The 57218-nt window shown below is 72.3% G+C and carries 50 protein-coding genes and 1 riboswitch (2 of these 51 running past the window's edge); of the genes, 36 read left to right on the forward strand and 14 right to left on the reverse strand.

The genetic code is table 11. The annotated features are described in order from the left end of the window. From ACFYXA_RS31115 to ACFYXA_RS31140, 6 genes are all read left to right on the forward strand, one after another. A protein-coding gene (locus ACFYXA_RS31115; RefSeq protein ID WP_018102380.1) for a DUF2469 domain-containing protein crosses the window boundary here: on the forward strand, positions 1-137 show its final stretch. 172 nt of this gene lie to the left of the window's left edge; the window shows 137 of its 309 coding nt (coding positions 173-309); its start codon lies beyond the left edge, outside the window; its stop codon occupies positions 135-137. A gap of 77 nt (positions 138-214) precedes the next feature. Further along, positions 215-682: a YraN family protein gene (locus ACFYXA_RS31120; protein WP_389039142.1), complete on the forward strand. Its 468-nt coding sequence runs from the start codon at positions 215-217 to the stop codon at positions 680-682. Between the two features lies 1 nt (position 683). After that, a complete protein-coding gene (locus ACFYXA_RS31125; RefSeq protein ID WP_389039145.1) occupies positions 684-2309 on the forward strand; it encodes a YifB family Mg chelatase-like AAA ATPase in 1626 nt (541 codons plus the stop codon). Positions 2310-2392: 83 nt separating this feature from the next. Further along, complete coding sequence (gene dprA, locus ACFYXA_RS31130; RefSeq protein ID WP_389039312.1) at positions 2393-3589, forward strand: DNA-processing protein DprA; 1197 nt, start codon at positions 2393-2395, stop codon at positions 3587-3589. A 304-nt stretch (positions 3590-3893) separates the two neighbouring features. Continuing rightward, complete coding sequence (gene whiG, locus ACFYXA_RS31135) at positions 3894-4736, forward strand: RNA polymerase sigma factor WhiG (protein WP_130444707.1); 843 nt, start codon at positions 3894-3896, stop codon at positions 4734-4736. Positions 4737-4827: 91 nt separating this feature from the next. After that, a complete protein-coding gene (locus ACFYXA_RS31140) occupies positions 4828-5382 on the forward strand; it encodes a helix-turn-helix domain-containing protein (protein WP_352247201.1) in 555 nt (184 codons plus the stop codon). 111 nt (positions 5383-5493) lie between these two features. Here the strand turns inward: ACFYXA_RS31140 and ACFYXA_RS31145 are convergent, their stop codons facing one another. After that, positions 5494-6099 (reverse strand): peptidoglycan DD-metalloendopeptidase family protein, encoded by a 606-nt coding sequence (locus tag ACFYXA_RS31145; RefSeq protein ID WP_389039149.1) that lies wholly within the window; start codon positions 6097-6099, stop codon positions 5494-5496. Between the two features lie 271 nt (positions 6100-6370). On the opposite strand from ACFYXA_RS31145, the gene rpsB reads away from it, so the two are divergent. The 9 genes from rpsB to ACFYXA_RS31190 all read left to right on the forward strand — a co-directional run bounded on the left by rpsB (position 6371) and on the right by ACFYXA_RS31190 (position 16475). Further along, a complete protein-coding gene (gene rpsB / locus ACFYXA_RS31150) occupies positions 6371-7297 on the forward strand; it encodes a 30S ribosomal protein S2 (RefSeq protein ID WP_352247153.1) in 927 nt (308 codons plus the stop codon). 158 nt (positions 7298-7455) lie between these two features. Then, a complete protein-coding gene (gene tsf / locus ACFYXA_RS31155) occupies positions 7456-8292 on the forward strand; it encodes a translation elongation factor Ts (protein ID WP_352247152.1) in 837 nt (278 codons plus the stop codon). A 188-nt stretch (positions 8293-8480) separates the two neighbouring features. Continuing rightward, complete coding sequence (gene pyrH / locus ACFYXA_RS31160) at positions 8481-9239, forward strand: UMP kinase (protein ID WP_351095939.1); 759 nt, start codon at positions 8481-8483, stop codon at positions 9237-9239. A gap of 172 nt (positions 9240-9411) precedes the next feature. After that, positions 9412-9969 (forward strand): ribosome recycling factor, encoded by a 558-nt coding sequence (frr, locus tag ACFYXA_RS31165; RefSeq protein WP_130444716.1) that lies wholly within the window; start codon positions 9412-9414, stop codon positions 9967-9969. Continuing rightward, positions 9969-11219, forward strand: coding sequence for a phosphatidate cytidylyltransferase (locus ACFYXA_RS31170; protein ID WP_389039156.1), 1251 nt, complete (start codon positions 9969-9971; stop codon positions 11217-11219). The genes frr and ACFYXA_RS31170 overlap by 1 nt, the downstream gene beginning before the upstream one ends. A 171-nt stretch (positions 11220-11390) precedes the next feature. Then, the gene (gene rlmN / locus ACFYXA_RS31175; protein ID WP_352247150.1) at positions 11391-12497 is read left to right on the forward strand and encodes a 23S rRNA (adenine(2503)-C(2))-methyltransferase RlmN; all 1107 of its coding nucleotides are present in this window, start codon (positions 11391-11393) and stop codon (positions 12495-12497) included. Positions 12498-12524: 27 nt separating this feature from the next. Continuing rightward, a riboswitch (TPP riboswitch) is annotated at positions 12525-12630 on the forward strand. A 79-nt stretch (positions 12631-12709) separates the two neighbouring features. Further along, a complete protein-coding gene (locus ACFYXA_RS31180; protein WP_389039161.1) occupies positions 12710-13810 on the forward strand; it encodes a thiamine ABC transporter substrate binding subunit in 1101 nt (366 codons plus the stop codon). A gap of 44 nt (positions 13811-13854) precedes the next feature. Beyond that, positions 13855-15456 (forward strand): ABC transporter permease, encoded by a 1602-nt coding sequence (locus ACFYXA_RS31185; protein ID WP_389039164.1) that lies wholly within the window; start codon positions 13855-13857, stop codon positions 15454-15456. Then, on the forward strand, positions 15456-16475 hold the full coding sequence (locus ACFYXA_RS31190) for an ABC transporter ATP-binding protein (protein ID WP_352247147.1): 1020 nt from the start codon (positions 15456-15458) through the stop codon (positions 16473-16475). Before ACFYXA_RS31185 ends, ACFYXA_RS31190 begins: the two co-directional genes overlap by 1 nt. 73 nt (positions 16476-16548) lie before the next feature. On the opposite strand, the gene ACFYXA_RS31195 is transcribed toward ACFYXA_RS31190, so the two are convergent. From ACFYXA_RS31195 to ACFYXA_RS31220, 6 genes are all read right to left on the reverse strand, one after another. Further along, positions 16549-17322 (reverse strand): LAETG motif-containing sortase-dependent surface protein, encoded by a 774-nt coding sequence (locus ACFYXA_RS31195; protein ID WP_352247146.1) that lies wholly within the window; start codon positions 17320-17322, stop codon positions 16549-16551. A gap of 305 nt (positions 17323-17627) precedes the next feature. Further along, positions 17628-18047, reverse strand: a complete 420-nt coding sequence (locus ACFYXA_RS31200) for a VOC family protein (protein WP_130444730.1) — start codon at positions 18045-18047, stop codon at positions 17628-17630. Positions 18048-18245: 198 nt separating this feature from the next. Further along, on the reverse strand, positions 18246-19730 hold the full coding sequence (locus ACFYXA_RS31205; RefSeq protein ID WP_389039170.1) for a hypothetical protein: 1485 nt from the start codon (positions 19728-19730) through the stop codon (positions 18246-18248). Further along, positions 19712-20452, reverse strand: coding sequence for an ATP-binding cassette domain-containing protein (locus tag ACFYXA_RS31210; protein WP_351095961.1), 741 nt, complete (start codon positions 20450-20452; stop codon positions 19712-19714). Before ACFYXA_RS31210 ends, ACFYXA_RS31205 begins: the two co-directional genes overlap by 19 nt. A gap of 201 nt (positions 20453-20653) precedes the next feature. Next, positions 20654-22018 (reverse strand): aspartate aminotransferase family protein, encoded by a 1365-nt coding sequence (locus ACFYXA_RS31215; protein ID WP_351095963.1) that lies wholly within the window; start codon positions 22016-22018, stop codon positions 20654-20656. Positions 22019-22037: 19 nt separating this feature from the next. Continuing rightward, entirely contained in the window at positions 22038-22553 is a 516-nt protein-coding gene (locus tag ACFYXA_RS31220) for an Lrp/AsnC family transcriptional regulator (RefSeq protein WP_351095965.1), read from the reverse strand. Positions 22554-22719: 166 nt separating this feature from the next. Between ACFYXA_RS31220 and ACFYXA_RS31225 the strand changes: the two genes are divergently transcribed. Beyond that, positions 22720-24159 (forward strand): gamma-aminobutyraldehyde dehydrogenase, encoded by a 1440-nt coding sequence (locus ACFYXA_RS31225; RefSeq protein ID WP_389039175.1) that lies wholly within the window; start codon positions 22720-22722, stop codon positions 24157-24159. Between the two features lie 67 nt (positions 24160-24226). On the opposite strand, the gene ACFYXA_RS31230 is transcribed toward ACFYXA_RS31225, so the two are convergent. Next, entirely contained in the window at positions 24227-24883 is a 657-nt protein-coding gene (locus ACFYXA_RS31230; RefSeq protein ID WP_352247142.1) for a YceI family protein, read from the reverse strand. Between the two features lie 218 nt (positions 24884-25101). On the opposite strand from ACFYXA_RS31230, the gene ACFYXA_RS31235 reads away from it, so the two are divergent. From ACFYXA_RS31235 to ACFYXA_RS31250, 4 genes are read left to right on the forward strand one after another with little or no spacing between them, the layout of a single operon-like run. Further along, positions 25102-25452 (forward strand): LPXTG cell wall anchor domain-containing protein, encoded by a 351-nt coding sequence (locus tag ACFYXA_RS31235; protein WP_389039179.1) that lies wholly within the window; start codon positions 25102-25104, stop codon positions 25450-25452. After that, positions 25449-26132 carry a class F sortase gene (locus ACFYXA_RS31240; protein WP_389039183.1) on the forward strand — a complete coding sequence of 228 codons (684 nt, stop codon included), beginning with the start codon at positions 25449-25451 and terminating at the stop codon, positions 26130-26132. The genes ACFYXA_RS31235 and ACFYXA_RS31240 overlap by 4 nt, the downstream gene beginning before the upstream one ends. Next, positions 26129-26620 carry an RNA polymerase sigma factor gene (locus ACFYXA_RS31245; RefSeq protein ID WP_130444748.1) on the forward strand — a complete coding sequence of 164 codons (492 nt, stop codon included), beginning with the start codon at positions 26129-26131 and terminating at the stop codon, positions 26618-26620. Before ACFYXA_RS31240 ends, ACFYXA_RS31245 begins: the two co-directional genes overlap by 4 nt. Then, positions 26604-27152: a hypothetical protein gene (locus ACFYXA_RS31250; protein ID WP_389039186.1), complete on the forward strand. Its 549-nt coding sequence runs from the start codon at positions 26604-26606 to the stop codon at positions 27150-27152. Before ACFYXA_RS31245 ends, ACFYXA_RS31250 begins: the two co-directional genes overlap by 17 nt. A 112-nt stretch (positions 27153-27264) precedes the next feature. On the opposite strand, the gene ACFYXA_RS31255 is transcribed toward ACFYXA_RS31250, so the two are convergent. Beyond that, a complete protein-coding gene (locus tag ACFYXA_RS31255) occupies positions 27265-27951 on the reverse strand; it encodes a glycerophosphodiester phosphodiesterase (RefSeq protein ID WP_389039189.1) in 687 nt (228 codons plus the stop codon). A gap of 37 nt (positions 27952-27988) precedes the next feature. After that, a complete protein-coding gene (locus tag ACFYXA_RS31260) occupies positions 27989-29131 on the reverse strand; it encodes an adenosine deaminase (protein ID WP_389039315.1) in 1143 nt (380 codons plus the stop codon). A 141-nt stretch (positions 29132-29272) separates the two neighbouring features. Here ACFYXA_RS31260 and ACFYXA_RS31265 point away from each other — a divergent pair, with 141 nt between their 5' ends. After that, complete coding sequence (locus ACFYXA_RS31265) at positions 29273-30439, forward strand: DUF4190 domain-containing protein (RefSeq protein ID WP_389039192.1); 1167 nt, start codon at positions 29273-29275, stop codon at positions 30437-30439. Positions 30440-30496: 57 nt separating this feature from the next. On the opposite strand, the gene ACFYXA_RS31270 is transcribed toward ACFYXA_RS31265, so the two are convergent. Beyond that, positions 30497-31072, reverse strand: a complete 576-nt coding sequence (locus ACFYXA_RS31270; protein WP_352247136.1) for an NADAR family protein — start codon at positions 31070-31072, stop codon at positions 30497-30499. 211 nt (positions 31073-31283) lie between these two features. Here ACFYXA_RS31270 and ACFYXA_RS31275 point away from each other — a divergent pair, with 211 nt between their 5' ends. The 7 genes from ACFYXA_RS31275 to ACFYXA_RS31305 all read left to right on the forward strand — a co-directional run bounded on the left by ACFYXA_RS31275 (position 31284) and on the right by ACFYXA_RS31305 (position 39152). Then, positions 31284-32831, forward strand: a complete 1548-nt coding sequence (locus ACFYXA_RS31275; protein ID WP_389039195.1) for a gamma-aminobutyraldehyde dehydrogenase — start codon at positions 31284-31286, stop codon at positions 32829-32831. Positions 32832-32908: 77 nt separating this feature from the next. After that, positions 32909-34156 carry a spermidine/putrescine ABC transporter substrate-binding protein gene (locus ACFYXA_RS31280; RefSeq protein WP_352247134.1) on the forward strand — a complete coding sequence of 416 codons (1248 nt, stop codon included), beginning with the start codon at positions 32909-32911 and terminating at the stop codon, positions 34154-34156. Between the two features lie 5 nt (positions 34157-34161). After that, positions 34162-35310 carry an ABC transporter ATP-binding protein gene (locus ACFYXA_RS31285; RefSeq protein ID WP_389039199.1) on the forward strand — a complete coding sequence of 383 codons (1149 nt, stop codon included), beginning with the start codon at positions 34162-34164 and terminating at the stop codon, positions 35308-35310. After that, a complete protein-coding gene (locus ACFYXA_RS31290; protein ID WP_352247132.1) occupies positions 35310-36239 on the forward strand; it encodes an ABC transporter permease in 930 nt (309 codons plus the stop codon). Before ACFYXA_RS31285 ends, ACFYXA_RS31290 begins: the two co-directional genes overlap by 1 nt. Further along, positions 36240-37040: an ABC transporter permease gene (locus ACFYXA_RS31295; protein WP_389039203.1), complete on the forward strand. Its 801-nt coding sequence runs from the start codon at positions 36240-36242 to the stop codon at positions 37038-37040. It begins immediately after the preceding gene. A 34-nt stretch (positions 37041-37074) separates the two neighbouring features. Next, complete coding sequence (locus ACFYXA_RS31300; RefSeq protein ID WP_389039206.1) at positions 37075-38532, forward strand: NAD(P)/FAD-dependent oxidoreductase; 1458 nt, start codon at positions 37075-37077, stop codon at positions 38530-38532. 161 nt (positions 38533-38693) lie between these two features. Continuing rightward, complete coding sequence (locus ACFYXA_RS31305) at positions 38694-39152, forward strand: hypothetical protein (RefSeq protein ID WP_389039209.1); 459 nt, start codon at positions 38694-38696, stop codon at positions 39150-39152. Between the two features lie 31 nt (positions 39153-39183). On the opposite strand, the gene ACFYXA_RS31310 is transcribed toward ACFYXA_RS31305, so the two are convergent. Together ACFYXA_RS31310 and ACFYXA_RS31315 are read right to left on the reverse strand one after the other, a co-directional pair. Further along, positions 39184-40821, reverse strand: coding sequence for a PucR family transcriptional regulator ligand-binding domain-containing protein (locus tag ACFYXA_RS31310; protein WP_389039212.1), 1638 nt, complete (start codon positions 40819-40821; stop codon positions 39184-39186). Positions 40822-40940: 119 nt separating this feature from the next. Beyond that, positions 40941-43400 carry an ATP/GTP-binding protein gene (locus tag ACFYXA_RS31315; RefSeq protein WP_389039215.1) on the reverse strand — a complete coding sequence of 820 codons (2460 nt, stop codon included), beginning with the start codon at positions 43398-43400 and terminating at the stop codon, positions 40941-40943. Between the two features lie 290 nt (positions 43401-43690). On the opposite strand from ACFYXA_RS31315, the gene gabT reads away from it, so the two are divergent. The 3 genes from gabT to ACFYXA_RS31330 all read left to right on the forward strand — a co-directional run bounded on the left by gabT (position 43691) and on the right by ACFYXA_RS31330 (position 47781). Next, entirely contained in the window at positions 43691-45025 is a 1335-nt protein-coding gene (gabT, locus tag ACFYXA_RS31320; protein WP_130444776.1) for a 4-aminobutyrate--2-oxoglutarate transaminase, read from the forward strand. Positions 45026-45517: 492 nt separating this feature from the next. Continuing rightward, positions 45518-46339, forward strand: a complete 822-nt coding sequence (locus ACFYXA_RS31325; protein ID WP_352247126.1) for a phosphatase PAP2 family protein — start codon at positions 45518-45520, stop codon at positions 46337-46339. Beyond that, the gene (locus ACFYXA_RS31330; RefSeq protein WP_356679330.1) at positions 46336-47781 is read left to right on the forward strand and encodes an aldehyde dehydrogenase family protein; all 1446 of its coding nucleotides are present in this window, start codon (positions 46336-46338) and stop codon (positions 47779-47781) included. The genes ACFYXA_RS31325 and ACFYXA_RS31330 overlap by 4 nt, the downstream gene beginning before the upstream one ends. A 148-nt stretch (positions 47782-47929) precedes the next feature. On the opposite strand, the gene ACFYXA_RS31335 is transcribed toward ACFYXA_RS31330, so the two are convergent. Next, positions 47930-50800: a glycoside hydrolase family 3 C-terminal domain-containing protein gene (locus tag ACFYXA_RS31335; protein WP_389039219.1), complete on the reverse strand. Its 2871-nt coding sequence runs from the start codon at positions 50798-50800 to the stop codon at positions 47930-47932. Positions 50801-51183: 383 nt separating this feature from the next. Between ACFYXA_RS31335 and ACFYXA_RS31340 the strand changes: the two genes are divergently transcribed. From ACFYXA_RS31340 to ACFYXA_RS31360, 5 genes are all read left to right on the forward strand, one after another. Next, positions 51184-52887 (forward strand): extracellular solute-binding protein, encoded by a 1704-nt coding sequence (locus ACFYXA_RS31340; RefSeq protein ID WP_389039222.1) that lies wholly within the window; start codon positions 51184-51186, stop codon positions 52885-52887. A gap of 27 nt (positions 52888-52914) precedes the next feature. Next, positions 52915-53949 carry an ABC transporter permease gene (locus ACFYXA_RS31345; RefSeq protein WP_389039225.1) on the forward strand — a complete coding sequence of 345 codons (1035 nt, stop codon included), beginning with the start codon at positions 52915-52917 and terminating at the stop codon, positions 53947-53949. Continuing rightward, positions 53946-54905, forward strand: a complete 960-nt coding sequence (locus ACFYXA_RS31350; protein WP_352247121.1) for a carbohydrate ABC transporter permease — start codon at positions 53946-53948, stop codon at positions 54903-54905. Before ACFYXA_RS31345 ends, ACFYXA_RS31350 begins: the two co-directional genes overlap by 4 nt. 156 nt (positions 54906-55061) lie before the next feature. Next, complete coding sequence (locus ACFYXA_RS31355) at positions 55062-57044, forward strand: beta-galactosidase (RefSeq protein WP_389039229.1); 1983 nt, start codon at positions 55062-55064, stop codon at positions 57042-57044. Next, positions 57041-57218 carry the start of a glycoside hydrolase N-terminal domain-containing protein gene (locus tag ACFYXA_RS31360; protein WP_389039232.1) on the forward strand. It continues 2048 nt past the right edge of the window, so 178 of the gene's 2226 nt are visible here — the first part of the coding sequence; it begins with the start codon at positions 57041-57043; its stop codon lies beyond the right edge, outside the window. Before ACFYXA_RS31355 ends, ACFYXA_RS31360 begins: the two co-directional genes overlap by 4 nt.

Raw genomic sequence — 57218 nt, forward strand, 5'->3', positions numbered from 1 at the left:
AGGTGTCGATGGCGGACGCCTGGGTCTGGGACATGTACCGGCCGGCGCGGTTCGTGAAGCAGGTGCGGGTCCTCACGTTCAAGGACGTGAACATCGAGGAGCTCAACAAGAGCGACCTGGAGCTGCCGAGCGGATGAGCCCCGCCCGTGTGGGTGACAGAGTTGTCCACAACCGCTGAGTTGCGCACCAAGATCCTTCCGCGTGCCGTGAATGCGTGAACGTGGGCGCCGGAGGTGGTGCCGACATGAACGCGAACACGAACACGAACGCCGACACGATCAAGAGCACCGGCGCGGGCGGCGGCTCGGGCACGAGCACGGATCTGTCGCGAGGCGCGCTCGGCAGGTACGGCGAGGAGCTGGCCGCCCGACGGCTGGCCGAGGCCGGGATGACGGTCCTGGGGCGCAACTGGCGCTGCGGCAGGGCCGGCGAGATCGACATCGTCGCGCGGGACGGCGACGTCCTGGTCGTCTGCGAGGTCAAGACCCGCAGGGACGGCGGTTTCCAGCACCCGATGGCGGCGGTGACGCCGGACAAAGCCCGCCGCCTGCGCTGCCTGGCCGAGCGATGGATCCACGCACACGGGGGAGCGCCACCGGGCGGCGTGCGCATCGATCTGGTCGGCGTGCTGCTGCCCCGCCGCGGGGCCGCCGTCGTCGAGCATGTGCGGGGGGTGGCCTGAGATGGGCTTCGCGCGTACGTGCTCGGTGGCGCTGGTGGGCGTGGAAGGCGTCGTGGTCGAGGTCCAGGCCGACCTGGAGCCCGGGGTCGCCGCCTTCACGCTGGTGGGGCTGCCGGACAAGAGCCTGAGCGAGAGCCGGGACCGGGTACGGGCGGCGGTGGTGAACTCGGGCGGCGAGTGGCCGCAGAAGAAGCTCACCGTCGGCCTCAGCCCGGCGTCCGTGCCCAAGGCGGGTTCGGGCTTCGATCTCGCCATCGCGAGTGCGGTGCTCGGCGCGTCCGAGCGGATCGACCCGCGGGTGCTGGCCGACATCGTCATGATCGGTGAACTGGGGCTGGACGGGCGGGTGCGCCCCGTGCGGGGCATCCTCCCGGCGGTGCTGGCGGCGGCGGACGCCGGGTACGAGCAGGTCGTCGTCCCGGAGTGCGCGGCCGCCGAGGCCTCCCTGGTGCCGGGTGTCTCGGTGCTGGGCGTGCGCAGCCTGCGGCAGCTGATCGCCGTGCTCGCGGACGAGCCCGTGCCCGAGGAGGAGCCGGACGAGGCGGGCCGCCCCGACCCGCTCCTGGCAGGACTGCGGATGCCCGGGACGGGCGCCGCCACCGGCATGCACACCGTCGACGCCGCCCACCACGACCAGGGGCACGACCTCGCCGACGTCGTCGGGCAGCGCTCGGCGCGCACGGCGGTGGAGGTCGCCGCCGCAGGCGGACACCACCTGTTCCTCGAAGGGCCGCCGGGCGCCGGCAAGACCATGCTGGCCGAGCGGCTGCCGGCCGTGCTGCCCCGGTTGAGCCGGGAGGAGTCGCTGGAGGTCACGGCGGTGCACTCGGTGGCAGGGCTCCTGCCCCCGGGCAAGCCCCTGATCGACGTACCGCCGTACTGCGCACCGCACCACTCGGCCACCATGCAGGCCCTCGTCGGCGGCGGCCCGCACATCGCCCGGCCCGGAGCCGTGTCGATGGCCCATCGAGGGGTGCTCTTTTTGGACGAGACCCCCGAGTTCAGCAGCCACGCCCTCGACGCCCTGCGCCAGCCCCTGGAGGCGGGGCACGTCGTGATCGCGCGCAGCGCGGGCGTGGTGCGGTTCCCCGCGCGTTTCCTGATGGTGCTCGCGGCGAATCCGTGTCCGTGCGGGCGCTTCTCGCTGCGGGACAGCCTGTGCGAGTGCTCGCCCTCGGCGGTCCGGCGCTACCAGGCCCGGCTCTCCGGGCCGCTGCTCGACCGCGTCGACCTGCGTGTCGAGGTGGACCCGGTCAGCAGGGCCGAGCTGGTCCACCGCGGCCCCGGCGGCGAGACGACGGCGACGGTCGCCGACCGGGTCAGGACCGCGAGGGAACGCGCGTCGGCCCGGCTGGCCGGCACCCCGTGGCGGACCAACAGCGAAGTCCCTGGGCGCGAGCTGCGCAGCCGCTGGCACCCGCTGAGCGGGGCGATGGACGAGGCCGAGCGGAACCTGGAGCGCGGGGTGCTCACCGCCCGGGGCCTGGACCGGGTCCTGCGGGTGGCCTGGACCGTCGCCGACCTCGTCGGACACGACCGGCCCGACGCGACGGACGTCGCCCTGGCGCTCCAGTTGCGCACCGGGGTCCCCCGCGGGGTGCCCATGGCGCTCGGGGCGATGGCGTGAACGACGTCGGCGGGCGGGACTTCCACGGACCGGGGCCCGATGAACCCACGGGTGAGCTCGGGACGGATGAACCCGCCTTCGGCGTGGCGGGGTCAGGGCCGGGCGGGCCGGCGTTCGGCGAGGCGGGGTTCGACGAGCCGGACGGGGAGCGGCTCGCGCGGGTGTTCCTCGCCCGGGTCGTCGAGCCGGGCGACGAGGCCGGCGGGCGCTGGGTGCGCGAGTACGGCGCACCCGAGGTGGCCCGGCGGCTGCGCGGCCGCGGGGACCCGCTGCCCGGGGCGAGCCCCCGGCGGTGGGCCGGGCTGCGGGCGCGCGCGGACGAGGCGGCGCCCCGGCGGGATCTGGCCGTGGCACGGCGGGCCGGGGTGCGGTTCCTGTGCCCGGGGGACGTGGAGTGGCCCGGCCCGCTGGACGACCTCGGGGACGCCCGGCCGCTCGGCCTGTGGGTGCGGGGCGGTCCCAGCCTGCGCATATGGGCGCTGAGGTCCGTCGCCGTCGTCGGCGCCCGCGCCTGCACCGAGTACGGCGCGCACATGGCGGCCACACTCGCCGCGGACCTCGCCGAACGCGGCTGGGTGGTGGTCTCCGGCGGCGCTTACGGCGTCGACGGCGCCGCCCACAGGGGCGCCCTCGGCGCGGACGGAGCCACGGTCGCCGTCCTGGCCTGCGGAGTCGACCGGCCCTATCCGCGCGGCCACACGCAGCTGCTCGACCGGATCGCCCGGCAGGGCCTGGTGGTGGGGGAGCTGCCGCCGGGCGACCATCCGACGCCGAGCCGGTTCATCCTGCGCAACCGGGTGATCGCCGCGCTCACCCGGGGCACGGTGGTCGTCGAGGCGGCCCACCGCAGCGGCTCCCTGGTCACCGCGCGGGCGGCGCGGAGGCTGGGCCGGCACACGATGGGCGTGCCCGGGCCGGCCACCAGCGCCCAGTCGGCCGGGGTGCACGCCCTCCTGCGGGAGGACGCCGTGCTCGTCACCGACGCCGCCGAGGTCGTCGAGCTGGTCGGGGACATGGGGGAGCTGGCGCCGGACAGGCGCGAACCGGCGCTCCCGCGCGACCTGCTGGCGCCGGGCGCTCGCGGTGTCCTCGCCGCGCTCCCCGCCCGGCGAACCGCGACCGTGGGCGAGATCGCCCGCGAGGCGCGCACCACGCCGGACGACGCGATCGCCCGGCTGTACGAACTCAGAGCACTCGGATACGTCGAACGACACGGCGACGACTGGAAGTTGACACGCCAGGCGGTGGTGTCCGCCCGACGGGGTGGACACCCGTGTTGACCGGGCGGGTTCGGCCGTCCGGGCGAACGTCGACAGCCTTGAGAACGCGCGCAGTTGACGCGTCCCCGGTGTCGCCCGGGGCGAGTGGCGTGCCCCTGGGCGGCGGCCGCTGAGGCCGGTCCCCGCCCCGGTCCGGGCCGGACCTTCGCACACCGCGACGCTCCAGTCACGCTACGCTCACGAGGATTCCGTCACAGACCGGCCACCAGTCATCACATCGCAGCACTCGGCAGCACATCCGACCAGTAGGCGTCACACCGCATCACACACGTATCTCCACGGCAGAAACGGCACAAGGCGACGTATGCCCCAGCACACCTCCGGGTCCGACCGGGCGGCGATCCCCCCAGCCGCCCGCGACGGTGGCAGCGTGAGACCGCCCGCCCCCTCGACGCTCGACGAGCTGTGGCGCTCGTACAAGGCGACGGGGGACGAGCGACTGCGGGAGCAGCTGATCCTGCACTACTCACCGCTGGTGAAGTACGTGGCCGGGCGGGTGAGCGTCGGACTGCCGCCCAACGTGGAGCAGGCGGACTTCGTCTCCTCGGGCGTGTTCGGGCTGATCGACGCGATCGAGAAGTTCGACCTCGACCGCGAGATCAAGTTCGAGACGTACGCGATCACCCGGATCCGGGGCGCGATGATCGACGAGCTGCGGGCGCTGGACTGGATCCCCAGGTCCGTGCGGCAGAAGGCGCGCAACGTCGAGCGGGCGTACGCGACGCTGGAGGCGCGGCTGCGGCGTACCCCCTCGGAGGGTGAGGTCGCCGCCGAACTGGGCATCGCGGTGGACGAGCTGCACGCGGTGTTCAGCCAGTTGTCGCTGGCCAACGTGGTCGCGCTGGAGGAGCTGCTGCACGTAGGAGGCGAGGGCGGCGACGGTCTCAGCGTCATGGACACGCTGGAGGACACCGCCGCGGACAACCCCGTGGAGGTGGCCGAGGACCGGGAGCTGCGCAGATTCCTGGCGCGGGCCATCAACACCCTGCCCGACCGCGAGAAGACGGTCGTGACGCTGTACTACTACGAGGGCCTGACCCTGGCCGAGATCGGGAACGTGCTGGGCGTCACCGAGAGCAGGGTCAGCCAGATCCACACCAAGTCGGTGCTCCAGTTGCGCGCGAAGCTGGCGAGCTTCGGCCGTTGACCCGGCGTGGCCGCCGTGCGCGTCGAGTCACTCCCGCCGAGAGGGCGGCGTCCGTAAAGTGGTGGACGTGCCAAGGATTCGAGCGGCCTCCGTGGCCGAGCACCGGACGATGCAGCGAGCCGCCCTGCTGGACGCGGCCCGGTCATTGCTGTCCGAGGGCGGGACGGAGGCGCTGACCTTCCCCGCCCTCGCCGAGCGGACGGGACTCGCGCGGTCGTCCGTGTACGAGTACTTCCGGTCACGGGCGGCCGTGGTCGAGGAGCTGTGCGAGGTCGACTTCCCCGTGTGGGCCGCGGAGGTCGAGGCGGCGATGGCCGCGGCGGACGGGCCTTCGGCCAAGGTCGAGGCGTATGTGCGGCGGCAGCTGGCGCTGGTGGGGGACCGGCGGCACCGGGCCGTGGTGGCGATCTCGGCGAGCGAGCTGGACGCGGGGGCGCGGGAGAAGATCCGCGCGGCGCACGGTTCGCTCGTCGCGATGATCGTGGAGGCGTTGGCCGAGATGGGCCACGCGGAGCCCCGGCTCGCGGCGATGCTGGTGCAGGGGGTGGTGGACGCGGCCGTTCGCAGGATCGAGCTGGGCGCGGAGGAGCCGGGCGGGGTCACCGAGGCCGCGGTGGGGATGGTGCTGCGGGGGGTTCTGGGCTGAGCCGCCGCGCCGGGCTGCTCGGGCGGGGCCACGTGGAACGGGCTCGGGCGGGGCCGCGTCGAGCGGCGCTCGGCTGAGCGGGCCTCCCCTGAGCGGCCAGGCGCGGCGCCCCTACGGCAGCGCCACGCCCAGGACCGGCAGCAGGCGGGACGGCCCCCGGCGCAGCAGCCACGGAGGGAGCAGGGACAGAGGGTCCAGATAGGCCTCGTTCCTTCTCAGGCCCCAGTGGACGCACGTGGCCGCGCAGTGTGAGCCGCTCGGCTGGACCGTGCCCACCTGCTCGCCGGCGGCGACCTCGTCGCCCTTGCGCACGGTCGCCGCCACCGGCTCGTACGTCGTGCGCAGGTCCGTGCCGGCCAGTTCCACCGACACGACGCCCCTGCCCGCGACCCGCCCGGCGAAGGAGACCCGGCCGGCCGCCACCGCCCGGACCGGAGCGCCCGCAGCGGCCGCCAGGTCCACACCGCGGTGGCCGCGTCCGTACACCGTCGCCGGCGGCTCCCAGCCGCGCAGCACCGGCGGGCGGTTCCCCACCGGCCAGGCGCGGCCGATCGCCGGCACCGGCCCGGACGGCGGCGTGAAAGGACCGGGGGACGGGGGACCAGGGGACGGTGGACCGGGGGAGGCCCCGGACGGCGAGGGATCCGCCCACGCCACAGGCATCGTCATGATGATCAGCAGGAGCAGCAGCAGGCCCCCGCACCGCTTCGCGTTCATGCCGCACAGCGTGGCCGGAAACCGCCGGCCGCGCCCGGGGCTGTGGACCGGCGCCCGGTTGTGGACAGCGGCGTCACCCGGTGGTCCGCCGGTCCCGTACACTTCTTCTGGCGATCCGGGTCACCGGGTCGACTTCGCACGCCCCAACATCAGACCCTCACCGGTCGGTGTCAGCGCCCCTCGGTCCTTCGTGGCTCGGCGCGTCGCGGGCGTCAGGCGCGGGAGCCGTCCGGCATCCGCGGCACAACCGAGAACCTCAAGGAGAACGGCCATGGCCGTCGTCACGATGCGGGAGCTGCTGGAGAGCGGCGTCCACTTCGGTCACCAGACCCGTCGCTGGAACCCGAAGATGAAGCGCTTCATCTTCACCGAGCGCAACGGCATCTACATCATCGACCTGCTCCAGTCGCTGTCGTACATCGACCGCGCCTACGAGTTCGTCAAGGAGACCGTCGCCCACGGCGGCACGGTCATGTTCGTCGGCACGAAGAAGCAGGCGCAGGAGGCCATCGCCGAGCAGGCCACCCGCGTCGGCATGCCCTACGTCAACCAGCGCTGGCTGGGCGGCATGCTCACCAACTTCTCGACCGTCTACAAGCGCCTGCAGCGCCTCAAGGAGCTCGAGCTCATCGACTTCGAGGACGTCGCCGCCTCGGGTCTGACGAAGAAGGAGCTCCTGGTCCTCTCGCGTGAGAAGGCCAAGCTGGAGAAGACCCTCGGCGGTATCCGCGAGATGTCCAAGGTGCCCAGCGCCGTCTGGATCGTGGACACCAAGAAGGAGCACATCGCGGTCGGCGAGGCCCGGAAGCTCAACATCCCGGTCGTCGCCATCCTCGACACCAACTGCGACCCCGACGAGGTCGACTACAAGATCCCGGGCAACGACGACGCGATCCGCTCCGTCACCCTGCTCACCCGCGTGATCGCCGACGCCGTCGCCGAGGGCCTCATCGCCCGCTCCGGCGTCGCCACCGGCGACAAGGGCGACAAGGCCGCCGGCGAGCCGCTGGCCGCCTGGGAGCGCGACCTGCTCGAGGGCGAGAAGAAGGCGGACTCCGAGGACGCAGCTCCGGCCGCCGAGGCCGCCCCCGCCGCCGAGGCTGCCGCGGAGACCCCCGAGGCCCCCGCCGCGGAGACCCCCGAGGCCCCCGCCGCGGAGGCCGCCGAGGCCCCGGCCGCGGACGCCGAGCAGGCCTGACCGTCACAGCGTCACGGTTGACGGCGGGGGCGCTGACATGAAGTCCGCCCCCGCCGTTCACCCGTAGGTCGGCACAGAGCCGGAGAGTTCCCGTGGAGGGGGCTCCCGGCCCGTTCCGATCGTCGATCTTCCAGACTTCGAGAAAGACTTACAGACTCATGGCGAACTACACCGCCGCCGACGTCAAGAAGCTCCGCGAGCTCACCGGCGCCGGCATGATGGACTGCAAGAAGGCGCTGGACGAGGCCGAGGGCAACGTCGAGAAGGCCGTCGAGGCGCTCCGCATCAAGGGCCAGAAGGGCGTCGCCAAGCGCGAGGGCCGCTCCGCCGAGAACGGCGCCGTGGTCTCGATCATCGCCGACGACAACTCCTCCGGCGTCCTCGTCGAGCTGAAGTGCGAGACGGACTTCGTCGCCAAGGGCGAGAAGTTCCAGGCTGTCGCCAACGCGATCGCCGAGCACGTCGCCAAGACGTCCCCGGCCGACCTCGACGCCCTGCTCGGCTCCGAGATCGAGCCCGGCAAGACCGTCCAGGCGTTCGTGGACGAGGCCAACGCCAACCTCGGCGAGAAGATCGTCCTGGACCGCTTCGCGCAGTTCGCCGACGGCTTCGTCATCGCGTACATGCACCGCACGATGCCCGACCTGCCCCCGCAGATCGGTGTCCTCGTCGAGCTGGACAAGCCGAACGCCGAGGTCGCCAAGGGCATCGCCCAGCACATCGCCGCCTTCGCGCCGAAGTACCTCTCCAAGGAGGACGTGCCGGCCGACGTCGTCGAGTCCGAGCGCCGCATCGCCGAGGAGACCACCCGCGCCGAGGGCAAGCCCGAGGCCGCGATCGCCAAGATCGTCGAGGGTCGCCTCAACGGCTTCTTCAAGGACGCCACCGTCCTCGGCCAGCCGTACGCGCTCGACAACAAGAAGTCCGTCCAGAAGGTCCTGGACGAGGCCGGTGTCACCCTGAAGCGCTTCTCGCGCATCAAGGTCGGCATCTGAGTCCGTACCGCGATCGACGCGCGACCCCTATAGGGTCGATGTGAGTCGTCCGCGTACGCCGTCACGCACGCGTGACGGACGACAGCAGATCTGACGAGGAGGCCATTGCCGCGCACGGGTTGCGAACGACACCCCACCGGCAATGGCCTTCTTCGTATGTGCACCACGTGAAAGAGGCGGGATCTCCCATGACCACCAAGGCCCAGAAGAGCGACGACGGCAAAGTACGCGGCCGGTTCCTGCTGAAGCTGTCCGGAGAGGCGTTCTCCGGCGGCGGCGGCCTGGGCGTCGACCCCGACGTGGTGCACAAGATCGCCCGCGAGATCGCCGCCGTCGTCCGGGACGGCGCCGAGATCGCGGTCGTCATCGGCGGCGGCAACTTCTTCCGCGGCGCCGAGCTCCAGCAGCGCGGCATGGACCGCGCCCGCTCCGACTACATGGGCATGCTCGGCACCGTCATGAACTGCCTCGCCCTCCAGGACTTCCTGGAGAAGGAAGGCATCGACAGCCGGGTCCAGACCGCCATCACCATGGGCCAGGTCGCCGAGCCGTACATCCCGCTGCGCGCCGTGCGGCACCTGGAGAAGGGCCGCGTGGTCATCTTCGGCGCGGGCATGGGCATGCCGTACTTCTCCACCGACACCACCGCCGCCCAGCGCGCCCTGGAGATCGACGCCGAGGCGCTGCTCATGGGCAAGAACGGCGTGGACGGCGTCTACGACTCCGATCCGAAGACCAACCCGGAGGCGGTCAGGTTCGACGCCCTCGGCTACGGCGAGGTCATCACCCGCGACCTGAAGGTCGCCGACGCCACGGCGGTCACGCTGTGCCGCGACAACAAGCTGCCGATCCTCGTCTTCGAGCTTCTGGCCGAGGGCAATATCGCCCGGGCCGTCAAGGGTGAGAAGATCGGCACGCTTGTGGGTGAGGAAGGCGACCGGGTCTGACCGGTCGAACCGCAGTTCGTATGACAAAGCCCGGCCGGGGGACGGACCCTGGTCGGGGGATGGACAATGTCCTGCCGGTCGGGAACCGTGCAGGAAGAAGACGCGACGCAGCCGGCCGCCGCCTCCGCAAGGAACCGCAGCCGGGCCTACTCAAGACACGCAGGAGCAAGTGGTGATCGAAGAGACCCTCCTCGAGGCCGAGGAGAAGATGGAGAAGGCCGTCGTGGTCGCCAAGGAGGACTTCGCCGCGATCCGCACCGGCCGTGCGCACCCGGCGATGTTCAACAAGATCGTGGCCGACTACTACGGCGCGCCGACGCCGATCAACCAGCTGGCTTCGTTCTCCGTGCCGGAGCCGCGCATGGCGGTCGTGACCCCGTTCGACAAGAGCGCGCTGCGCAACATCGAGCAGGCCATCCGCGACTCCGACCTGGGCGTCAACCCGAGCAACGACGGCAACATCATCCGGGTGGTGTTCCCCGAGCTCACCGAGGAGCGCCGCCGCGACTACATCAAGGTCGCCAAGGGCAAGGGCGAGGACGCCAAGGTGTCCATCCGCTCCGTCCGCCGCAAGGCCAAGGACGCGATCGACAAGCTCGTCAAGGACGGCGAGGTCGGCGAGGACGAGGGCCGCCGTGCGGAGAAGGAGCTCGACGACACCACCGCGAAGTACGTCGCCCAGGTGGACGAGCTCCTCAAGCACAAGGAAGCGGAGCTGCTCGAGGTCTGATGAACGACTCTTCCTGGGGCGCTCCGCCGCACGCCGGTTCACAGGCGGGGTACTGGGGGCCCAACGACCAGGGACCTGTCCAGGGGGCCGCCCCGGCGGGTCCCGGCTACGATGCGCCTGAGGCGCAGCAGACTCGCCCCATGCCCATCGTCCCCGACGTACCCGCTCCCGGCGGACACCAGGATGACGACCGGGGGGCCGCTCGTCCGGGCGGCCCCGCGTTCCGGGACGGGACGCCTCACCGCGAGACGCCGCAGGCGTTCCGCGAGGAGTCGTCCCAGAACGAATCGTTCCCCCACGAGTCGTTCCGCGACGGGAACCGCCGCGGCGGCCCGTACCGCGACGACACACCGTCGGTGCAGCCCCCTGCGGCGGCGCCGCAGAATCCGGAGTCCATGCCCGACGCCCCGCAGCCGGCGCCCGCACCGCAGAAGAAGAGCGCGGGCCGTGACCTGGGCGCGGCCATAGGGGTCGGCGTCGGACTGGGCGCGGTCATCGTCGCGTCGCTGTTCGTCGTCAAGGCCGTGTTCGTCGGTGTCATAGCGATCGCCGTCGTCGTCGGGCTGTGGGAGCTGACCAGCAGGCTGCAGGAGCGCAAGGGGATCAAGGCTCCGCTGGTGCCGCTCGCGCTCGGCGGGGCGGCGATGGTCGTCTCCGGGTACGTCCGGGGGGCCGAGGGCGCGTGGGTGGCCATGGCCCTCACCGCGCTGGCGGTCCTCGTCTGGCGGATGACGGAACCACCGGAGGGCTACCTCAAGGACGTCACGGCCGGTCTCTTCGCGGCGTTCTACGTCCCGTTCCTCGCCACCTTCGTCTCGCTGATGCTGACGGCCGAGGACGGGGCGCAGCGGGTCCTGATGTTCCTGATGCTGACGGTGGTCAGCGACACCGGTGCGTACGCCGTCGGCTGGCGCTTCGGCAAGCACAAGCTCGCCCCGCGCATCAGCCCCGGAAAGACCCGCGAGGGCCTGCTCGGGGCGGTGACGTTCGCGATGGTCGCGGGCGCGCTGTGCATGCAGTTCATGATCGACGGCGGCACCTGGTGGCAGGGCCTGCTGCTGGGCCTCGCGGTCGCGGTCAGCGCCACGCTCGGCGACCTCGGCGAGTCCATGATCAAGCGGGACCTCGGCATCAAGGACATGGGCACGCTCCTGCCCGGCCACGGCGGCATCATGGACCGCCTGGACTCCCTCCTGCCGACGGCCCCGGTGGTCTGGCTCCTCCTGGTGATCTTCGTAGGCGCCACCTGACCACCCCGCCCCGGCCGACACACGGGCCCTCGTCCTCCCGGACGGGGGCCCGTCGCGATATCCCTGGGGCGTCCGAGGCCGGCCAACGCTGACACTCGGCACCCGGGGGTGACCACCCCCACCCCGTTCCGGCCCGGGCCCCCGGCGATGATCTGCGACACTGGTACAGCCATGCCTAAGCCCGGAGAACTCACATTCGTCGCCCCCCGTGGAGCCAAGAAGCCGCCGCGGCATCTTGCTGATCTCTCGCCCGCCGAGCGGAAGGAGGCGGTGGCGGAGATCGGTGAGAAGCCGTTTCGGGCGAAGCAGCTGTCGCAGCACTACTTCGCGCGGTACGCGCACGAGCCGGCGGAGTGGACCGACATCCCCGCCGGGGCGCGGGAGAAGCTGCGGGAGGCGTTGCTTCCCGAGCTGATGACCGTCGTGCGGCATCTGTCGACGGACCAGGGCACGACCCGCAAGACGCTGTGGCGGCTGTTCGACGGGACGCTCGTGGAGTCGGTGCTGATGCGCTACCCCGACCGGGTGACCATGTGCATCAGCTCGCAGGCCGGCTGCGGGATGAACTGCCCGTTCTGCGCGACCGGGCAGGCCGGTCTCGACCGGAACCTGTCCACCGCCGAGATCGTGCACCAGATCGTGGACGGGATGCGCGCGCTGCGCGACGGGGAGGTCCCCGGCGGGCCGGCCCGCCTGTCCAACATCGTCTTCATGGGCATGGGCGAGCCCCTCGCCAACTACAAGCGGGTCGTCGGCGCCATCCGCGCGCTCACCGACCCCACCCCCGACGGGCTCGGGCTGTCGCAGCGCGGGATCACCGTGTCCACCGTCGGGCTGGTGCCGGCCATCCACCGGTTCACCGACGAGGGCTTCAAGTGCCGTCTCGCCATCTCGCTGCACGCCCCCGACGACGAGCTGCGCGACACCCTCGTCCCCGTGAACACGCGGTGGAAGGTGCGCGAGGTGCTCGACGCCGGGTTCGAGTACGCCGAGCGGTCCGGGCGGCGCCTGTCCATCGAGTACGCGCTGATCCGCGACATCAACGACCAGGCCTGGCGCGGCGACCGGCTCGGCCGGATGCTCAAGGGCCGGCCCGTGCACGTCAACCTCATCCCGCTCAACCCGACGCCCGGGTCCAAGTGGACCGCGTCCCGGCCCGAGGACGAGAAGGCGTTCGTCGAGGCGATCGCGGCGCACGGCGTGCCCGTCACCATCCGGGACACCCGGGGCCAGGAGATCGACGGAGCCTGTGGCCAGCTCGCGGCCACCGAGCGGTAGTCTGTTCCCGGACAAGTTCATATCTTCGTATTCCGACAGGGGAGCGCCACAGCGCTGAGAGTGCGGCACCGGCCGCAGACCCTCTGAACCTCGCCCAGGTCATTCTGGGTAGGAAGTTCGGTCATCACTCGAGCTGTTGCGCCCTGCCCGGGCCCGTTGGCGGACCCCGGGCAGGGCCGCGTCTTCTCCTGGCCAACCCCAGGAGGAATCCAGTGCACACCAGGACGTTCGTGGCCGCGGCCGTGGGCCTCGGTCTCGTCACGCTGTCGGCGTGCGGTTCGTCGTCGTCCGGCGACAGCGGATCGGGCGGCGACGCCGGGTCCGGCGGCGGGTCGAAGACCGTCACCCTCGTCAGCCACAGCTCGTGGTCCGTCTCCAAGAAGGTGCTCGCCGACTTCGAGAAGCGGTCCGGGTACAAGGTGCGCGTCCTGGAGGACGGCGACGCCGGGCAGGCCGTCAACAAGGCGATCCTCACCAAGGACAACCCGCAGGGCGACGTCTTCTTCGGCGTCGACAACACCCTGCTCTCCCGCGCCCTCGACAACGACCTGTTCCAGCCGTACGAGGCCAAGGGCCTCGACCAGGTCGGCGCCGAGTACCGGCTCGACGCGGACAAGCACCGGGTCACCCCCGTCGACCACGGCGACATCTGCGTCAACTACGACAAGAAGTACTTCGCCGACCACGACCTGGCCCCGCCCGCCTCCTTCGACGACCTGGTCAAGCCCGCCTACAAGAACCTACTGGTCACCGAGAACGTCTCCACCTCCTCGCCCGGCCTCGGCTTCCTGCTGGGCACCGCCGCGCGCTACGGCGACGGCGGCTGGGAGGGCTACTGGAAGAAGCTCCGGGCCAACGGCGTGAAGGTCGTCGACGGCTGGGAGCAGGCCTACAACCAGGAGTTCTCCGGTTCGGCCGGCGGCCGGAAGGCCGGCGCCGACCGGCCGCTCGTCGTCTCCTACGCCTCCTCGCCGCCCGCCGAGGTGATCTACGCCGATCCCAAGCCCGCCACCGCCCCGACCGGCGTCGCGGCCGGCACCTGCTTCCGGCAGGTCGAGTTCGCGGGGCTGCTGAGCAACGCGAAGAACAGCGCGGGCGGCAAGGCGCTGATCGACTTCCTGCTGTCGAAGGAGTTCCAGCAGGACATGCCGCTCAACATGTTCGTCTACCCGGTGGTCAAGGGCGCCGCCGTGCCCGCCGAGTTCACGAAGTACGGGCCCGCCGCCAAGGACCCCGAGACCATGGACCCGGCGAAGATCGCCGAGAACCGCGACCAGTGGGTCAAGTCGTGGACCTCTCTCGTACTGAAGTAGCCCCGGCCAGGAGGCGTTCGGGGAACGCGGCGCGGCTCGGGCTCATGGCCCTGCCCGTCGCGTTCTTCGGGGTCTTCTTCGCCTGGCCCGTCGCCGCGATCGTCGCGCGCGGGCTCGACGTCGACGGCGCATGGCGCTTCGGCCGTCTCCTCGACGTGCTCGGGCAGTCCGACATCCGGCACGTCCTGTGGTTCACCGCCTGGCAGGCGCTCGCCTCCACCGCGCTCACCCTGCTGGTGGCGCTGCCGGGGGCGTATGTCTTCGCCCGCTTCTCCTTCCCGGGCAAGGAGGTGCTGCGGGCCGTCGTCACCGTTCCCTTCGTGCTGCCGACGGTCGTCGTCGGCACGGCGTTCCTGGCGCTCGTCGGGCGGGGCGGGCTGCTCGACGAGCTGTGGGGCGTACGGCTGGACACCACGGTGTGGGCCATCCTGCTCGCCCACGTCTTCTTCAACTACGCGGTCGTCGTACGGACCGTGGGCGGGCTGTGGGCGCAGCTCGACCCCCGTCAGGAGGAGGCCGCGCGGCTGCTCGGCGCCTCCCGGCTGCGGGCCTGGCGCACGGTCACCCTGCCCGCCCTCGGGCCCGCGGTGGCCGCCGCCGCGCTGATGGTCTTCCTGTTCACCTTCACCTCCTTCGGCGTGGTCCAGATCCTCGGCGGGCCCACGTTCTCCACGCTGGAGGTGGAGATCTACCGGCAGACCTCGGAGATCTTCGACCTGTCCACGGCCGCCGTCCTGACCCTCGTGCAGTTCCTGGCCGTCGGCGCGATCCTCGCCGTGCACGCCTGGACGGTGCGGCGGCGGGAGAGCGCGCTGCGGCTGGTGGACGCGAAGCTGACCGCGCGGCGGCCCCGCGGGGCGGGGCAGTGGGCGCTGCTCGGCGGGGTGCTGACGAGCGTCGCCGTGCTGCTGGTGCTGCCGCTCGCCGTGCTGGTGCAGCGCTCGCTGGACGCGCCGGACTTCGCCTACTACCGGGCGCTGACCCGTGACGACGGCAACGTCTTCCTGGTCCCGCCGATCGAGGCGGTCGGCAACTCGCTGGAGTACGCCGTCGCCGCGACCGCGATCGCGGTGCTGATCGGCGGCCTGGCCGCGGCGGCGCTCACCCGGCGGGACGCCGGACGCCTCGTCCGCGGCTTCGACGCGCTGCTGATGCTGCCGCTGGGCGTCTCGGCGGTGACCGTCGGCTTCGGTTTCCTCATCGCGCTCGACGAGCCCCCGCTCGACCTGCGCGGCACGTGGATGCTGGTGCCGCTCGCGCAGGCGCTGGTCGGCGTGCCGTTCGTCGTGCGGACCATGCTGCCGGTGCTGCGGGCGGTGGACGTACGGCTGCGGGAGGCGGCCGCCGTGCTGGGGGCGTCGCCGTGGCGGGTGTGGCGGGAGGTCGATCTGCCGCTGGTGCGGCGGGCGTTGCTGGTCGCCGCCGGGTTCGCCTTCGCGGTGTCGCTCGGGGAGTTCGGGGCGACGGTGTTCATCGCCCGGCCCGACAACCCGACGCTGCCGGTCGCCGTGGCCCGGCTGCTGGGCCGCGCCGGAGAGCTCAACTACGGCCAGGCGATGGCTCTTTCGACGATTCTGATGCTGGTGTGCGCGGTGGCCCTGCTGGTGCTGGAGCGGCTGCGCACCGACCGGACCGGGGAGTTCTGATGCTGCTGCGGCTCGAAGGCGCGACCGTGCGGTTCGGGGGGCGGGCCGTGCTGGACGGCGTCGATCTCGCCGTCGCCGAGCACGAGGTGGTGTGCGTGCTCGGGCCGAGCGGCAGCGGCAAGTCCACGCTGCTGCGGGCGGTGGCGGGGCTCCAGCTGCTCGACGCGGGGCGGGTGCTGCTCGACGGGCGCGACCAGGCCAAGGTGCCCGCGCACAAGCGGGAGTTGGGCCTGATGTTCCAGGACCATCAGCTGTTCCCGCAGCGGGACGTGGGCGGCAACGTGGCTTTCGGGTTGCGGATGCACGGCCATGCCCGGCATGAACAGGGCGAGCGGGTGCGGGAGTTGCTGGACCTCGTCGGCCTCCCGGGCGCCGCCCGCCGGGCCGTCGCCTCGCTGTCCGGCGGTGAGCAGCAGCGGGTGGCGCTGGCCCGTGCGCTCGCTCCCCGCCCCCGGTTGCTGATGCTCGACGAGCCGCTGGGCCAGCTCGACCGTTCGCTGAGGGAACGGCTGGTCGTCGAACTGCGGGAGCTGTTCGGCCGGTTGGGCACCACCGTGCTCGCGGTCACCCACGACCAGGGTGAGGCGTTCGCGCTGGCCGACCGGGTGGTGGTGATGCGGGACGGGCGGATCGCCCAGTCCGGCACGCCTCTTGAGGTGTGGCAGCGGCCGGCGGACGCCTTCGTGGCGCGCTTCCTGGGCTTCGACAACGTGGTCGAGGCGAACGTCGCCGGCGATGTCGCGGACACCCCGTGGGGCAAGACCCCGGTGCCGCCCGGTTCCCCGCAGGGCCCCCGCACGCTCCTGGTCCGCCCGGCCGGGGTGCTCCTGGCCGACGCGGACGACGGCCTGCCCTGCACGGTCACCGCCCGCACCTTCAAGGGCAGCCATGTCACCCTCCACCTCCAGCCGGCCGACGCCCCCCGTCTGGAGGCCGCGTGCCCCCTGCGCCTGGCCCCGGAGGTCGGAGCCGCGGTGGGCGTGAGCTTCGACCCGGCGGAGACCGTCGTCCTCGGCTGAGCGGCGGCGAACCGCAGCCGGCCGGCATGCCTGTGGCCCGTCCCCACCGGGGGACGGGCCACGGATCTTCGGGTCAGTGGTTGTCGGCGCCTCGGCGACGCATGCCGTAGAAGACGGCTCCTCCGCCGAGGGCGAGGAGGGCGGCGGCGACGCCGACGATCGCGCCGGTGGGGGCGCCGGAGCCGGTCTCGGCGAGGTTGGATTCGCCGAGGCCGGGGGACGGCGCGTTGCTGGACGCGGGACCCGATCCGGTGTCGGCCGGCGCGCTGCTGTCGTCCGCCGAGGGCGACGGGGCCGGCGCGCCGGACGTGGCGGCGCCGGACGCCGTGCCGGACGGGGTCGACGACGGCGTCGCGGCCGGGGCGGTGGGCGTGGTGGGCGTGCTGGACGCGGACGGCTTCCCGGGCTTTTCGGGCTTGTCGGGCTTGTTGGGGTTGTCGCTCTTGCAGCCCTTGGCGGGGGTGGTGAGGTTCGGCTCGATGTCGGCGTTCAGATCGGCGTCGACGGCCGTGATGTGGACCCGGTAGACGGCGCCCGGCTCCCACTCCTCCGCGAAGGTGACGGTGGCGCCCTTGGCCGAGCCGATCACCGTCTGCGCCACGCCGACCTGACGGAGGTCGGCGTTGTTGTTCTGGAGGAAGACCGTGACGACGGCCGGGGTCGCCGTCTTGTCCTTGTCGGTGACGGTGATGACGCCCTTCGCGCCGTCACAGGCGGCGGACGCGGAGAAGTCCGCTATGTCGCCGGCCAGCGCGGAACCCGAGGCCCCGAGGACGAAGGCGGCCGACGCGGCGGTCACACCGAGCATGCGCACCGAACGAGCGGCGGTACGGCGGGATGGGGACACGTTTGTCCTTACGTGATGCACAACTGCGGGGGGTGGACGGGCAGGTGACGCCCCCGATGCTGTCGCTGCAGCGACCCCTGGGGACTCACTGGTCTATAAGCGTTCCATAAGATCTGTCAACGCGGGAAGGGTTCCCGCCCACGGGCTTTGCCCGCCCATTAACCGCCGCCAGGTTTCAGCGCCTTCGGCGCCGTCTCGAACCCGCAGGCCGAACTCGTCGTGGGAATCGATCTCATGGCCGCGTGTGCCGTCCAACGGCCGGGCGGGTGCGAGGAGTCGCACCCGCCCGTGCCGCCCGCTCGTGCTCAGTCCTGGATGGAGGCCGGGTCCATCCAGACGATCTCCCAGGTGTGGCCGTCCAGGTCGTCGAAGGAACGCCCGTACATGAAACCGTGGTCCTGGGTGGGGCCGCTGGGGGTGCCGCCCAACGACAGGGCGCGGTCGACGAGTTCGTCGACCTTCTCGCGGCTCTCGGCGCTCAGCGCGACGAGGACCTCGCTGGTCGCGGTGGCGTCCGCGATCTCCTTCTTGGTGAAGGTGGCGTAGAACGGCTTGGTGAGCAGCATCGCCATGATGTTGTCGCTGATCACGACGGAGGCCGCCTTGTCGTCGCTGAACTGGGCGTTGATGGAGTAGCCCAGGTCCGTGAAGAACTTCTTCGAGGCGTCGAGGTCGTTCACGGGCAGGTTGACGAAGATCATCTGCTGGTATGCGCGGGCGGTCATCGGGGTTCTCCCATCGGTCGTTCCTGGCTTGGTCCAGCGGCTCGGCCCGCAGGCCGGACCGTGCGGTGCGGTCCTGCGGTGAGCGTGTGCGGCTCGGTGCGTTCGGTGGGTAGACCGGGGATCCGCGCGGAACTCATCGGTGGATCGGGAATGCGGCCCCGTGTTTTTTCAGAGCCCGTGTTCTCTCGGAGTGTGTTCTCAGATGGTCAGGGGGAGGGCCGCGAGCGCGGACACCGTCAGGGTGAGCGGGACGAACAGCGCGGCGAGGGCGCCGGCGCGGAAGGCGGCGGCGGTGCGCAGCGCGGTGCTCGGGGCGCCGAGGCGGAGCAGGGCGGCCGTGGTGTCGGCGCGGGCCTGACGGGCCTCCACGGCGGCCGTCAGAAGCGTGGCGAGGGCGCAGCCGGCGACCAGGACTGCGCCGAGGGTGGCCAGCGGGCCGCCGAAGGCCAGGTCCGCCGGGGTGGGGGAGGCGGCGGCGGTGGAGGCGTGGAGCGCGGACATCGAGTACGCGCCGGAGGCCACGGCGCACAGGACGCCCAGGGGGCGGCCGATACGGGACGCCTCCTGCATCAGGCCTCGGCCGGCCAGCAGCCGCAGGGCGCCGGGGCGGGCGGCCTGGAGCAGGCGGCCGCAGAGATGGGTGAGGCCGGGGCCGGCCAGGGCGAGGCCCACGACGGTGAGAGCCCAGCCGGCGAGGACCGCGGCGGGGCTGGTGGGGCCGCCGGGCAGGGGCAGGGGGGCGGCGGTGGTGGTGCGGGCGGCGTAGGACTCGACGGCCAGGCCGGTGGCCAGGAGGGCCGCGCCCCAGGGGAGGCTCGTCGGGTCGGGGGCGGCGGGCGGGGGGAGGTCGTCCGGGGCGTCCGCGTCGGCGTCCGCTGCCCGGGGTGCGGCGTCGGCGGGGGCCGCGGGGAGGCCGTGCGCGCCGGCGCCCGCACGCCGTCGGTCCAGCACGAGCGGGGGGATGCCGGTGGGCGGGAGGCCGTCGGCCGGCGCGTGCCGGGTGTCACCCGTGCCCTCCTCTTCCGCCCCGGCACCGGTGACCGCGGGCTCGCCGGCCTCCGCGAGATGCCGGGTGGCGCCGGCGTCCAGGAGGGCCGCCAGGGCGCCGCCGGTCGCGCGGTCCGTGCCGGCGTCGGTGCCGTCCTCGGCCCCGGCGGGATGCGTGCCGGCCGGGTCGCGCGGGCGCAGGGACAGGGCCGTCACCGTGGAGGCCGTGACGGGGAGGAGGGCGAGCAGGGTGAGGGTCGCCGGGAGGGGGATCGGGGTGCCCGCCGCGAGGGAGGGGGCCGCGGCGCCGTCGAAGGGGAGGCCGGTGAGGTCGCCGCGGAGGTGGAGGAAGACCAGCAGGGCGAGGAGGGAGCCGACGGCGGTGGCGAGGGCGGTCGTGGTGGCCGAGATCGCCATCAGACGGGCGGGGCCCAGGCCGATCGCGGCCAGCCCCGGGCGGGGCCGGGTGCCCGGGTCGGTGCGGGCCACCGCCAGGGCGAGCTGGACCGTGGCGGCGAACGGGAGCGCGCACCAGGCGAGCCGGAGCGCGGAGACCCCCGGGGTGTCCGGGTGGGACAGCGCGTGGCCGAGGGCGCACAGGAGGAGGAAGCCGGTGCCCGCCGAGGCCGCCGTCACCGTCAGACGGCGGAGCTGGACGGCGGGGTGGGCGCTGCGGGTCAGGCGGAGAGCGAGCACGCGGCCCGGCCTTCCGTCTCGGCGGCGGGCGGGAGGTGGAGCGTCTTGACCCGCCGTCCGTCCAGCAGCGACACGGTGCGGTCGGCGAGGGCGGCGGTCTCCGCCTCGTGGGTGGCCAGCACGACGGTGATGCCGTGCGAACGGGCCGCCGTGGTGAGCGTGCGCAGCACATGCGCGCGGTCGGCGCGGTGCAGGGGCGCGGTGGGCTCGTCGGCGAAGAGGACCGACGGGGCGGGGGCGAGGGCGCGGGTGATGCACACGCGCTGGCGTTCCGCCTGGGTCAGCTCGTGCGGGCGGCAGCGCGCCCGCTCGCCGACGTCGAGGCGGTCCAGCCACTCCAGGGCGGCGGCCTTGGCGCGCCGGCGGCTGGTGCCGCGCAGCATCAGCGGGAGGGCGGCGTTCTCCCAGACGTTGAGCTCCGGGACGAGCGCCGGGACCGGGTCGATCCAGCCGAAGCGGTCGCGGCGCAGCCGCTCGCGGGCCGCGGGCCCCATGGTGTGCACGGGCACGCTGTTGAACCAGACCTCGCCGCGCTGGACGGGCGCGAGGCCCGACAGGCAGTGCAGCAGGGCCGTCTTGCCGCTGCCGCGCGGGCCGGTGACGGCGAGGATCTCGCCCTCGTGCACGCCCAGTGAGACACCGCCGAGCGCCGGTGAGCCGTCGGGGTGCGTGAAGTGCAGTGAGCGTGCCCAGAGCACGTCGTTGTCCGGCGGGGCCTCCATGGGCGTACACCTCGGTTCAGGTCCGTGATTGCGTGCCGCGTTCCGTACCGTTCCCCCGTCCGGGTGAACGAAGGGAGGGCCGATCGGTCACGAGCACGCTAAGGACGTCATGGCGGGCATCCGCACAGCACACGGCCCCGGGCCGCCGTTCTCACTCGAACGGCGGGCACCGGGGCCGGTGTTGATCACCTCAGCGGAAGATCACAGCTTCGTCCACGCCTCCGTGAGGGTCGCGCGCAGGATCTGCTCGATCTCGTCGAACGTCCGCTGGTCGGAGATCAGCGGCGGGGCGAGCTGGACGACCGGGTCGCCGCGGTCGTCGGCACGGCAGTACAGGCCGTTGTCGAAGAGGGCCTTGGACAGGAAGCCGTACAGGACGCGCTCGGTCTCCTCGGCGTCGAAGGACTCCTTGGTCGCCTTGTCCTTGACGAGTTCGATGCCGTAGAAGAAGCCGTTGCCGCGGACGTCGCCGACGATCGGCAGGTCGTGCAGCTTCTGCAGGGTCGACAGGAACGCGCCCTCGTTGGCCAGGACGTGACCGGTGAGGTCCTCGCGTTCGAACAGGTCGAGGTTGGCGAGGCCCACGGCCGCCGAGACGGGGTGGCCGCCGAAGGTGTAGCCGTGCAGGAAGGTGTTGTCGCCCTTGTAGAACGGCTCGGCCAGGCGGTCGGAGATGATGCACGCGCCTATGGGGGAGTAGCCGGAGGTCATGCCCTTGGCGCAGGTGATCATGTCCGGGACGTAGTCGAACTTGTCGCAGGCGAACATGGTGCCGAGCCGGCCGAAGGCGCAGATGACCTCGTCCGAGACGAGCAGGACGTCGTACTGGTCGCAGATCTCGCGCACCCGCTGGAAGTAGCCGGGCGGGGGCGGGAAGCAGCCGCCGGCGTTCTGGACGGGCTCCAGGAAGACCGCGGCGACCGTGTCCGGGCCCTCGAAGAGGATCTGCTGCTCGATCTGGTCGGCGGCCCAGCGGCCGAACGCCTCGGGGTCGTCGCCGAAGATCGGCGCGCGGTAGATGTTGGTGTTCGGCACCTTGTGCGCGCCGGGCACCAGCGGCTCGAAGGGGGCCTTCAGGCTCGGCAGGCCGGTGATGGACAGGGCGCCCTGCGGGGTGCCGTGGTAGGCGACGGCGCGGGAGATGACCTTGTGCTTGGTGGGCTTGCCGACCAGCTTGAAGTACTGCTTGGCGAGCTTCCAGGCGGTCTCGACGGCCTCGCCGCCGCCGGTGGTGAAGAAGACCTTGTTCAGGTCGCCCGGGGCGTGGTGGGCGAGGCGTTCCGCCAGCTCCACGGCCTTGGGGTGGGCGTAGGACCAGACCGGGAAGAACGCCAGCTCCTGCGCCTGCTTGAACGCGGTCTCCGCCAGTTCCGTGCGGCCGTGACCGGCCTGGACCACGAACAGGCCCGCGAGACCGTCGAGGTAGCGCTTGCCCTTGTCGTCGTAGATGTAGGTGCCCTCGCCCCGGACGATGGTGGGGACGGGGGAGTTCTCGTACGACGACATGCGGGTGAAGTGCATCCACAGGTGGTCGTAGGCGCTGCGACTGAGGTCCTTGGTGCTCACGGTTATCGGGTCCTCACGGTTATCGGGTTCCCCACATGTAGGTCTGCTTCTTGAGCTTCAGATAGACGAAGCTCTCGGTGGAGCGCACGCCGGGCAGCGCCCGCATCCGTTTGTTGATGACGTCCAGCAGGTGGTCGTCGTCCTCGCAGACGATCTCGGCGAGGATGTCGAACGAGCCCGCGGTCATCACCACGTACTCGACCTCCGCCATGTCGCTCAGCGCCTCCGCGATCTCCTCCACGTCGCCCTCGACGTTGATGCCGACCATCGCCTGCCGGCGGAAGCCCACGGTGAGCGGGTCGGTGACGGCGACGATCTGCATCACGCCCTGGTCGAGCAGCTTCTGGACGCGCTGGCGCACGGCCGCCTCCGACAGGCCGACGGCCTTGCCGATCGCGGCGTACGGCCGGCGGCCGTCCTCCTGGAGCTGTTCGATGATGGCGAGGCTGACGGCATCCAGGTGAGGGGTGCCGTTCTTGGACTCGCGGGAGTCCCGTTGCTCTGCGCTTCGACTGGCCACGGGCTCACTGTGCACGACCTCTCGTCGGTTTCGCAAGGTCGAGGCGATGAAATTCGTTGTTTACAAAGGTGAGACCTGCGGATTTCGCAGCTATGGCCGGAGCGGGGGTGTTGAAAACGTCAAGGCACGGACTAGGGTGGGTGTCTCAGCCATTGGACACACGCGAACTGGAGGGCCGGCAGTGAGCACCGAGCTGCGTCGTCTGCGCAATTACATCGACGGTGAGTTCCGGGATGCCGCCGACGGACGGACCACCGAGGTGGTCAACCCCGCGACCGGGGAGGCGTACGCGACCGCGCCGCTGTCCGGGCAGGCGGACGTGGACGCCGCGATGCGGGCCGCCGAGGCGGCGTTCCCCGGCTGGCGGGACACCACCCCGGCCGAGCGCCAGAAGGCCCTGCTGAAGATCGCGGACGCCTTCGAGGAGCGCGCCGAGGATCTGATCGCCGCCGAGGTGGAGAACACGGGCAAGCCCGTCGGGCTGACCCGCACCGAGGAGATCCCGCCGATGGTGGACCAGATCCGCTTCTTCGCGGGTGCGGCCCGGATGCTGGAGGGCCGCAGCGCCGGCGAGTACATGGAGGGCCTGACCTCCATCGTCCGCCGGGAGCCGGTCGGCGTCTGCGCGCAGGTCGCCCCGTGGAACTACCCGATGATGATGGCGGTGTGGAAGTTCGCCCCGGCGATCGCGGCGGGCAACACCGTCGTGCTGAAGCCGTCGGACACCACCCCGGCGTCCACGGTCCTGATCGCCGAGATCATCGGCGGCATCCTCCCCAAGGGCGTCTTCAACGTCATCACCGGCGACCGCGACACCGGCCGGCTCATGGTCGAGCACCCGGTTCCGGCGATGGCCTCCATCACCGGTTCCGTGCGTGCGGGCATGTCCGTCGCCGAGTCGGCCTCCAAGGACCTCAAGCGGGTCCACCTGGAGCTGGGCGGCAAGGCCCCGGTCGTGGTCTTCGACGACACCGACATCCCCAAGGCCGTCGAGGACATCTCGGTCGCGGGCTTCTTCAACGCCGGGCAGGACTGCACGGCGGCCACCCGCGTCCTCGTCCAGGAGGCCATCCACGACGAGTTCGTGGCCGCGCTCGCCAAGGCCGCCGCCGAGACGAAGACGGGGCAGCCGGACGACGAGGACGTCCTCTTCGGCCCGCTGAACAACCCCAACCAGCTCAAGCAGGTCTCCGGCTTCATCGAGCGCCTCCCCGCCCACGCCAAGGTCGAGGCGGGCGGCCACCAGGTCGGCGACAAGGGCTACTTCTACGCGCCGACGGTCGTCTCGGGCCTGAGGCAGGACGACGAGATCGTCCAGAACGAGGTCTTCGGCCCGGTCATCACCGTCCAGTCCTTCAACGACGAGGACCAGGCGGTGGAGTGGGCCAACGGCGTCGAGTACGCGCTCGCGTCCTCGGTGTGGACCAGGGACCACGGCCGCGCGATGCGGATGAGCAAGAAGCTCGACTTCGGCTGTGTGTGGATCAACACCCACATCCCGCTCGTCGCCGAGATGCCCCACGGCGGCTTCAAGAAGTCCGGGTACGGCAAGGACCTTTCGGCGTACGGCTTCGACGACTACACGCGGATCAAGCACGTCATGACCTCGCTGGACGTGTAAGTCCCCCTCGGCGCCGGGGTGTTCGCGGACCGGCCTCCGCCGGGCCGGTCCGCGAGGGACGGCGTCCTCAGCCGGCGGAGCCGTTGCGGATCGCGGCGATGTCGAACTGGAGGCGCACCTTCTCGCTCACCATGGCGCCTCCCTCCGCGAGTCTCGCGTTGTACGTCAGGCCCCAGTCGGAGCGGTTGATGGTGGTCGTTCCGTCGAAGCCGACCCGCTCGTACCCGAACGGGTCGGTGACCCGGCCGATGTAGGTCAGCTCCAGGTCCACGGGGCGGGTGACGCTCTTGATGGTGAGGTCGCCGCTCATCCGGTACACCTCGTTGTCGGTGAGCCGGACCGTCTTGCTGATGAAGCGCATATGGGGATAGGTCGCGGCGTCCAGGAAGTCACGGCCGACGAGATGGGCGTCGCGCTGCTCCACCCCCGTGTCGACCGAGGCCGTGGAGAGCACGATCTCCGCCCGGGAGCGGGACGGATCGCGTCCGTCGAAGAAGAGCCGGCTCCGGTACTCCGTGAAGGCCCCGCGCACGGTCGTCACCATGGCGTGGCGCACGGAGAAACCTAGACGGCTGTGAGCCGGGTCGATCATCCACTCCCCGGTCAGTGCCGCCAGCGCGGGATCCCTGGGGGAGGAGGCGAACATCGCGCCGTCGTCGGGGAGTTGGGACTCTGTGGGGGGAGCCGGGCGGCGCAGGGACGCAGCACGGGTGAACAAGTTCATGCTTCACGTACTACGGGACCCCGGAGACCCCCGCAAGCCTCCTTCAACATCCGCGCACACGGTCGTCACCGATCCCCCCAGCATCGACCCGGATCCCACACTTTGCCATCCCTTTACAACCCGCTCGGGCGCTGCCTCGTCTCTCCGCTCGATCCGTCACACAGCCCGTGGAGTTCGCCCGGGTGCCGTGTGCGCGGACCGACGAAGGAGAGCGATTCATGCGTTTCACCTACCGCACCGGTCTCGGCGCCCTCGCCGTCGCGGGCGCCGCACTGCTGGCGACCGCCGTGCCCGCGTCCGCCGACGGGCCGGGACCGACGACTGCTCCCACGGCGCCCGCGGTCGACGCCAGCGCCAGGCCCACGCCCGTGGCCGAGCCCGCCACCGACTCCTCCAGCCGGGGCCAGGTCGGCGTCGTCCCGAGGGGAGCGGCCGACACCGGTGCGGTCCCCACCTCCGAGGACTCCACCGGCGAGGCCGGTGTGATCGGCGCGGGCGTCGCCGCCGTGTTCCTCGCGGGCGGCGCCGGCGTGTACTTCGTGCGTCGCCAGCGGACCACCGGGGCATGAGCCCGTACTCCAGGCGCGCCTTCCTCGCCGCGGCCGGGGCGGTGCTCCTCACCGGCTGCGGCGGGGCCGGCACGGCCGAACGGCCGCCTGCGGACCGGCCGTCCGACGCCTCGTCGGCAACGGGCGCGCGGAACGCCGGCCGCGCCGGCGCCGCCGCGACGGCCCGGCCGCTCGCGCGGTCGACGCCGGTCGGGCTGCGGATCCCGGCCATCGGGGTCGACACCCCGCTCATGGCGCTGGGGCTGACCCCCGACGGCAGCGTCGAGGTGCCCCCGATCGAGGCCGACGACCGGGCGGGCTGGTACCGCCACTCGCCGACGCCGGGGCAGACCGGCCCGTCGGTGATCCTCGGCCATGTCACCGTCGGCGCGTTCGGGGACGGCGTCTTCCGCCGCCTCGACCGGCTGCGCGACGGCGACCGGATCGAGGCGCGCCTGGAGAACGGCACCACGGCCGAGTTCGCCGTCACCGCCGTCCGTACGGTCGCCAAGGCCGACTTCCCGACGCAGCAGGTCTACGGCGACGTGGACCGGCCCGAGTTGCGCCTCATCACCTGCGGCGGGCCGCGCGACGGCCAGGAGTACCGCGACAACGTGATCGTCTTCGCGGCGCTGGTCCCGGCGCGAGGCTCCGCGACCGGCTCGACGGCGGCCTCGTCAGGAGAACCAGGAGAACGGTGAAACGGTCCCGCGAGAAGGAGGCGGCCGAACTGTTCGCCGCCCTCTACCCCCGCCTCGCCGGCTGGTGCCGCCGTCTCGTCGACGACGACGGGACGGCGCACGAGATGGCCTCCGAGGCGTTCACCCGGCTCTGGGCCCGCTGGACGGCGGTGGCGGAGCCGCAGGGCTTCCTCTACGTCACCGCCGCCAACCTGGTCCGCGACCACTGGCGCAAGGTCGAACGGGAACGCCGGGCAGTGCGCCGGGTCACCGCCGAGGCCGCGGTCAGCGCTTCGGTGGAACCGGCGGACCCCTCGGTGCGGATGCTCGTGCAGTCCCTGCCGGACCGGCTGCGCGTGCCGATCCTGCTGCACTACTACGCTGACATGCCCATCAGCGAGGTGTCCGCGCTGACCGGGCGCAAGGAGGGAACCGTCAAGGCCGATCTCCACGCGGCCCGAGAACTGCTCCGCGCCCACCTGAGGAGAAGCCTTGATCACACCCGCTGACGACTTCGACGACGGCCCGCACGGCGCCCCCGACGACCCCCTCGCCGTCATCCTTCGGCCCGCCGCCGCTCATCTCGCCCCGCCGCCCGGCCGGTACGAGGACATCCGCCGGGGCGCGGCCCGCCGCCGGCTGCTGCGCGCGGCGGCCGGGGTCGGCGTGACCTGCGCCGTCGCCGCCGCCGTCGTGCTGCCCCTGCGCCTGTCGGCGTCCGAGGCGCCCGCATCGCCCGCGGTGCCGCTCGCCCCGCCCCCGATGAGCAGCCCCTTCAGCGACTCGCCCACACCGCCCGCGAGTCCCGCCCCTACCCGGGAGACCCCGCCAGTGGCCACCCCGTCGACCGGGGCGGGACCTACCGAGGGGGCCCCGACCCCCGGCCCCGGTCGCCGCACCGCCACCGGGGCGCCGGCCCCCGACTCGACCCGCCCGTCTCCGTCCGCGGAGGATTCCCGGCCGCCGATCGCCCCCTCGGCCCGGCCGAGCGCGGCCACGGACGCCCGGGAGACGAGGGAGGGGAGCGACAGCCGCGGCTGAGCGGCGAGAGGCGGTGCGGATGAACGGGGGCGACTTCTGCAAGCGGCCGGCGGCCCTCACGCCGAACGCCTGGAGCGCGGTGGCCGCCTGAGCACGGCCGCGCCGGGGCCCGTCAGCCGTTCTTGCGCAGGGCGCACAGCACGTCGACGCGGTTCGTCGTGATGGAGTCGACGCCCAGGTCCAGCAGCCGGCGCATCGAGCGTCGGGTGTCCGGGGTCCACACCGACAGCAGTCGCCCGTCCCGGCGCACACGGTCGGCGAGGTCGCGGTCGACCAGTGAGAAGCGGTAGTTGAGCCAGCGCGGCCGTATCGCCGCCAGCACCGCGGGGCGGACGGGGGCGCGGCTGGTGCAGGTCAGGGCGATCTCGGCCGACGGGTCGGCGGCGCGCACCGCGAGCATCGCGGCGGCGTCGGCGCAGTAGTAGACGCGGTCGGCCGCGCCGGCCTCGCGGACGGCGTCCACGATCCGGCGGGCCGCCCGCGTGTCCCTCGTCCCCGGCAGGTCCAGCATCACCCGCGCGCCCTCGGTCGCGGCCAGCGCCTCCGTCAGGGTCGGCACCCCGCCCGCCGTCAGACCGCGCACCTCGGCGGCCGACAGCGACCGCAGCGGCCGCTCGTGCCCCCACAGCCGCTTCAGCGTCTCGTCGTGCAGGAGAACGGGCACGCCGTCCCTGGTGAGCCGTACGTCGATCTCCACGGCGTCCGCGCCCAGGTCGAGCGCGGAACGCAGTGAGTCGAGGGTGTTCTCACGGAAGCGGTACGGGTCGCCGCGATGGGCCACGGCGGTCACGGTCTGCATGGCCTTCCTTGTGGTGGGGCGCCGGCGCGGGCCGCCCTCAGGGGGCGGACCACCCCGCGGTGTAGGCGTCGATCTCGGCGGCGAGGCGGGCCTTGCCGGGGCCGTCCAGGAACGACGCCTCGACGGCGTTCTTCGCCAGATCGGCCAGGCCCCGCTCGTCCAGGTCGAGGAGGCGGGCGGCGACCGCGTACTCGGCGTTCAGGTCGGTGCCGAACATGGGCGGGTCGTCGGAGTTGACCGTGACCAGGACGCCCGCCTCGGCGAACCGCCTGATCGGGTGCTCGTCGAGGGTGCGCACCGCGCGGGTGGCGATGTTGGAGGTGGGGCAGACCTCCAGGGCGATCCGGTGCTCGGCGAGGTGGGCGAGGAGCTTCTCGTCCCGCGCGGAGCTGGTGCCGTGCCCGATGCGCTCGGCGCGCAGGTGGGTGAGGGCGTCCCAGACCGTCTCCGGGCCGGTCGTCTCGCCCGCGTGCGGCACCGAGCGCAGCCCGGCGGCGATCGCCCGGTCGAAGTACGGCTTGAACTGCGGGCGCGGCACGCCGATCTCCGGGCCGCCGAGCCCGAAGGAGACCAGTCCCTCGGGGCGCACCCGGTCGTCCGTGGCGAGCCGGGTGGTCTCCTCGGCCGCCTCGAGACCGGCCTCGCCGGGGATGTCGAAGCACCAGCGCAGCACGGTCCCGAAGTCGGCCTCGGCGGCCTTGCGGGCGTCCTCGATCGCGTCCATGAAGGCGACTTCGTCGATGCCGCGGCGGGTGGAGGAGAAGGGGGTGATGGTCAGCTCGGCGTACCGCACCTGCTGGCGGGCCAGGTCCCGGGCGACCTCGTAGGTGAGCAGCCGGACGTCCTCCGGGGTGCGGATCAGGTCGACGACGGAGAGGTACACCTCGATGAAGTGCGCGAAGTCCGTGAAGGTGAAGTAGTCGACCAGCGCCTCGGGGTCGGTGGGCACCTTGGAGTCGGGGTGGCGCGCGGCCAGCTCGGAGACGATCCGCGGGGAGGCGGAGCCGACGTGGTGGACGTGCAGTTCGGCCTTGGGCAGACCCGCGATGAAGGCGTGGACGCCTGCGCTGGGCTCGGCGGGAGTGAGGGGTCCGGCGGGGACGTCGCGGTTGTCGGTCAAGGGATCCTCCCCAGGAGCGGCGCTCCGAGCGGCCCGGGGGCTCGACGGGAGCGCGGTGATCGGCTGATCGGTGGGTCGGGGTCATCGTAGGCGCACGTGCGGCGGGCGGATGCGGCGGGCAGGGACGTGCCTCGGTCCGCCGCCCACCGCCGATCCAGGGCCTTAGCATTGCGGAACGTACGACAAAGGGGGGTCCCGCGTATGTCCGACGACGCACCGACGCCGGCAGTGCAGGGGGAGGCCGCAGTTTCGCGGCCTGACGCCGCCGACGACGCCGTCCAGAATCCATGGGCCGCGCCCGGCTCCGTGCCGGAGGGGGCGGAGGGGCCGCAGTACGCGATCGGCGAGGAGCCGTCCGACGCGCACACCGGGCCGCAGGACGCGGTGCCCGCGCCCAAGGTGCCGCTGACCAAGCCGGACGCGGAAGCCCCGCCGGTGGTGAACGCGAAGCCCGTGACCGAGGGCAGCACGTCCGCTTCCTCTTCGGCTGCCTCCGGGCCCTGGCCCGAACCCGCCGCGGGTTCCGGCGACGGCACGGACACCACCGTCGTCTTCCCCGAGGAGCCGGTCTCCTTCCCCGAGGCGCCCGCCCCGCAGGACGCCGCGCCCTCACCGGAGACCGTTCGGCAGGCGGAGGAACGACAGGCGGAGGAACGACAAGCGGAGGAACAGCAGGGGGAGCAACCACCGGCGGAGGAACCGCAGCCCTTCGCTCCCCGGGACCAGGTCCCACCTGCCGTCCACCACCAGCCGACGGTCACCTCGCTGCCCGGCGCCGGGGCGAATCCCGCGCCGGGGGGCCCGCAGCCCTGGGCCGGCCCCTTCGGCCCGCCCGCGCAAGGGCCCGTGCCGACGCACGCGCCGACGTCCACACCGCCCGCGGGCGCGCCCTTCGCCGCGTTTCCGCCGCCCGACCCCGCCACCCTGGCCGGCGGGCCGCCGCCGGGGTTCGACCCCTACGCGCCTCCGCCCGGCGGCCCGGTTCCGCCGCCGCCGATCGCGCCGGGCGGACCCGGGCCCGTGCCGTACGGCTATCCCGGCGGCTACGGCCACCAGGGCGCCCCGGGGTACGGCGGCGGCCTCCCGGCCTACTACGGCTGGAACGGGATGCGGCCGCCGAGCAACGGGATGGGCATCGCCGCGATGGTCCTGGGCATCGTGTCCGCCGTGGGATTCTGCATGTGGCCGGCGACGCTCCTCATCGGCCCCCTCGCCTTCGTCTTCGGCCTGATCGGACGCTCGAAGGCCAAGCGGGGCGAGGCGAACAACCCCGGTCAGGCCCTCGCCGGCATCATCTGCGGCATCGCCGGATTCGTCCTGGCGGCCGCGATGCTGGTCCTGTTCATCGTCACGCGCGACTACCGCTGAGAAAGCCGCCGCAGGGGAGCCGAAGCGCCGCACGGCGATTCCGCTGGTGCCGGGGCACTAGCTCCCCTGTGGCGCGTCCCCGGAGCGCAGCCGCTCCCGAGCCTCCATCAGCGCGAACCCCAGCAGGTTGGGGCCCTTCCACCGCCGTGGGTCCCAGGCCCCGTCGTCCCGGGCGGAGAGGCCGATGCCCCAGACCCGGTCCACGGGGCTGGCCTCGACCAGCACCCGGTCACCCGTGTTCAGCAGGAACCGCCGCAGCTCGGGATGGGCGGCGAACTTGTGCACGCTGCCCTCGACCACGATCCGCAGCCGCTCCCGCTCCCAGGTCGCCTCGTCGAAGCCTCTGACCAGCCGCCCCGCCTTCTTCGCCTCGGCGGGGTGCCCGGCGGCCAGCGCCTGCCGCTCGGCATCCGCGTCGCCGAACAGCCGCGCCTTGCCGGCCATCATCCAGTGCTCGGCCGTCGCGTAGGCGACCCCGTCCACCTCGAACGGCGACGGCCACCACTGACTCAGACAGCTCGCGCCCACCCGGCCGTCGGGCTGCGGCCGATGCCCCCAGAAGTGCAGGTACCTGACCCTCGCCCCCGTGCCGAGCGCCCTGACCAGGGCGTCCCGAGAATCGATCCTCTCCATGCACGCCACCTTGCCACGCACCACTGACACTCCGTCCGCCCTTTTCCACCCCCACTCGACACCTGGTCGACAGATTCCGTCGCGTAACCAAAAGGCAACAACGGAATCACTTGTTGGACGGCCTTCGCTCTGCCAGGATCGGCAGTCAAATCGAGCTGGAGCTACGCCACCGGCCCCCGCGTAAAGTGGGGCGAAGGCGGAGGAGAGCGACATGCAGAAACCGGGCACCGCCACCCCGGACCGATCCGACCGGTTCCCCGCACGGGACCGCTTCGCGCAGGGCGCCCAGCACATCGCGGGCCGTCTGAGGCACGGCACGTCCGGCCGCACGCACACCGTGGTCGACCCGGCGACAGGCGACGAGGTCCTCACCTATGAACTCGCCGGCGCGGCCGACGTGGACGCGGCCGTCGCGGCCGCCCGCGCCGCGTTCCCCGGCTGGGCCGGCGCCACGCCCGGCGAGCGCTCGGACGCCCTGCACCGCCTCGCCGCCGTCCTCGCGGACCGGGCCGAGGAGTTCGCCCGCGCCGAGTCCCTCCAGTGCGGCAAGCCGCTGAAGCTCACCCGGGAGTTCGACGTCCCGGGCACGATCGACAACACGGCCTTCTTCGCGGGCGCCGCCCGGCACCTCCAGGGGCAGTCGGCCGGGGAGTACTCCGGGGACCACACCTCCTACGTGCGGCGCGAGCCGATCGGCGTCGTCGGCTCCATCGCGCCCTGGAACTACCCGCTCCAGATGGCCGCGTGGAAGATCCTCCCGGCGATCGCCGCGGGCAACACCGTCGTGCTCAAGCCCGCCGAGCTCACCCCGCTCACCTCGCTCCTCTTCGCCGAGGCCGTGACGCTCGCCGGCATCCCCGACGGCGTGGTCAACATCGTGACCGGCGCCGGCAGGGAAGCCGGCGAACACCTCGTCGGCCACCCCGACGTCGCCATGACGTCGTTCACCGGCTCCACCGCCGTCGGCAAGCGCGTCGCCGAGATCGCCACCGCCACCGTCAAACGCCTCCACCTGGAGCTCGGCGGCAAGGCGCCCTTCGTCGTCTTCGACGACGCCGACCTGGAGGCCGCCGTCCACGGCGCCGTCGCGGGCGCCCTCATCAACACCGGCCAGGACTGCACGGCCGCCACGCGCGCGTACGTGCAGCGGCCCCTCTACGAGGCGTTCGTCGAGCGGACCGCCGCCCTCATGGAGACCGTGCGGCTCGGTGACCCGTTCACCCCAGGAACCGACCTCGGCCCGCTGATCTCGCACCCCCAGCGCGACCGCGTCGCCGCCTTCGTCGACCGCGCCCGCGCATACGCGCGCGTGGTGACCGGCGGCGAGTCGCCCGAGGGGGACCTCAAGGCCGGCGCGTACTACCGGCCCACCCTGATAGCGGACGCCGCCCAGGACAGCGAGGTCGTGCAGTCCGAGATCTTCGGGCCGGTCCTGGTCGTCCTGCCGTTCGACACCGACGACGAGGGCATCCGGCTCGCCAACGACACCCCGTACGGGCTCGCCGCCTCCGCGTGGAGCCGGGACGTCTACCGGGCGAACCGGGCGACACGCGAGATCCAGGCCGGCTGCGTCTGGATCAACGACCACATCCCGATCATCAGTGAGATGCCGCACGGCGGACACAAGGCGTCCGGCTTCGGCAAGGACATGTCCGCCTACTCGTTCGAGGAGTACACCCAGCTCAAGCACGTCATGTTCGACAACACCGCGGTGGCCCGCAAGGACTGGCACCGCACCGTCTTCGGGGACCGGCCGTAGCCCGCTCCGGGCTGCCGCCGGGTGGCGTCACACCGGCCGCCGACCAGGCCGACCACTTCCGAAAGGTCACCACGCGCATGGAGCAGTACGAGCCAGACCGCCTGACCCCGCCCCGAGCGGCCGCCGTGCGGCGCAGTCTCAGCAACGGCAGGGCGGCCCTCACCCGCCGGTCGCTGCTGCGCGCCTCCGCCGGCGGCGCCCTGACGCTGGGCGGACTGGGGGCGCTGAGCGCCTGCGGTATCCCCGCGGCCGGCCAGGCCGCGGGCGGCACGTCCGCCGAGGACCACTCGGCCCAGGAGAAGACCGTCAACTTCTCCAACTGGACGGAGTACATGGACGTCGACGCGTCGGGGAAGCACCACCCCACGCTGGAGGAGTTCACCCGGCGGACCGGCATCTCCGTCAAGTACACCGAGGACATCAACGACAACAACGAGTTCTTCGGCAAGATCAAGCCGCAGCTCGCCGCCGGCCAGGACACCGGCCGCGACCTCATCGTCCTCACCGACTGGCTCGCCGCCCGGCTCATCCGCCTGGGCTGGGTGCAGAAGCTGGACGCCTCCCTGCTGCCGCACGCCTACGCCAACCTGTCGAGCCAGTTCCGCAGCCCCGACTGGGACCCCGGACGGGCCTACTCCTACCCCTGGCAGGGGATCTCGACCGTCATCGCCTACAACAAGAAGGCCCTCGACGGCATCGAGGTGACGTCGGTCTCCGACATGCTCGACAACCCCCGGCTCAAGGGCCGCGTCGGCTTCCTCACCGAGATGCGCGACACCATGGGCATGACCCTGCTGGACATGGGCAAGGACCCGGCGAAGTTCAGCGACGACGACTACGCCGCCGCCATCGCCCGCCTCCAGAAGGCCGTCGACAAGGGGCAGATCCGCCGCTTCACCGGCAACGACTACACCTCGGACATCACCAGCGGGGACTTCGCGGCGTGTATCGCCTGGGCCGGCGACGTCGTCCAGCTCAAGGCGGACAGCCCCGACATCGACTTCGTCATCCCCGACAGCGGCTACATGACGTCCAGCGACAACATGCTGATCCCCAACAAGGCGCGTCACAAGGCGAACGCCGAACGGCTCATCGACTACTACTACGAGCCGCAGCCGGCCGCCCAACTCGCCGCGTACATCAACTACGTGTGCCCCGTCGACGGCGTGCAGCCTGAACTCGCCAAGATCGACCCGGCGGCGGCGAAGAACCCGCTGATCATCCCCGACAAGGCCATGCAGGCCAAGTCCCACTCCTTCCGCTCCCTGAGCGCGACGGAGGAGACGGCCTACGAAGCACAGTTCGCGAAGCTCACTGGGGCGTGACGACGATGAAGACGACTGACAGCGGCGGCGACGTCCGCCTCTCCGGCATCAGCAAGACCTACGGCTCCTTCACCGCCGTCCACCCGCTCGACCTGACCGTCCCGCAGGGCTCGTTCTTCGCCCTGCTCGGCGCCTCCGGCTGCGGCAAGACCACCACCCTGCGCATGATCGCCGGCCTGGAGGAGCCGTCCTCCGGGACCGTGCACCTCGGCGACCAGGACGTCACGTCGCTGCCGCCGTACAAGCGGCCGGTGAACACGGTCTTCCAGTCCTACGCCCTCTTCCCGCACCTCGACATCTTCGAGAACGTCGCCTTCGGACTGCGCCGGCGCGGCATCCGAAGCGTGAAGAAGCAGGTCGAGGAGATGCTGGACCTCGTCCAGCTCGGCGAGCAGGCCCGCAAGAAGCCGCACCAGCTCTCCGGCGGCCAGCAGCAGCGCGTCGCCGTCGCCCGTGCCCTGATCAACCACCCCAGGGTGCTCCTCCTCGACGAGCCCCTCGGCGCCCTCGACCTCAAGCTGCGCCGCCAGATGCAGCTGGAGCTCAAGCGCATCCAGACCGAGGTCGGCATCACCTTCGTGCACGTCACGCACGACCAGGAGGAGGCCATGACCATGGCCGACACGGTCGCCGTGATGAACGCGGGCCGCGTCGAGCAGCTCGGCTCGCCCGCCGACCTCTACGAGAACCCGAAGACCACGTTCGTCGCCAACTTCCTCGGCACGTCCAACCTGATCGAGGCCGAGGTCGACTCCCACGGCGGCGGCGACATCGTCCTCAAGGCGGGCGGCGGCAAACTGCTGCTGCCCGAGGCCCGCTGCACCGCGCCCGCCGAGGCGGGCGGCAGGGTGCTGGTCGGCGTACGCCCGGAGAAGATCTCCCTCACCCACGCCGACGACGCCGGCGAGATCCCCGTCGGCCGCAACCGCGTCACCGGCACCATCGCCGCCACCAGCTTCATCGGCGTCTCCACCCAGTACGTCGTCGACAGCGCCGTCTGCCCCGAGCTCGAGGTCTACGTCCAGAACGTCGACCGCGACGCCCGGCTGGCCCCCGGCGCCGAGGTCGTCCTGCACTGGAACCCCGCCCACACCTTCGGTCTGGACGCCGCCCAGGCCATCGACGCCGGCCTCGACGAGGAGGCGGCCGTCTGATGACAACGCTCACCGAGGCGCCCCCGCCTCTCTCCCCGCCCACGCCGAAGGAGCGGCCACCGCGCAGACGCGGCCGCTGGACGCCGTACCTCCTGCTGCTGCCCGGACTGCTCTGGCTGGTCGTCTTCTTCGCCCTGCCGATGATCTACCAGGCCTCCACGTCCGTGCAGACGGGCTCCCTGGAGGAGGGCTACCAGGTCACCTGGCACTTCGGGACCTACTGGGACGCGCTGAGCGCGTACTGGCCGCAGTTCCTGCGCTCGATCCTCTACGCGGGCTCCGCGACCGTCCTGTGCCTGATCCTCGGCTATCCGCTCGCCTATCTGATCGCCTTCCGCGCGGGACGCTGGCGGAACCTGATCATGATCCTGGTGATCGCCCCGTTCTTCACCAGCTTCCTGATCCGCACCCTCGCCTGGAAGACGATCCTCGCCGACAGCTCACCGGTGGTCGGCGCACTGGACGCGCTGCACGTCCTCGACGTCACCGCCTGGCTCGGCTGGACCTCCGGCGACCGGGTGCTGGCCACCCCGATGGCCGTGGTGTGCGGTCTGACGTACAACTTCCTGCCGTTCATGATCCTGCCGCTCTACACCTCGCTGGAGCGCATCGACGGACGGCTGCACGAGGCGGCCGGCGACCTGTACGCCAAGCCGGTCACCACCTTCCGCAAGGTCACCTTCCCGCTGTCGATGCCCGGCGTGGTCTCCGGCACGCTGCTCACCTTCATCCCGGCGTCCGGCGACTACGTCAACGCCGAACTCCTCGGCTCCACCGACACCCGCATGATCGGAAACGTCATCCAGACGCAGTTCCTGCGGGTGCTCGACTATCCGACGGCGGCCGCGCTCTCCTTCATCCTCATGGCCGCGATCCTTTTCATGATCACTTTCTATATCCGCAGGTCCGGGACGGAGGATCTGGTCTAAATGCCCTTCGTCAACTGGCTGAGAAGAAATCTCGTCGTCATCGCGGGACTTCTGACGCTCTCCTACCTTCTGCTGCCCAACGTGATCGTCACGGTGTTCTCCTTCAACAAACCGAAGGGCCGCTTCAACTACGAGTGGCAGCAGTTCTCCACGGACGCCTGGAAAGACCCGTGCGGCGTCGCCGGGATGTGCGGCTCGCTCGCGGTCAGCCTCCAGATCGCCGTCTGGGCGACCCTCGGCGCCACGGTCCTCGGCGCGATGATCGCCTTCGCCCTCGTCCGCTACCGCTTCCGCGCGCGCGGCGCCGTCAACTCGCTGATCTTCCTGCCCATGGCGATGCCCGAGGTCGTCATGGCGGCCTCGCTGCTCACCCTGTTCCTCAACATGGGCGCGCAGCTCGGGTTCTGGACGATCCTCATCGCGCACATCATGTTCTGCCTCAGTTTCGTCGTGACGGCCGTCAAGGCGCGTGTCATGTCGATGGACCCGAGGCTGGAGCAGGCCGCCCAGGACCTGTACGCCGGCCCCGTGCAGACCTTCGTCCGGGTCACGCTGCCGATCGCCGCCCCGGGAATCGCCGGGGGCGCGCTGCTCGCCTTCGCGCTCTCCTTCGACGATTTCATCATCACCAATTTCAACGCGGGCTCGACCGTCACCTTCCCGATGTTCGTCTGGGGTTCGGCACAGCGCGGAACGCCCGTCCAGATCAACGTCATCGGCACGGCCATGTTCCTCGTCGCCGTGCTGCTCGTCCTGGCCTCCATGGTCGTCGGAAACCGCCGCAACCGGCAGAAGGCATAGCCCTTTCGCGAATCCTCCGTAGGGAGTTGAAATCATGGCCCCGAGCGCCATGAGCAGTGGCAGTGAATTCAGTGAAGAATTCGGCGGAGGGAAGGACTGGTCCGCTTCCCTCTCCGAAGCCCGGCCGGTCCCGTACTGGCTGGAGGACCCCGGAAAGCCCCGGCCCGAGGCCGCCCTCACCGGCCCCGCCACCTGCGATCTGCTGGTCGTCGGCGGCGGCTACAGCGGACTGTGGACCGCGCTGATCGCCAAGGAGCGCGACCCCGGGCGGGATGTGGTGCTGCTGGAGGCCCGCGAGGTGGGCTGGGCCGCCTCGGGCCGCAACGGGGGCTTCTGCGCGGCCTCCCTCACCCACGGTCTGGCCAACGGTCTGGCCCGCTGGCCGCGGGAGATCCGCGTCCTCCAGGAACTGGGGATGCGCAACCTCGACGAGATCGAGGCGGCGGTCGCCCGGTACGGCATCGACTGCGACTTCGAGCGCACCGGCGAGATCGACGTCGCCACCGAGCCCTACCAGGCCCGGGAGCTGCGCGACTGGTACACCGAGATCGACCGCCGGGGCCTCGCCGAGGACGTCGAGTTCCTGGACGCCGACGCGGTGCGCGAGCAGGTCGCCTCGCCCACCTTCCAGGCCGGGCTGTACGACCGGCGGGGCGTGGCCATGCTGCACCCGGCGAAACTCGCCTGGGGCCTGAAACGGGCCTGCCTGCGGCTCGGCGTCCGCGTCCATGAGCACACGCCCGCCCTGACGCTGAAGCCGTACGGCGCGGGAATGGCCGTGAGCACCCCGTACGGGAGGATCCGCGCCCGGCAGGTCGCGCTGGGGACGAACATCTTCCCGAGCCTGGTGCGGCGGGTGCGGTCGTACACCGTGCCGGTCTACGACTACGCGCTGATGACCGAGCCGCTGACGGCGGAGCAGCTGGCGTCCGTCGGCTGGAAGAACCGGCAGGGCCTCGGGGACTCCGCCAACCAGTTCCACTACTTCCGGCTGTCCGCCGACAACCGGATCCTGTGGGGCGGCTACGACGCGATCTACCCCTACGGCGGGCGGGTCCGCGCCGAGTACGACGACCGGCCCGAGACCTACGCCAAGCTGGCCGGGCACTTCTTCACCTGCTTCCCGCAGCTGGAGGGCGTCCGCTTCACGCACGCGTGGGGCGGCGCCATCGACACCTGCTCGCGCTTCTCGGCGTTCTTCGGCGCCGCGCACCAGGGGAAGGTCGCGTACGCCGCCGGGTACACCGGGCTGGGCGTCGGGGCGACCCGGTTCGGCGCGGAGGTGATGCTCGACCTGCTGGCGGGGGAGCGCACCGAGCGCACCTCACTGGAGATGGTCCGCAAGAAGCCGCTGCCCTTCCCGCCCGAGCCGTTCGCCTGGACCGGCATCGCCCTCACCAAGTGGTCGCTGGCCCGCGCGGACGCCCGGGAGGGGCGGCGCAACCTGTGGCTGCGGACGATGGACCGGCTCGGCCTCGGCTTCGACAGCTGACGCGGGCACCGCACGCCGGGGTTCACCCGAACGAGTGAGCTGAACCCGCGTAATGCCCGCCGGGGACCCCCCTCTCCTCCTTCTGACGCGCCCGCGTGGCCCTCGCACTTCGACGAGGGACACCAGGACACCGGGAACACGAGGAAGAGGGGGGTCCGCCCATGGCAGGTCCGAAGACGGCGGTTCAGTGGCTCGCATCGGTGGCGCCGGATCCGCGGGCCTGCCGCCGGGAATGGGAGCGCAGCCCCCTCGGGGTCGCCCTGCTGCCGGCCGGCAAGGCCTGGGACGTCCTGATCCTGCCGGGCGGCCTCGGCTATCCCACGCTCGACGTCCTCATCCGCATCCTCGACCGGCCCGGCCCCGTGCTGGTCGACTTCGGCGACGACCGCATGGGCTTCTTCGTGCCGCCCGGCACGGCAGCCCGCTGGATCGGCACCGGCGTCCGCTCGGCCGGCGCCGGCACCTGGATCGTCGTCCCCCACCCCGACCGGTCCACGGCCGGCGTGCGCTGGCTGATCCCGCCGGACGGCACGGGCACCCTCACCGACGCGGCCCTCCTGGAACTCGCCATGCACGAGGCGGCGGCGGGCCGAGCCGGCCGGGGCGGCGGACTCGGCTGACGAGGGCCGCCCGCGCGCGAAGGCCGTACGGCTACTCCGTGGACGTCGCCTTCAGGGCCAGCCAGAGCTCCATCCGGGCGTCCGGATCGTCCAGGGAGCGGCCGAGGATCTCCTCCACCCGGCGCATGCGGTAGCGCAGGGTGTGGCGGTGGACGCCCAGGTCGGCCGCGGCCGCGTCCCACTGGCCGTGCCGGGAGAGCCAGGCGCGCAGCGAGGCGACCAGGTCGCCGCGGCCGTTGGCGTCGTGTTCGCGCAGGGCGCGCAGCAGGCCGTCCGCGAAGGCCTTCACCGCGTCGTCCGCGAGCAGCGGCAGCACCGAGCCCGCCGCCAGCTGCTCGTGCTCGACGAGGACGCGGCCCCGGCGGCGGGCCACCGACAGCGCCTGCTCAGCCTGCTTGTAGGCGGCCGCCGCCGCGATCGGACCGGCCGGCGCGGACAGGCCGACGACCATCGCGTCCTCGTCGCCGTCCCCGCCGCCGGTCCGCTTGCCCTCCCGCGCCGCCGCGTACCGCGTGCAGGCCGCGACCGCCGCCCCGCCGTCCGCCGCCAGCGCCACCAGCCGGCCGCCCTCGGGCACCACCAGCACCGCTTCCCCCGAGCGGGCCGCCGCCGACTCCGCCACGTCGACCAGACCCGCGAGGCCGGCGAGCGGATCCCCCGCCGGCTTGGTGGACGCCGGCTCGGCCACGAGGACCCTGAACGGCGCGTCCAGCAGCTCGCCGTACAGGTCACCGGCGACGGCCCGCGCGTGGTCCGGTTCGCCCGCCAGCAGCATGCGCAGCACCGCCGCGCCGAGCCGCTGCTCCGCCGCCTGCAGCGAGCGGGAGCGCTCCATGGTGAGCGTGAGCAGGGCGATCGCCGAGTGCACCGCGTACCGCTCCGCCGTGCCGAGCGCCGCCGCCGTCCCCACCGCCAGCGTCGCGCGCGGGCGACGGCCCGCGCCGAGGGAGTGCAGCTCGACGCGGTCGGCGTTCTCGGCGGATTCGGCGGGCTTGGCGTCCCCCGCGCCCTGGGCGGGCGCGGAGCCACTGGGCCCGCCCACCACCGCCGAGGCCGGCGTCGGGCGCTCACGCAGCCGCTCCACCTCCGCGGTGAGCCGCGCCGCCCGCCCTCCCGCCCACTCGGGCGCCGCCGCGACGACCGAGCCCGACGCGTCGTACAGCGCGGCCCAGCCGTCGACCTGTGAGGCGAGCGCGGACAGCAGACCCTCCGGACCGGCCGCCAGGGCCTGTTTCGTCAGCTCCCGCTGAGCGGCGAACCCGGCCGTCACCGCACGGTACTGGTCGGCCGCTATCGCCGCCGACACCGCCTTGCTGATCGCGAGGAACGGTGTGCGGCGCGGCACCTCCAGCAGCGGCAGGCCCTCCTTCTCCGCGGCCTCCACCAGCGCCTTCGGGATCTCGTCGTAGGCGACCCCGACGGCGAAGCCCAGCCCCACCACGCCCGCCCCGGCCAGCCGCCGCACATAGCGCCGCATGGCCTGCGGGTCCTCCGCGTCCAGCTTCAGCGCGGTGATCAGCAGCAGTTCCCCGCCCTCCATGTACGGCACGGGGTCGGCGAGCTCGCTGACGTGCGCCCAGCGCACCGGCACGTCGAGACGGTCCCCGCCCGCCCGCACGGTCAGCTTCAGCGCCGAGTGGTGGACGAGCGAGGCAAGCGTGGGAGCCATGGGGCCTTCAGGTCTCGGGCCTCAGGTCGGCGGGGGCGACCGGGCAGGTGATCCATTGGCCGCTTCGTATGAAGAGCCTGTGCCGATTCTGCCTCACTGTAGGGGTTCCGGTGTCGCGTTCAGCCCCTCAGGTCCAGCAGCAGCGGCGGCGTGTGCTCACCCTTGACGCTGGTCAGCGACAGCACTGCGTGCCCCGGCGGCACCTCGTGCGCCAGCTGCGACGCCGACCACCGCTCCCGCTCCACCTGGCGCACGGTCACCGCGTCCGTGGTCACCGCCCGGCCGGTCACCAGCTTGCGCAGGGCGTGCAGCGCGCGGGTCATCGGCTGGTCGGCGAAGACCGTGTGCTGGGCGACCTCCTTCGTCTCCACCCACTCGGTGCCCCAGCTCTGCGCGAACCGGCCGCCGTCCCAGGTGGTGATCCCGGAGAACGCCATCCGGCAGCCGACGGCCGCGTACAGCGGGCCGTGCAGCGCCTCCGGGACGTCGGCGACGCTGCGCAGGGCGAGCAGCACGCCCGCGTTCTGCGAGCGCAGCCGCTGGATGCGGCGCACCGAGTCCGCGGTGACCGTCCCCGTCGCGTCGTCCAGCACCAGACACGCGAAGTGCGCGCGCCGCCCCTCCCGGACGACCGAGTGGAACTGGGCCAGCACGAGCCGGGTGATCAGCCGCCCGGCCTCCTCGTGCCCCCGCTCGGGCAGGTCGATCCGGACCCGCAGCGGGTGGTGGGCGAGTGCGCGCAGCGAGAACGCCCGCTGTTCACCGCCGCCCGCGTGGTGGTCCTCACGCCCGGTGGCCCGCTCACCGCCCCCGAAGAACCCCGCGAACGCCGGACGGTTCAGCAGCGCCAGCCGGTCGGCCAGGGCCCGGCCAGGATCGCCCGCAGTGCCCGACTGGCGTACCCGCGCCTCCAGTTCGCGGCGCATGACCTCGTCCCCTGCGACGGCCTCCCGCAGCGCGGACAGCGCCGCCGGCTCGCCCTCCAGCAGCTCGCGCAGCACCGGCAGCGTCGGGAAGCGGCCGTACGCCGACCGGTAGGGGCCGAGCAGCTGGGCGAGCGCCGTGGCCGCGGCCTGGCCGCCGACGGCGTCGAGGTCGCCCACGAGCGCCTCGGCGAGCACCCCGGCGGCCTCGTCCGGGTCCTCCGACTCGGCGTACGGGTCCAGGTCGTGCACGGACGACCGGTCGCCGATCCGGACGATCACGTCGAACGCGGAGTCCGAGCCGAGCGGGCTCCCCGGGGAGGACACCGCCACGAAGGCGCACCCCCCGGTCAGCGCCTGCAGCGCCAGCGCCTCCGTCACGGGCTCGACGAGCGTGCGCGTCTTGCCGGAACCGGACGGCCCCACGGCCAGCAGCGAGGTGCCCAGCACGTCCGGGCAGAGCGCCGCGCCCGCCTCGTGGTAGGGCAGCGGCGCGCGCTCACCGGCCACCCAGCGCCCGATGCGCACCTGACCGGCCAGCACGTCGTGCCGGGCGGCCCGCCGGGGCAGGTCGCGGGAGCCGGAGGGGTGGGTCCAGGCGGCGCCGCCCTCGCGCAGCACGGTGTCCCGGAAGTCGCCTGAGCCCGACTCCCACGCGCGGGTGAGGCGCGCGCAGTCCACGTCGTTCATCCGCCCGGCGGCCACCTCGGCGGTCAGCACCTCCGCCGCCTCGTACTGCCCGGCCTCCCGCAGCCGCGGCCACTGCGCGCGCGGCAGCTCCACGGGCACCGGCGCTGCGGGGTCGGCGGCCGCGCGCCGGGCGGCGAGCCGTTCCCTCAGACAGGGCAGCCAGCCGCCGACCACCGCGAACGGCCACGCCACCAGCAGGGTGATCACCGCGTACAGCGAGTCGGTGAACAGGGGGGAGGCGAACAGCTCGTAGCCGCCGGAGACCAGGACGACCAGGGAGAACAGCGGGGCGACCACCGGCAGGGGAGCCCAGCCGACGCCGGGGAAGGCGTCCGGGAACACGAAGCTCAGCGCGACCAGCGCGCCCAGCAGGGCGAGCAGCGCCCGCGAGGGCTGCGGCCGGCGGCCGACGAAGTGACGCACGGCCTCGGCCCAGCCGCCCAGCCGGCCCATCGCGTAGAGGAGGACGGCGAAGAAGACGCCGTCGTAGACCACCCGGGCCTCCGCGCCCTCCGTGGTCTTCGGCGAGGCGATGGTGCCGCCCCACCACCAGTCGTCCGGGGTGAACAGGCGCAGCGGGGCGAACTGGTAGGGGAGGCCGCCGCGCCGCCACAGCGACCACAGCACCAGCGCGACCACCAGCGGGATCAGCATCCCGACGACCGTCACCGGAGCCAGCCGCTGCGCCGCCTGCCCCTCCTTCGGCGGCCGGTACCCGAGACGCCAGATGCCGGGCCGTGCCTCGGGCCGCGCCTCGTTCAGCCAGGCGGCCACGGCGGAGGAGGGGGGCTGCGCCGGCTTCGCGGTCTGCTCGGACGCGCCCGGAGCCCGCGTCGGGCGGGGCGGTGTCCGTGGGGGCGCCGGGGGTACCTGGGACGGGGCCGGCGGTGTCGGCGGCGGCCCCGCAGGGCGTGGTACAGGGCTCGCGTGTGTGTCGTGCGTGTCCCGCGTCCCGTCGCTGTTCATCGCCCTTGCCCCCTGACCAGCCGCTCCGTCCACCGTCAGCGAGTCAATCTAACGCCCCGTCCGAAGGAGTCCACCGCTCACACGGCCGGGCCCGGTCCGGGTGCCGCCGGGTCCGCTATGTCCACTACGGACAACCGGTCCCGCCGACAACGCCCACATGGAGCATGCCCACGCTTTCCGAACCGCCCTAACCTGCGAGAAACGAAGTCCGAGCGTCCTCACCACACCCGGAACAACCGGAACCGCCGCACACCCGGAATCCCGGGTCGCAAGATCATCAGGGAGCCCCCATGACCGCACTTCCGCAGGAGCGCCGCGTCGTCACCGCCATCCCCGGCCCGAAGTCGCAGGAGCTGCAGGCCCGCCGCACCGCCGTGGTCGCGCAGGGCGTGGGTTCCGTGCTGCCGGTGTTCACCGCGCGCGCCGGCGGCGGCATCATCGAGGACGTCGACGGCAACCGCCTCATCGACTTCGGCTCCGGCATCGCCGTGACCTCCGTCGGCGCCTCCGCCGAGGCCGTCGTGCGCCGCGCGAGCGCCCAGCTCGCCGACTTCACCCACACCTGTTTCATGGTCACCCCCTACGAGGGCTACGTGGAGGTCGCCGAGGCCCTCGCCGAGCTCACCCCGGGTGACCACGCCAAGAAGTCCGCGCTGTTCAACTCCGGCGCCGAGGCCGTCGAGAACGCCGTCAAGATCGCCCGTTCTTACACCAAGCGCCAGGCGGTCGTCGTCTTCGACCACGGCTACCACGGCCGCACCAACCTCACCATGGCGCTGACGGCGAAGAACATGCCGTACAAGCACGGCTTCGGCCCGTTCGCGCCCGAGGTCTACCGCGTCCCGGTCGCCTACGGCTACCGCTGGCCGACCGGCCCGGAGAACGCCGGCCCCGAGGCCGCCGCGCAGGCCATCGACCAGATCACCAAGCAGGTCGGCGCGGACAACGTGGCCGCGATCATCATCGAGCCGGTGCTCGGCGAGGGCGGCTTCATCGAGCCGGCCCGGGGCTTCCTGCCCGCGATCCGCCAGTTCGCCGCCGACAACGGCATCGTGTTCGTCGCCGACGAGATCCAGTCCGGCTTCTGCCGCACCGGCCAGTGGTTCGCCTGCGAGGACGAGGGCATCGTCCCCGACCTGATCACCACCGCCAAGGGCATCGCGGGCGGTCTGCCGCTCGCCGCCGTCACCGGCCGCGCCGAGATCATGGACGCCGCGCACGCGGGCGGCCTCGGCGGCACCTACGGCGGCAACCCGGTCGCCTGCGCCGGCGCGCTCGGCTCCATCGAGACGATGAAGGAGCTCGACCTCAACGCGCGGGCGAAGAGCATCGAGGCGACCATGAAGGCCCGCCTCACCGCCATGCAGGACAAGTTCGACGTCATCGGCGACGTCCGCGGCCGGGGCGCGATGATCGCGATCGAGCTGGTCAAGGACCGCGCCACCAAGGAGCCGAACCCGGAGGCGACCGCCGCGCTCGCCAAGGCCTGCCACCAGGAGGGGCTGCTCGTCCTGACCTGCGGCACCTACGGCAACGTGCTGCGCTTCCTGCCCCCGCTGGTCATCGGCGACGACCTGCTCAACGAGGGACTCGACATCATCGAGCAGGCCTTCGCCCGCGTCTGACGACTGCGGCGCGGAGGGCAGAGTGTGAAGAACGTGTGCGAGGTGGATGGCGGGACGGAAATCCGTCTGTCGCCGCGGGATCGACTGCCGTAGGTTCTAGGCAGATGAGAGATACACCCCGCCCGCAGGTGACTGCGGGCGCCCAGGCCGGGGCCTCCCCAGCTTCGACCTGGTCGTGCCTCGCGCACACAACCGGGGCCCAGCGCTTCGGATCTCCTCACCGATCGGACGGTCGCCCGCCCCAAACCCCCCGGGGCGGCCGGCGTTCCGGTCCGGACGGCCACCCCGGAACCACCCCCCCTGTTCCGGGGTGGCCGACCTCCTTCTGACGCGCCGACCACGCGACGCGGACCCCGGGACCTCACGGCCCGGGGTCTTCTTCTTTCCCGGCTGGTCCCGCGAGCGGTTCCGTACGAGCGCACACCTGCCCCACTTGCCCGACTTGCCGCACGTCCGCCCCGTGCGACGGGCCGCACCTGACAAGCTGGGCGCATGCCGACCCGCCCCCACCAGCGAGCCGAGGACGCGTCCGCGCCGCAGGCGACCCCCGACCGGGCTCCGGGAGCCCCCAGGCCGGGCCTCGAGTTCACGTTCCTGCTGGGCCTGCCCGCCCTCCTCTTCGTCCTCATCACCTGGCAGGTCGCCGTGGACGGCCCGCTGCTGCGGTTCGACGGACGCCTCAGCCACGCCCTCGTCCGCCCCGACCGCGCCTCCGACCTGCTGTCCTCCCTGGGGAACGTGGAGGTCGCCGTGCCGGCCCTGCTGCTGGCCGCCCTGTACGCCGTCCGCCGGGGCAACGCGGCCGGCCGGCGCCGCTGGTGGCTGCCGCCGGTCACCGCGTTCGTCCTGCTGACGCTGGTGGCGCTGATCGTCGTACCGCTGAAGGAGTGGACGGCCCGGCCCGGCACGCCCGTCGTGCCGCCCGCCACCGGCTACTACCCGTCCGGGCACACGGCGACCGCCGGCGTCGCCTACGGGGCCGCCGTGCTCCTGCTGCTGCCCTGGCTGGTCAGCGCGGCCGCCCGGCGCGCGGCGGCCGCCCTCGCCGTCGCCCTGGTGCTGGCCGTCTCGTTCGGGCTGGTCAGACACGGCTACCACTGGCCGCTGGACGTCGTCGCCAGCTGGTGCCTGTGCGTGGTGCTGCTGGGGGCGCTGCGGCTCTTCCTGAGGCACGCCATGAGCGACCCCGCCAAACCGGCGCACCCGCGCCCCGCACCCGTACGACTCGGACAAGCGCTCACGCGCCCCCACAGCCCTACGGTGGACCCGGAAACCCAGCACACCCCCGAACGGAAGGGCCGGACCGACACATGACTTCCACCCACGCCTTCTGGCTCGCCGGCCGCCAGGTCACCGGCGAGGACAGCTTCGACGTCAGCTCCCCGTGGGACGGCCGTCTCGTCGGCAAGGTCAGCGTGCCGACGGACGCCCAGGTCGAGGAGGCCGTGGCCGCCGCGTACGCCGTGCGGGACGAGTTCGCCGCCACCCCCGCCCACGTCCGCGCCGCCGCCCTGGACCACGTCAGCAAGCGCCTCGCCGAGCGCACCGAGGAGATCGCCCGACTCATCTCCGCGGAGAACGGCAAGCCGATCAAGTGGGCCCGCGGCGAGGTCGGCCGGGCCGTCTCCGTGTTCCGGTTCGCCGCCGAGGAGGCCCGCCGGTTCAACGGCGGCGAGGCGCAGCGCCTGGACACCGACGCCGGCGGCCAGGGACGCCTGGCGCTGACCCGGCGCTTCCCCAAGGGCGTCGTCCTCGGCATCGCGCCGTTCAACTTCCCGCTGAACCTGTGCGCGCACAAGGTCGCCCCGGCCATCGCCGCCGGCGCGCCGATCATCCTCAAGCCGGCCCCGGCCACCCCGCTCTCCGGTCTGATCCTCGGCGACCTGCTCGCCGAGACCGACCTGCCCGCCGGCTCCTGGTCGATCCTCCCGGTCGCCAACGACAAGATGCCCGCCCTCGTCCAGGACGAGCGGCTGCCGGTCATCTCCTTCACCGGCTCCGAGAAGGTCGGCTACGCGATCATGGACTCGGTGCCGCGCAAGCACTGCACCCTGGAACTCGGCGGCAACGGCGCGGCCGTCGTCCTCGGCGACTGGTCAAGCGACGCCGACCTGGACTGGGCCGCCGCCCGCATCGCCACCTTCTCCAACTACCAGGGCGGCCAGTCCTGCATCTCCGTGCAGCGCGTGATAGCGGACGCCGCCGTGTACGACCGGCTGCTGCCGCGCATCGTCGCCGCCGTCGAGGCCCAGGGCACCGGTGACCCGTCCGACGACGCGACCGACGTCGGCCCGCTGGTCAGCGAGGACGCGGCCAAGCGCGTCGAGACCTGGGTGGACGAGGCCGTCGCCGCGGGCGCGACCCTGCTCACCGGCGGCAAGCGCGACGGCGCCACCTACGCGCCGACCGTCCTCACCGACGTGCCCGCGGACGTCACGATCGCCTGCGAGGAGGTCTTCGGACCGGTCCTCACCGTGCGCAGGACGGACGGCGAGGACGAGGCCTTCGCCGCCGTCAACGACTCCAAGTACGGCCTCCAGGCGGGCGTGTTCACCCACGACCTCCAGGTCGCCTTCCGCGCCCACCGCGCGCTGGAGGTCGGCGGCGTCGTCATCGGCGACGTGCCCTCCTACCGCGCCGACCAGATGCCCTACGGCGGCGCCAAGCAGTCCGGCGTGGGCCGCGAGGGCGTGAGGTTCGCGATGGACGACTACACCTACGAGCGGGTGCTGGTCCTCACCGGCCTCGCGCTCTGAGCGGACGCCGGGGCTTGGTGCGAAACACGCCGTAGCCCTTCGCCGTAGCCCTTCTGAAGGGGCCCGGCACCGAGGCCGTCCGGATGCTGTCCGCATCCGTGGCCTTCCGGTGCCGGGCCCCTTCTCTGCGCCGGCCCCCTCCGGACCCTCAACCGGAGAAGCCGACGCGCGCGAGCCGCAAGGGGCCGCGCAGCCTCAGCCGCAGATCCCGCACGCCCGCCGCGGTGAACGGGGCGTCCAGGGTGACGTAGTCGTACGGCCCCGCCGTCGGCGTCGCGAGGGTCAGCGCGGCGAGGACCGGGCCGCCGTCCACGGTCAGCTCCACCGTGCCCGAGCCGGCCGCCGACACGCTCACGCCGGCCGTCCCCGCCCCGAAGTCGCAAGCACGGTACAGCAGTTCGCCCGCGCCGCCCGCGGCCGGCGTCACCGCGTCGCCCGACGCCTTGGTCCGGTCGACGATCTCGGTCCCGCCCTGCTCGTCGAAGTCGACGGCCGCGAGTCCTTCGCGGAGCACCGGGCGCGGGGCGGCCGGCTCCCCGCCGAGCGTGACCGTCGTCCGCAGCCGCACGTCCTCGCTGGAGGAGCCCACCAGCAGGTCGTACGGGCCCGGCTCCAGCCGCCAGCCGCCCCGCGCCACGTCCCAGAACGCGAAGGCGGACAGCGGGACCTCGAAGGACACCTCGGCCCTCTCGCCCGGCGCGAGCGTCAGACGGCGGTGGGCCAGCAGCTCGCGGCGGGGCCGGGTCACCGACGGGTCCACCGCGCGCGTGTAGAGCTGCGCGACCTCGTCGGCGGGGACGTCCCCCGTGTTGACGACCGTGAAGGACACCCGTGCCGTGTCCGCGCCGTCGTCCCCGACGCGCGCCTTCAGACCGGCGTACGCGAACGACGCGTACGACAGTCCGTGCCCGAACGGGAACAGCGGCCTGCCCTCGAAGTACAGGTACGTCTGCCGGCCACCGATCACGTCGTAGTCGAGCAGGTCGGGAAGGTCCGCGTCGTCGGCGTACCAGGTCTGCGGCAGGCGGCCCGCGGGGGAGACGTCGCCGGCCAGCACCCGCGCCAGCGCTGTGCCCCCTGCCTGGCCGCCGTGCGCCGTCCACAGCACCCCGGACAGCGGCCCCGGGTCGACCGCGTACGGGTAGGCCGACACCAGCGCCAGCACCACGCGCGCGTCGCCGGACCGGGCCGCCGTCAGGAGCCGCTCCTGCTGCGCGGGCAGGCGCAGGGTGGTGCGGTCCTCGGTCTCCCGGCCGTTGATGTGCGGGTCGTTGCCCGCCACCACCACGACGACGTCCGCCTCGGCGGCCACCCGGGCCACCGCGTCCTCGCCGCGTTCGACGACGACCAGCTCGAACACCTCGGGCTCGTCCTCGGCAACCTTCACGCCCTCGGCGGTGACACAGACGTGGCGACCCGTTCCGATGTGCCGGAGGAGGTGACCGTTGCCATGGGCGTCGGCCCCGGTGCCCGGTGCCGCCTCCAGGCGGAACGTCTCCTGCACGATCCAGCCGCCGGGCCGGTCGGCGGAGGCCCGCAGGAAGCCGTCCTCGGCGACCGAGAGGTAACGGCCGTCGGGAGCGCGCAGGGTGAGGACCCCGTCGCCCCAGTCGGCGAGCGCCAGCTCGGTGCCGGCGGGGCCGGCCGTGAGCGGGGGGAGGTCGGTGCGGCCCGCGAGCAGCGCCGGGTCCAGGGCGCCCTGCGCGCCACGCGCCTCGTCGGCTGCCCCGGGGGCGGCCGGGACGTGCAGGAACGTGCCCGCGGACGTCTTCAGCAGGACGCGGTCCACGCCCTCCGCGAACGCCACGCGGTCCGCCCCGAACCGCTCGTACAGCCCCGCCAGGGGAGTCGAGCGGTGGATCAGCGTGCCGCTGTACCAGTCGAGCTTGCACTCGTCGGCGAGCGGGCCGACCACCGCGATCCGGGTGTCGGCGGCGAGCGGCAGGACGCCGTCGTTGCGCAGCAGGACCACCGCCTGCTCGGCGGCCTCCAGGGCGAGTGCGCGGTGGGCCGGGGTGTCGAACTCGCCGGTGTCCGCGTGCGGGTCGTGGTGCGGGTCGAACTCGCCGAGGCGGAACCGGACGGAGAGCTGCCGGCGGACCGCCGTGTCGACGTCGGCCTCGGTCAGCAGGCCCCGCTCCAGCGCGCCCCGCACCCGGGCAGTGATCTTCGAACCGTCCGTGCCGTGGTCGGTGAAGCTGTCCACGCCGGCGGTGAGCGCGGCCGCCGTCGCCTCCTCGTGCGTGTCGAAGTAGTGCTCGGAGTCGACCAGGTTGGAGGGGGCGCCCGCGTCGGAGCACACCATCAGGTCCTGCTCGGTCCAGGTGCGCAACTGCTCCCGCAGATACGGCGAGACATGGTTGGGACGCCCGTTGACCAGGTTGTACGCCGGCATCACCCCGGCGACCGCGCCCGCCTCGACCGTCTCGCGGAAGGCGCGCAGATCGTACTCGTGCAGCACGCGCGGCCTGACCGAGGAGGACGTGACGTCGCGGCCGGTCTCGTTGTTGTGGGCCAGCCAGTGCTTGAGGACCGGCGCGGTGCGCCAGTACACCGGATGCTCGCCGCGCAGCCCGCGGGTGTAGGCGGTCGCGATGGCGGAGGTCAGCTTCGGGTCCTCGGAGTAGCCCTCCTCGTTGCGGCCCCACAGCGGGTGGCGCAGCAGGTTGACCGTGGGCGACCAGACGTTCAGGCCCACCCGCTCGTCGCGGGCGCGCATCGCGCGGACCTCCCGGGACACCGCCTCGCCGACCCGGCGCACCAGGTCCGGGTTCCAGGTCGCGCCGAGCCCCACCGCCTGCGGGAACACCGTTGCCGGACCCATCCAGGCCACCCCGTGCAGCGCCTCCTGGCCGGTGCGGAACGCGGCGATCCCGAGGCGTTCGACGGCGGGGACGAACTGGTGCAGGAAGGAGATCTTCTCGTCCGGGGTCAGCCGCGCCAGCAGGTCGTCGACGCGCTTCGGGAACGGCAGCCGCGGATCACGGAAAGGCGGCGTGGGCGGCATGGATGCGGTCACGTGGGGACCCCTCGGCGCTGGAGCGGAAGAACGCTTTCGAAGCGCTTCGATGCTCATTCGCCTCAGGGGTGGGTGTCAAGGGACCCCACCGCAACAAGTCCGACAACAAGGCGTGATTTCAAGCCGACCCTGCGCGTGCGGGGAACCGGCGAAGCGCCGAGGAATCTTGGGAACGACCCTTGTGCACCCCCTGCCCTTCACTTAACCTCGCAGCAACATCGAAGCGCTTCGACGATCCTACGAGCGGCCGGAGCAGCCATCGGGTGCGCCAGGCCTGGGAGGACCGGGAGTCGGGACGCGCTTCAGCTCAGCCAGATCCACTCGAGACACCGCAGCCGACGGCCACCGCCGGGTGTCCTGGTGCGCCATGAAGGGTTGACGCAATGACGCCGAACGCCGCTTCCCCCTCCTCAGGTCCTTCCGGGCCCAGCCGGAGAAGCTTCCTCGCCTCCACGGCGGTCGCCACCGCAGCGGTGGCCGGAGGAATGCCGTTGCTCGCCGCCTGCGGCGGCTCGGACGGCGGCTCGCGCGACGGCACCACCTCGGGCAGGAAAGCCAAGAAGATCCTGCCGACGTTCGTCGCCGGCAACATCGTCACCCCCGACATCGCCTCCAAGAACGGCTCCGCGGTCGGTTTCACCGGCAAGCTCGACCTCGCGGGCCTGAAGTCCTCCGTGCCGGCGAAGCTCGGCAAGGGCGGCAAGGTCACCGTCATGGCCCCGTTCTGGGGCTCACCGCCCAAGGGCGACAACGCCTACTACAAGGCGATGAACGACCTGGCCGGCGTCGACGTCCAGTGGCGCAACCAGGACGGCAACACCTACGACCAGAAGCTCGGCGCGGTCCTCGCCTCCAGCGACGTCCCCGACATGGTGGTCATCCCCGGCTGGAACATGGGCGGCAAGATACCGAGCGCCATCATCGGCAAGTTCGCCGACCTCGGCCCCCACCTCTCCGGGGACGCGGTCAAGGAGTTCCCCAACCTGGCGGCGATCCCGACCGAGGCCTGGCAGCGCTCCATCTTCGGCGGCAAGCTGATGGGCCTGCCGATCCCCGCCTCGTACGTCCCGAACATCGTGCCCTGCTACCGCCAGGACGTCTTCGACAAGGAGGGCTACCAAGTCCCCAAGTCCGCCGACGAGTTCCTGGCGCTGTGCAAGGAGGTCACCAACGCCCGGGCCAAGCGGTGGGCCTGCGGCGACATGAAGTGGACGGCGTTCAACATCTTCGGCGTGCTGTCCGGCGGCGAGAAGCCCCTCGGCTGGGACATGGTCGACGGCAAGCTGGTCAACCGCATCGAGACGGATGCCTTCCTCGAGGCGCTGGAGTGGACCCGCAAGCTGTTCGCCGCCAAGGTAGTCCACCCCGACTTCGAGCTGGGCAAGAGCCAGGCCACCGACCCGGCGCCCAAGTTCGCCGCCGGCGAGTTCCTGATCTGGAACAACGACATCTCCAACTGGTACGTCCAGACCGCGAGCCAGGCCGCCCAGAACCCCGCCTTCAAGATCTGGGGCATGGACCTCTTCGGTCACGACGGCGGGCAGCCCACCCTGTGGGCCACCAACCCGGCCAACATGTTCGCCTTCGTCAACAAGAAGGCCTCCGAGGCCGTCGTCCGCGACGCGCTGGCCCTCGCGAACGTGACCGCCGCCCCGTACGGCACCAAGGAGTACATGCTCACCAACTACGGCGTCGAGGGCACCCACTACACGGTGAAGGACGGCGTGCCCGTCAAGAACGACAAGGGCAACAACGAGGTCGCCAACTCCTACACCTTCGTCTCCGCCCCCGCCGCGACCATCGCCCACCCCGACTTCCCGGCCGTCGCCAGGGGCCAGGTCGAATGGCAGCAGCGGATGGGCGCCTTCACCAAGAAGTCGGCCTTCTACGGCATGCAGATCACCGAGCCGACGCGGTTCACCAACCTCACCAACGACGTGGAGCAGCTGGAGGACGACATCGTCCGCGGCCGCAAGAAGGTCAGCGACATGCAGCAGTTCGTCGCCGACTGGAAGAGCAAGGGCGGCGACCGACTCCGCGACTGGTACAAGAAGCTGCTCGACGAGAACGGCTCGGCGGCGAGCTGAGCCGGCTGCGAGGCAAGGAGAACGGCTGTGTCGCACAGCACGGTGCCTCGGAGCAGGGCCGAGGCCGACGAGACGGAGAAGAACCCGGTGGCGTCCGGCGGCGCCACCGGCCCCGGACGCAGGGCGCCCGCCTCAGGATCGAGCCTGCGGGTCAGGTTCAGACGCGACCGCGTCCTGCTCCTGATGACCCTGCCGGCGGTCGCCCTGGTCCTGCTCTTCAACTACGTGCCCATCCTCGGCAACGTGGTCGCCTTCCAGGAGTACGACCCCTACATCAGCGACAACGGCGTCGTCTCCATCTTCAACAGCCCCTGGGTGGGCCTGGACAACTTCCAGCGGATCTTCGAGGACTCCGCCTTCTGGAACGCGGTCGAGAACACGCTGGTGCTGTTCGTCATCCAGCTCGTGCTGTTCTTCCCGATCCCGATCCTCCTCGCCCTGCTCATCAACAGCGTGGTCAGACCCCGGGTCCGGGCGGTCGCCCAGGCCGTGCTCTACCTGCCGCACTTCTTCTCCTGGGTGCTGGTCATCGCCGTCTTCCAGCAGCTGTTCGGCGGCGCCGGCATCCTCTCCCAACTGCTGCGGGAGCACGGCCACGACGGCCTGAACATCATGGCCGACCCGGACACCTTCGCCCTGCTCATCACCGCCGAGAGCGTGTGGAAGGACGCCGGCTGGGGGATCATCGTCTTCCTCGCCGCGCTGGCCTCCGTCAGCCCCGACCTCTACGAAGCCGCCGCCATGGACGGCGCCGGCCGCCGGCGCCGCATGTGGCACGTCACCCTGCCCGCACTGCGCCCGGTGATCGCACTGCTGCTCGTCCTGCGCGTCGGCGACGCCCTGACGGTCGGCTTCGAGCAGATCCTGCTGCAACGCGAGGCCGTCGGACCGGGGGCCGCGGAAGTCCTCGACACCTTCGTGTGGTGGAACGGCGTGCGCAACCAGGACTTCAGCTACGCGGCCGCCGCCGGCCTCATCAAGGGCGTCGTCAGCCTGGGGCTGGTCCTCGCCGCGAACAAGGTGGCCCATCTGATGGGCGAGCAGGGGGTGTACAAGAAGTGACCACCGCGACCTGGGAGCCACGGCAGGACAGCGATCCGGGACCGCAGAAGGCGCCGCACTGGTGGCAGGCCCCGCCCCGGCCCGGCTGGGAGGAGCCGCCCTCCAAGGCGGGCCTCGCCGGCAAGAGCATCGCCCTGGCGCTGGCCTGCCTGGCGATCGTCTTCCCGCTGTGGATCGTCGTCGTCACCAGCCTGTCCTCGCGCAAGACCATCGACGAGGCCGGCGGACTGGTGATGGTGCCCAAGGGCATCACCTTCATCGCCTACGAGGAGCTGCTCAGCGGCGGGCAGGTCACCCGCGCGGCGGTCATCAGCGTCCTCGTCACCCTCGTCGGCACGCTGTTCTCCATGACGGTGTCCGTGCTGTGCGCGTACGGGCTCTCCCGCAGCGGCTCGCTCGGGCACCGCTGGCTGCTGATGATCCTGCTGGCGACCATGTTCTTCAGCGCCGGCCTCATCCCCACCTACCTGCTGGTGCAGACCCTGGGACTGACCGACACCTACCTCGCGCTGATCCTGCCGAGCGCGGTGAGCGTCTTCAACATCCTCGTGCTGCGCGGCTTCTTCATGGGCATCTCGCCCGAACTCACCGACAGCGCGCGCATCGACGGGGCCGGCGACTTCCGCATCCTCCTGCAGATAGTGATGCCGCTCTCCCGCGCGGTCATCGCGGTGATCACGCTGTTCTACGCGGTCGGGTACTGGAGCGCGTGGTTCAACGCCTCGCTGTACCTGAACGAACAGGACATGATGCCGTTGCAGAACGTCATGATCCAGCTGGTGCAGAAGCAGGAGGCGCCGGTCGGGCTCGGGCAGGCCATCAGGACCGGCCAGCTGTCGGGGCTGGCCGTGCAGATGGCGGTCATGGTGATGGCGCTGCTGCCGGTGGCCGTGCTGTCGCCGTTCGTCCAGAAGCACTTCAAGAAGGGCATGCTGACCGGCGCCGTGAAGGGGTGACGGGCGGCCCGCCGACAGGGAACGCCCGCCGCCCCGGTGGGCCGCCCTGGCCCACGTCCACCCCCTCCCACCGCCGAGGTGCCCCATGCACGCCACCTGCCGCACACCCCAACCCGCCCTCGCTGGGCCGGAGTTCCCGTACGGGGAGCCCGTCTGATGCCCGCCGGCCACCGTCCCGGCCTCGCCGGCGCCACCCGGGGCCGCCTCCTCTTCGGCGGCGACTACAACCCCGAGCAGTGGCCCGAGGAGACCTGGCACGACGACGTCCGTCTCATGCGCGACGCCGGCGTCAACTCCGTCACCCTCGGCGTCTTCTCCTGGTCCCGGATCGAACCCCGGCCCGGGGCGCGGGAGTTCGGCTGGTTGGACAAGCTGATGGACCTGATGCACGACAACGGCGTCGGAGTCGTCCTCGCCACCCCCACCTCCTCGCCCCCGCCGTGGCTCGGCCGCCTCCACCCGGAGACCCTGCCCCGCGACGAGCACGGCGCGATCGAATGGTGGGGCGGCCGGCAGCACTTCTCCCACTCCAGCGCCGTCTACCGCCGTCACGCCGCCGCCATCACCGAGGACCTGGCCGCCCGCTACGGCCGCCATCCCGCCCTCATCCTGTGGCACATCAACAACGAGTACTGCACGTACGACCACGGCGACGAGGCCGCCGCAGCCTTCCGCCGCTGGCTGCGCGAGCGGTACGGCACCCTCGACGCCCTCAACGAGGCCTGGGGCACCGCCTTCTGGGGGCAGGGCTACGACACCTGGGACGGCATCCTGCCCGCCCGCCGCACCCACTACCTGCGCAACCCCGCCCAGCTGCTGGACTTCCGGCGCTTCACCTCCGACGCCCTCCTGGAGTGCTACCTCGCCGAACGCGACATCGTCGCCCGGCACAGCCCGCACATCCCGGTGACGACCAACTTCATGCCGCTGTGGTCCGGGCTGGACGCCTGGCGCTGGGCCGAGGAGGAGGACGTCGTCTCCGTCGACCTCTACCCCGACCCCCGCGACCCCTACGGCGCGCAAGCCGGCGCCCTCGTCCAGGACCTCACCCGCTCGCAGGCCCGAGGCCCCTGGATGCTGATGGAACAGGCGGCCGGACCGGTCAACTGGCGTGGTGTGAACCACCCCAAGCCCCGGGGCATGAACCGCCTCTGGTCGCTCCAGGCGGTGGCCCGGGGCGCGGACGCCGTCTGCTACTTCCAGTGGCGGCAGTCCCGGCAGGGCGCGGAGAAGTTCCACTCCGGGATGCTCAGCCACGCGGGCGAGCAGGGCCGCACCTTCGAGGAGGTCAAGCAGCTCGGCCGCGACCTCGCCCGGCTCGGCCCCCATGTGACGGGACGCCCTGTCGTCGCCGAGGTGGCCGTGCTGCACGACTGGCACTCCTGGTGGGCCGGCGCCCAGGACGGCCGCCCCTCCACCGAGGTCGACTACCCCGACGTCCTCACCGCCTGGCACCGCGCCCTCTGGCGGGCCCACCTCACCGCCGCCTTCGCCCACCCCGAGCACGACCTCACCCCGTACAAACTGGTCGTCGTCCCCCAGCTGTACGCCCTCACCGGGAGAGCGGTCGACAACCTCCTCGCCTTCGTGCGCGACGGCGGCACCCTGGTCAGCGGCTTCCTCACCGGCGTCGCCGACCACGACGACCGGGTGCGCCCCGGCGGCATGGACGCCCGGCTGCGCGAGCTGTTCGGCATCCGCGTCCTGCACGAGTGGTGGCCGCTCCAGGCGGGGGAGCACACCGAGTGCGACGGCTTCCGCGGCACGCTGTGGTCGGAGGAGATCGAGCCGAGCGACGACGCCGAGACCCACGCCCGCTACCGGGGCGGCGACCTCGACGGCATGCCCGCCGTGCTCCGCAGGGGCCGCGCCTGGTACGTCTCCACGCTCCCGGAGCCGGACGCCCTGCGCGACCTGCTCGCCCGGATCGCGGCGGACGCGGGCGTGGGCCCCGTCCTCGGCGGACTGCCGGACCAGGTCGAGGCCGTCCGCCGAGGCGACCTCCTCTTCCTGCTGAACCACGGGCGGGACACCGTGAGGGTCGCCGTGCCGGGCACCCACCGCGACCTCGTGACCGGCGCCGGCGTGAGCGACGGGATCACCCTCGGCCGCTACGACGTCGCCGTGCTGGCGCCATGACCGGCGGCCCCGTCCACGGGACCTGGGAGCCGCGCCCCGCGGCCCGCTGGGAGGACGGCTTCCTCAGCGGCAACGGCCACCACGGCGCGCTGGTGTTCGGCGACCCCGACGACGACCGGGTCGTCGTCACCCACCACACCCTGGTCCGCCCCAACGGCGCCGAGCACGCCCGGC

The sequence above is a fragment of the Streptomyces sp. NPDC002566 genome (assembly GCF_042889585.1).
Classification (GTDB): domain Bacteria; phylum Actinomycetota; class Actinomycetes; order Streptomycetales; family Streptomycetaceae; genus Streptomyces.

Excerpts from the sequence above, each read along its gene's own strand:
- ACFYXA_RS31125 (WP_389039145.1), top strand. The coding sequence starts at position 684 with ATGGGCTTCGCGCGTACGTGCTCGGTGGCGCTGGTGGGCGTGGAAGGC.
- ACFYXA_RS31240 (WP_389039183.1), top strand. The coding sequence starts at position 25,449 with ATGAGCCCGTACTCCAGGCGCGCCTTCCTCGCCGCGGCCGGGGCGGTG.
- pyrH (WP_351095939.1), top strand. The coding sequence starts at position 8,481 with ATGACCACCAAGGCCCAGAAGAGCGACGACGGCAAAGTACGCGGCCGG.
- whiG (WP_130444707.1), top strand. The coding sequence starts at position 3,894 with ATGCCCCAGCACACCTCCGGGTCCGACCGGGCGGCGATCCCCCCAGCC.
- ACFYXA_RS31285 (WP_389039199.1), top strand. The coding sequence starts at position 34,162 with ATGAAGACGACTGACAGCGGCGGCGACGTCCGCCTCTCCGGCATCAGC.
- ACFYXA_RS31330 (WP_356679330.1), top strand. The coding sequence starts at position 46,336 with ATGACTTCCACCCACGCCTTCTGGCTCGCCGGCCGCCAGGTCACCGGC.
- ACFYXA_RS31305 (WP_389039209.1), top strand. The coding sequence starts at position 38,694 with ATGGCAGGTCCGAAGACGGCGGTTCAGTGGCTCGCATCGGTGGCGCCG.
- ACFYXA_RS31265 (WP_389039192.1), top strand. The coding sequence starts at position 29,273 with ATGTCCGACGACGCACCGACGCCGGCAGTGCAGGGGGAGGCCGCAGTT.
- ACFYXA_RS31190 (WP_352247147.1), top strand. The coding sequence starts at position 15,456 with ATGCTGCTGCGGCTCGAAGGCGCGACCGTGCGGTTCGGGGGGCGGGCC.
- ACFYXA_RS31230 (WP_352247142.1), bottom strand. The coding sequence starts at position 24,883 with ATGAACTTGTTCACCCGTGCTGCGTCCCTGCGCCGCCCGGCTCCCCCC.
- ACFYXA_RS31295 (WP_389039203.1), top strand. The coding sequence starts at position 36,240 with ATGCCCTTCGTCAACTGGCTGAGAAGAAATCTCGTCGTCATCGCGGGA.
- ACFYXA_RS31210 (WP_351095961.1), bottom strand. The coding sequence starts at position 20,452 with ATGGAGGCCCCGCCGGACAACGACGTGCTCTGGGCACGCTCACTGCAC.
- ACFYXA_RS31255 (WP_389039189.1), bottom strand. The coding sequence starts at position 27,951 with ATGCAGACCGTGACCGCCGTGGCCCATCGCGGCGACCCGTACCGCTTC.
- gabT (WP_130444776.1), top strand. The coding sequence starts at position 43,691 with ATGACCGCACTTCCGCAGGAGCGCCGCGTCGTCACCGCCATCCCCGGC.
- rpsB (WP_352247153.1), top strand. The coding sequence starts at position 6,371 with ATGGCCGTCGTCACGATGCGGGAGCTGCTGGAGAGCGGCGTCCACTTC.
- ACFYXA_RS31280 (WP_352247134.1), top strand. The coding sequence starts at position 32,909 with ATGGAGCAGTACGAGCCAGACCGCCTGACCCCGCCCCGAGCGGCCGCC.
- ACFYXA_RS31275 (WP_389039195.1), top strand. The coding sequence starts at position 31,284 with ATGCAGAAACCGGGCACCGCCACCCCGGACCGATCCGACCGGTTCCCC.
- ACFYXA_RS31235 (WP_389039179.1), top strand. The coding sequence starts at position 25,102 with ATGCGTTTCACCTACCGCACCGGTCTCGGCGCCCTCGCCGTCGCGGGC.
- ACFYXA_RS31185 (WP_389039164.1), top strand. The coding sequence starts at position 13,855 with ATGGCCCTGCCCGTCGCGTTCTTCGGGGTCTTCTTCGCCTGGCCCGTC.
- ACFYXA_RS31300 (WP_389039206.1), top strand. The coding sequence starts at position 37,075 with ATGGCCCCGAGCGCCATGAGCAGTGGCAGTGAATTCAGTGAAGAATTC.
- ACFYXA_RS31170 (WP_389039156.1), top strand. The coding sequence starts at position 9,969 with ATGAACGACTCTTCCTGGGGCGCTCCGCCGCACGCCGGTTCACAGGCG.
- ACFYXA_RS31290 (WP_352247132.1), top strand. The coding sequence starts at position 35,310 with ATGACAACGCTCACCGAGGCGCCCCCGCCTCTCTCCCCGCCCACGCCG.
- ACFYXA_RS31310 (WP_389039212.1), bottom strand. The coding sequence starts at position 40,821 with ATGGCTCCCACGCTTGCCTCGCTCGTCCACCACTCGGCGCTGAAGCTG.
- ACFYXA_RS31270 (WP_352247136.1), bottom strand. The coding sequence starts at position 31,072 with ATGGAGAGGATCGATTCTCGGGACGCCCTGGTCAGGGCGCTCGGCACG.
- ACFYXA_RS31325 (WP_352247126.1), top strand. The coding sequence starts at position 45,518 with ATGCCGACCCGCCCCCACCAGCGAGCCGAGGACGCGTCCGCGCCGCAG.
- ACFYXA_RS31200 (WP_130444730.1), bottom strand. The coding sequence starts at position 18,047 with ATGACCGCCCGCGCATACCAGCAGATGATCTTCGTCAACCTGCCCGTG.
- ACFYXA_RS31355 (WP_389039229.1), top strand. The coding sequence starts at position 55,062 with ATGCCCGCCGGCCACCGTCCCGGCCTCGCCGGCGCCACCCGGGGCCGC.
- rlmN (WP_352247150.1), top strand. The coding sequence starts at position 11,391 with ATGCCTAAGCCCGGAGAACTCACATTCGTCGCCCCCCGTGGAGCCAAG.
- tsf (WP_352247152.1), top strand. The coding sequence starts at position 7,456 with ATGGCGAACTACACCGCCGCCGACGTCAAGAAGCTCCGCGAGCTCACC.
- ACFYXA_RS31315 (WP_389039215.1), bottom strand. The coding sequence starts at position 43,400 with ATGAACAGCGACGGGACGCGGGACACGCACGACACACACGCGAGCCCT.
- ACFYXA_RS31145 (WP_389039149.1), bottom strand. The coding sequence starts at position 6,099 with ATGAACGCGAAGCGGTGCGGGGGCCTGCTGCTGCTCCTGCTGATCATC.
- ACFYXA_RS31340 (WP_389039222.1), top strand. The coding sequence starts at position 51,184 with ATGACGCCGAACGCCGCTTCCCCCTCCTCAGGTCCTTCCGGGCCCAGC.